This window comes from Winogradskyella sp., assembly GCF_013042245.1.
Lineage (GTDB): Bacteria > Bacteroidota > Bacteroidia > Flavobacteriales > Flavobacteriaceae > Winogradskyella.
In genome coordinates this window covers 1-57671 of sequence record NZ_JABDQL010000009.1, presented here as the reverse complement: position 1 = coordinate 57671, position 57671 = coordinate 1, and the positions used below count along the sequence as shown (strand labels likewise).

The 57671-nt window shown below is 33.7% G+C and carries 52 protein-coding genes (1 of these 52 running past the window's edge); 19 read left to right on the top strand and 33 right to left on the bottom strand.

Translation table 11 applies throughout. From position 1 onward, the window contains the following. The 4 genes from nusB to HKP48_RS00590 form a co-directional block, all read left to right on the top strand. On the top strand, positions 1 to 850 hold the 3' portion of the coding sequence (nusB, locus tag HKP48_RS00605; RefSeq protein WP_296341743.1) for a transcription antitermination factor NusB. 95 nt of this gene lie to the left of the window's left edge; the window shows 850 of its 945 coding nt (coding positions 96–945); the start codon falls outside the window, past its left edge; the stop codon is at positions 848 to 850. Positions 851 to 978: 128 nt separating this feature from the next. After that, complete coding sequence (locus HKP48_RS00600; RefSeq protein WP_296341740.1) at positions 979 to 1536, top strand: DUF1573 domain-containing protein; 558 nt, start codon at positions 979 to 981, stop codon at positions 1534 to 1536. Between the two features lie 9 nt (positions 1537 to 1545). Continuing rightward, the gene (gene yajC / locus HKP48_RS00595; RefSeq protein WP_296341737.1) at positions 1546 to 1839 is read left to right on the top strand and encodes a preprotein translocase subunit YajC; all 294 of its coding nucleotides are present in this window, start codon (positions 1546 to 1548) and stop codon (positions 1837 to 1839) included. A 137-nt stretch (positions 1840 to 1976) separates the two neighbouring features. Beyond that, on the top strand, positions 1977 to 2918 hold the full coding sequence (locus HKP48_RS00590; RefSeq protein ID WP_296341735.1) for a mechanosensitive ion channel family protein: 942 nt from the start codon (positions 1977 to 1979) through the stop codon (positions 2916 to 2918). Here HKP48_RS00590 and HKP48_RS00585 read toward each other — a convergent pair. The 6 genes from HKP48_RS00585 to pepT form a co-directional block, all read right to left on the bottom strand. Continuing rightward, complete coding sequence (locus HKP48_RS00585; protein WP_296341733.1) at positions 2915 to 3514, bottom strand: YdeI/OmpD-associated family protein; 600 nt, start codon at positions 3512 to 3514, stop codon at positions 2915 to 2917. The genes HKP48_RS00590 and HKP48_RS00585 overlap by 4 nt on opposite strands. Before the next feature lie 279 nt (positions 3515 to 3793). Continuing rightward, positions 3794 to 5320, bottom strand: a complete 1527-nt coding sequence (locus HKP48_RS00580) for a restriction endonuclease subunit S (RefSeq protein ID WP_296341730.1) — start codon at positions 5318 to 5320, stop codon at positions 3794 to 3796. Next, positions 5320 to 6756, bottom strand: a complete 1437-nt coding sequence (locus HKP48_RS00575; protein WP_296341728.1) for an N-6 DNA methylase — start codon at positions 6754 to 6756, stop codon at positions 5320 to 5322. Before HKP48_RS00575 ends, HKP48_RS00580 begins: the two co-directional genes overlap by 1 nt. Further along, entirely contained in the window at positions 6757 to 7752 is a 996-nt protein-coding gene (locus HKP48_RS00570) for a virulence RhuM family protein (RefSeq protein ID WP_296341726.1), read from the bottom strand. Continuing rightward, positions 7753 to 10128: an EcoAI/FtnUII family type I restriction enzme subunit R gene (gene hsdR, locus HKP48_RS00565; RefSeq protein WP_296341724.1), complete on the bottom strand. Its 2376-nt coding sequence runs from the start codon at positions 10126 to 10128 to the stop codon at positions 7753 to 7755. 191 nt (positions 10129 to 10319) lie between these two features. After that, a complete protein-coding gene (pepT, locus tag HKP48_RS00560) occupies positions 10320 to 11564 on the bottom strand; it encodes a peptidase T (protein ID WP_296341722.1) in 1245 nt (414 codons plus the stop codon). Positions 11565 to 11677: 113 nt separating this feature from the next. Here pepT and HKP48_RS00555 point away from each other — a divergent pair, with 113 nt between their 5' ends. The 8 genes from HKP48_RS00555 (at position 11678) to HKP48_RS00520 (ending at position 21325) form a co-directional block, all read left to right on the top strand. Then, the gene (locus tag HKP48_RS00555) at positions 11678 to 12712 is read left to right on the top strand and encodes a quinone-dependent dihydroorotate dehydrogenase (protein ID WP_296341816.1); all 1035 of its coding nucleotides are present in this window, start codon (positions 11678 to 11680) and stop codon (positions 12710 to 12712) included. Between the two features lie 29 nt (positions 12713 to 12741). Then, positions 12742 to 13332, top strand: coding sequence for a LysE family translocator (locus tag HKP48_RS00550; RefSeq protein ID WP_296341720.1), 591 nt, complete (start codon positions 12742 to 12744; stop codon positions 13330 to 13332). Positions 13333 to 13336: 4 nt separating this feature from the next. Next, positions 13337 to 14089 (top strand): hypothetical protein, encoded by a 753-nt coding sequence (locus HKP48_RS00545; protein ID WP_296341717.1) that lies wholly within the window; start codon positions 13337 to 13339, stop codon positions 14087 to 14089. Between the two features lie 45 nt (positions 14090 to 14134). Then, a complete protein-coding gene (locus HKP48_RS00540) occupies positions 14135 to 14998 on the top strand; it encodes a hydroxymethylglutaryl-CoA lyase (protein WP_296341714.1) in 864 nt (287 codons plus the stop codon). Between the two features lie 188 nt (positions 14999 to 15186). Then, positions 15187 to 16296 carry a hypothetical protein gene (locus tag HKP48_RS00535; protein WP_296341713.1) on the top strand — a complete coding sequence of 370 codons (1110 nt, stop codon included), beginning with the start codon at positions 15187 to 15189 and terminating at the stop codon, positions 16294 to 16296. Between the two features lie 66 nt (positions 16297 to 16362). Beyond that, entirely contained in the window at positions 16363 to 17490 is a 1128-nt protein-coding gene (locus tag HKP48_RS00530) for an imelysin family protein (protein WP_296341711.1), read from the top strand. Positions 17491 to 17493: 3 nt separating this feature from the next. Beyond that, the gene (locus tag HKP48_RS00525; protein WP_296341709.1) at positions 17494 to 18855 is read left to right on the top strand and encodes an HTTM domain-containing protein; all 1362 of its coding nucleotides are present in this window, start codon (positions 17494 to 17496) and stop codon (positions 18853 to 18855) included. Continuing rightward, positions 18845 to 21325 carry a TonB-dependent receptor gene (locus tag HKP48_RS00520; protein ID WP_296341707.1) on the top strand — a complete coding sequence of 827 codons (2481 nt, stop codon included), beginning with the start codon at positions 18845 to 18847 and terminating at the stop codon, positions 21323 to 21325. The genes HKP48_RS00525 and HKP48_RS00520 overlap by 11 nt, the downstream gene beginning before the upstream one ends. A 272-nt stretch (positions 21326 to 21597) precedes the next feature. Here the strand turns inward: HKP48_RS00520 and HKP48_RS00515 are convergent, their stop codons facing one another. The 3 genes from HKP48_RS00515 to prfB all read right to left on the bottom strand — a co-directional run bounded on the left by HKP48_RS00515 (position 21598) and on the right by prfB (position 23602). Continuing rightward, entirely contained in the window at positions 21598 to 22080 is a 483-nt protein-coding gene (locus HKP48_RS00515; RefSeq protein WP_296341705.1) for a hypothetical protein, read from the bottom strand. Then, positions 22077 to 22418, bottom strand: coding sequence for an arsenate reductase (glutaredoxin) (gene arsC, locus HKP48_RS00510; RefSeq protein ID WP_296341703.1), 342 nt, complete (start codon positions 22416 to 22418; stop codon positions 22077 to 22079). Before arsC ends, HKP48_RS00515 begins: the two co-directional genes overlap by 4 nt. Before the next feature lie 79 nt (positions 22419 to 22497). Next, positions 22498 to 23602 (bottom strand): peptide chain release factor 2 gene (gene prfB / locus HKP48_RS00505; RefSeq protein WP_296341701.1). Its coding sequence is split into 2 segments (ribosomal slippage): positions 22498 to 23538 and positions 23540 to 23602, totalling 1104 coding nucleotides; the frame shifts between segments, so codons are not numbered across the junction. A gap of 316 nt (positions 23603 to 23918) precedes the next feature. Here prfB and HKP48_RS00500 point away from each other — a divergent pair. Beyond that, on the top strand, positions 23919 to 25154 hold the full coding sequence (locus HKP48_RS00500) for an IS110 family transposase (protein ID WP_296341700.1): 1236 nt from the start codon (positions 23919 to 23921) through the stop codon (positions 25152 to 25154). Positions 25155 to 25334: 180 nt separating this feature from the next. Beyond that, positions 25335 to 26615 carry an amidohydrolase family protein gene (locus HKP48_RS00495; RefSeq protein ID WP_296341699.1) on the top strand — a complete coding sequence of 427 codons (1281 nt, stop codon included), beginning with the start codon at positions 25335 to 25337 and terminating at the stop codon, positions 26613 to 26615. A gap of 371 nt (positions 26616 to 26986) precedes the next feature. Here the strand turns inward: HKP48_RS00495 and lspA are convergent, their stop codons facing one another. The 4 genes from lspA to HKP48_RS00470 all read right to left on the bottom strand — a co-directional run bounded on the left by lspA (position 26987) and on the right by HKP48_RS00470 (position 31049). After that, positions 26987 to 27481: a signal peptidase II gene (gene lspA, locus HKP48_RS00485; protein ID WP_296341697.1), complete on the bottom strand. Its 495-nt coding sequence runs from the start codon at positions 27479 to 27481 to the stop codon at positions 26987 to 26989. 15 nt (positions 27482 to 27496) lie between these two features. Beyond that, positions 27497 to 28390, bottom strand: coding sequence for an ACP S-malonyltransferase (gene fabD, locus HKP48_RS00480; protein WP_296341694.1), 894 nt, complete (start codon positions 28388 to 28390; stop codon positions 27497 to 27499). A 116-nt stretch (positions 28391 to 28506) separates the two neighbouring features. Then, positions 28507 to 30060 carry an FAD-dependent protein gene (locus HKP48_RS00475; RefSeq protein WP_296341692.1) on the bottom strand — a complete coding sequence of 518 codons (1554 nt, stop codon included), beginning with the start codon at positions 30058 to 30060 and terminating at the stop codon, positions 28507 to 28509. 59 nt (positions 30061 to 30119) lie between these two features. After that, complete coding sequence (locus HKP48_RS00470) at positions 30120 to 31049, bottom strand: dihydrofolate reductase (RefSeq protein WP_296341690.1); 930 nt, start codon at positions 31047 to 31049, stop codon at positions 30120 to 30122. 283 nt (positions 31050 to 31332) lie between these two features. Between HKP48_RS00470 and HKP48_RS00465 the strand changes: the two genes are divergently transcribed. Beyond that, positions 31333 to 31629 carry an isoamylase early set domain-containing protein gene (locus HKP48_RS00465; protein WP_296341688.1) on the top strand — a complete coding sequence of 99 codons (297 nt, stop codon included), beginning with the start codon at positions 31333 to 31335 and terminating at the stop codon, positions 31627 to 31629. 49 nt (positions 31630 to 31678) lie between these two features. Here the strand turns inward: HKP48_RS00465 and HKP48_RS00460 are convergent, their stop codons facing one another. From HKP48_RS00460 to HKP48_RS00430, 7 genes are all read right to left on the bottom strand, one after another. After that, positions 31679 to 32122, bottom strand: a complete 444-nt coding sequence (locus HKP48_RS00460; RefSeq protein ID WP_296341686.1) for an energy transducer TonB — start codon at positions 32120 to 32122, stop codon at positions 31679 to 31681. A gap of 41 nt (positions 32123 to 32163) precedes the next feature. After that, positions 32164 to 32988: a thymidylate synthase gene (locus tag HKP48_RS00455; RefSeq protein ID WP_296341684.1), complete on the bottom strand. Its 825-nt coding sequence runs from the start codon at positions 32986 to 32988 to the stop codon at positions 32164 to 32166. Between the two features lie 114 nt (positions 32989 to 33102). Next, positions 33103 to 33663, bottom strand: a complete 561-nt coding sequence (locus tag HKP48_RS00450; protein WP_296341682.1) for an acyloxyacyl hydrolase — start codon at positions 33661 to 33663, stop codon at positions 33103 to 33105. A gap of 51 nt (positions 33664 to 33714) precedes the next feature. Beyond that, a complete protein-coding gene (locus HKP48_RS00445; RefSeq protein WP_296341680.1) occupies positions 33715 to 35514 on the bottom strand; it encodes a nucleoside transporter C-terminal domain-containing protein in 1800 nt (599 codons plus the stop codon). Positions 35515 to 35525: 11 nt separating this feature from the next. Then, positions 35526 to 36140, bottom strand: coding sequence for a bifunctional nuclease family protein (locus HKP48_RS00440; RefSeq protein ID WP_296341678.1), 615 nt, complete (start codon positions 36138 to 36140; stop codon positions 35526 to 35528). Positions 36141 to 36290: 150 nt separating this feature from the next. After that, on the bottom strand, positions 36291 to 37253 hold the full coding sequence (locus tag HKP48_RS00435; RefSeq protein ID WP_296341675.1) for an electron transfer flavoprotein subunit alpha/FixB family protein: 963 nt from the start codon (positions 37251 to 37253) through the stop codon (positions 36291 to 36293). A gap of 43 nt (positions 37254 to 37296) precedes the next feature. Next, on the bottom strand, positions 37297 to 38043 hold the full coding sequence (locus HKP48_RS00430; RefSeq protein ID WP_296341673.1) for an electron transfer flavoprotein subunit beta/FixA family protein: 747 nt from the start codon (positions 38041 to 38043) through the stop codon (positions 37297 to 37299). Between the two features lie 240 nt (positions 38044 to 38283). On the opposite strand from HKP48_RS00430, the gene HKP48_RS00425 reads away from it, so the two are divergent. After that, positions 38284 to 39261, top strand: a complete 978-nt coding sequence (locus HKP48_RS00425; protein WP_296341671.1) for a pyruvate dehydrogenase complex E1 component subunit beta — start codon at positions 38284 to 38286, stop codon at positions 39259 to 39261. Between the two features lie 84 nt (positions 39262 to 39345). Further along, positions 39346 to 41856: a DUF5686 family protein gene (locus HKP48_RS00420; protein WP_296341669.1), complete on the top strand. Its 2511-nt coding sequence runs from the start codon at positions 39346 to 39348 to the stop codon at positions 41854 to 41856. Positions 41857 to 42222: 366 nt separating this feature from the next. On the opposite strand, the gene HKP48_RS00415 is transcribed toward HKP48_RS00420, so the two are convergent. The 5 genes from HKP48_RS00415 to HKP48_RS00395 are packed head-to-tail and all read right to left on the bottom strand — an operon-like array spanning position 42223 to position 48759. Beyond that, a complete protein-coding gene (locus tag HKP48_RS00415; protein WP_296341667.1) occupies positions 42223 to 43602 on the bottom strand; it encodes a mannosyltransferase in 1380 nt (459 codons plus the stop codon). Positions 43603 to 43638: 36 nt separating this feature from the next. Continuing rightward, entirely contained in the window at positions 43639 to 45129 is a 1491-nt protein-coding gene (locus HKP48_RS00410) for a cellulose synthase family protein (protein ID WP_296341665.1), read from the bottom strand. Then, complete coding sequence (locus HKP48_RS00405) at positions 45129 to 45827, bottom strand: glycosyltransferase family 2 protein (protein ID WP_296341814.1); 699 nt, start codon at positions 45825 to 45827, stop codon at positions 45129 to 45131. Before HKP48_RS00405 ends, HKP48_RS00410 begins: the two co-directional genes overlap by 1 nt. A gap of 32 nt (positions 45828 to 45859) precedes the next feature. Further along, complete coding sequence (locus tag HKP48_RS00400; RefSeq protein ID WP_296341663.1) at positions 45860 to 47452, bottom strand: 4Fe-4S dicluster domain-containing protein; 1593 nt, start codon at positions 47450 to 47452, stop codon at positions 45860 to 45862. Positions 47453 to 47454: 2 nt separating this feature from the next. Next, positions 47455 to 48759 carry an FAD/NAD(P)-binding oxidoreductase gene (locus HKP48_RS00395; RefSeq protein WP_296341812.1) on the bottom strand — a complete coding sequence of 435 codons (1305 nt, stop codon included), beginning with the start codon at positions 48757 to 48759 and terminating at the stop codon, positions 47455 to 47457. Between the two features lie 150 nt (positions 48760 to 48909). Between HKP48_RS00395 and HKP48_RS00390 the strand changes: the two genes are divergently transcribed. After that, positions 48910 to 49866 (top strand): glycoside hydrolase TIM-barrel-like domain-containing protein, encoded by a 957-nt coding sequence (locus HKP48_RS00390; RefSeq protein WP_296341661.1) that lies wholly within the window; start codon positions 48910 to 48912, stop codon positions 49864 to 49866. A 128-nt stretch (positions 49867 to 49994) separates the two neighbouring features. On the opposite strand, the gene HKP48_RS00385 is transcribed toward HKP48_RS00390, so the two are convergent. The 5 genes from HKP48_RS00385 to HKP48_RS00365 form a co-directional block, all read right to left on the bottom strand. After that, positions 49995 to 50684, bottom strand: coding sequence for a TIGR04283 family arsenosugar biosynthesis glycosyltransferase (locus tag HKP48_RS00385; RefSeq protein ID WP_296341659.1), 690 nt, complete (start codon positions 50682 to 50684; stop codon positions 49995 to 49997). 33 nt (positions 50685 to 50717) lie between these two features. Beyond that, the gene (locus HKP48_RS00380) at positions 50718 to 51632 is read right to left on the bottom strand and encodes a DUF547 domain-containing protein (protein WP_296341657.1); all 915 of its coding nucleotides are present in this window, start codon (positions 51630 to 51632) and stop codon (positions 50718 to 50720) included. 61 nt (positions 51633 to 51693) lie between these two features. After that, the gene (gene arsM, locus HKP48_RS00375; RefSeq protein ID WP_296341655.1) at positions 51694 to 52662 is read right to left on the bottom strand and encodes an arsenosugar biosynthesis arsenite methyltransferase ArsM; all 969 of its coding nucleotides are present in this window, start codon (positions 52660 to 52662) and stop codon (positions 51694 to 51696) included. Between the two features lie 76 nt (positions 52663 to 52738). Further along, a complete protein-coding gene (locus HKP48_RS00370) occupies positions 52739 to 53551 on the bottom strand; it encodes a purine-nucleoside phosphorylase (RefSeq protein WP_296341651.1) in 813 nt (270 codons plus the stop codon). Continuing rightward, entirely contained in the window at positions 53548 to 54153 is a 606-nt protein-coding gene (locus tag HKP48_RS00365; protein ID WP_296341649.1) for a TIGR04282 family arsenosugar biosynthesis glycosyltransferase, read from the bottom strand. Before HKP48_RS00365 ends, HKP48_RS00370 begins: the two co-directional genes overlap by 4 nt. Positions 54154 to 54311: 158 nt before the next feature. Here HKP48_RS00365 and HKP48_RS00360 point away from each other — a divergent pair, with 158 nt between their 5' ends. Then, positions 54312 to 55145, top strand: a complete 834-nt coding sequence (locus HKP48_RS00360) for a hypothetical protein (RefSeq protein ID WP_296341647.1) — start codon at positions 54312 to 54314, stop codon at positions 55143 to 55145. A gap of 6 nt (positions 55146 to 55151) precedes the next feature. Here HKP48_RS00360 and HKP48_RS00355 read toward each other — a convergent pair whose 3' ends face one another. From HKP48_RS00355 to HKP48_RS00345, 3 genes are read right to left on the bottom strand one after another with little or no spacing between them, the layout of a single operon-like run. Continuing rightward, positions 55152 to 55649, bottom strand: a complete 498-nt coding sequence (locus HKP48_RS00355) for a rhodanese-like domain-containing protein (protein ID WP_296341645.1) — start codon at positions 55647 to 55649, stop codon at positions 55152 to 55154. A gap of 9 nt (positions 55650 to 55658) precedes the next feature. Then, positions 55659 to 56714 carry an arsenosugar biosynthesis radical SAM (seleno)protein ArsS gene (gene arsS / locus HKP48_RS00350; protein WP_296341809.1) on the bottom strand — a complete coding sequence of 352 codons (1056 nt, stop codon included), beginning with the start codon at positions 56712 to 56714 and terminating at the stop codon, positions 55659 to 55661. 26 nt (positions 56715 to 56740) lie between these two features. Continuing rightward, positions 56741 to 57076, bottom strand: a complete 336-nt coding sequence (locus HKP48_RS00345; RefSeq protein ID WP_296341643.1) for an arsenosugar biosynthesis-associated peroxidase-like protein — start codon at positions 57074 to 57076, stop codon at positions 56741 to 56743. Positions 57077 to 57671: the final 595 nt, after the last annotated feature.

Genomic DNA, 57671 nt, shown 5'->3' with positions numbered 1-57671 from the left:
TCTTTATCAGAGTATCGCTAAAATTTCAGATTTGTACTTTGCCATAATGGCACTTATGATTGAGCTGCAAAAGAAAGCCAACTCGAAATTAGAATTATCTCAAAAAAAACTGCTAGCTACTGAAGCAGATATTAATCCTAACCGAAAGTTTGCAGATAACGCCGTGCTAGAATTTATTAGTAACAATTCTATGCTCAAAGAAATTATTAAAAAGCGCAAGTTAAATTTTTGGGATTTAGATTTTGAGTATGTAGATGTAATTTATAAAGCCATTATTGAAAGTGGTATATATAAAGAATACATGTCTAAAGGCGCATCAGATTTAAAAGAAGATAAAGATTTTATGATTGATGTGTATTCGGATATTATTGCACCAAACGAAAAGCTTTTTGATTATTTTGAGGATAAACAGATTACTTGGGTAGACGATTTGCCAGTGGTAAATACAGCTATCGTAAAATCCTTTACAAAGCTTAAGCTAACAAAGCCAGAAACATATTTAATTCCTGAACTCTACAAAGACGAAGACGATAAAGTTTTCGCAAAAGATTTGTTACTAAAAACGCTTTTAAATACATCTAAATTTTCTGAAGAGATATCATCAAAAACAACCAATTGGGATGCAGATAGATTGGCAAGTTTAGATGGTGTTTTATTGAAAATGGCACTTTGTGAGTTTCAGAAATTCCCATCTATACCAGTAAAAGTAACAATCAATGAGTATTTAGAAATTGCCAAAGAATACTCTACTCCAAAAAGCAGCTTGTTCATTAATGGAATTCTAGATAAAATTGTAAAAGAGTATAAACTAAACAATATTCATAACAAAGTAGGACGAGGTTTAATGTAAAAAAGCCAATAAAACCTATACTTTCTTATCTAATAACTGTGTGTTAAAAATTTTTATTCGTTGAAATAATTATTACTTTTGACAAAAGATAAAGAATCATTAAAAATTAATATTAAAAAAACATAGCGATGAAAAAAGTTATTTTAGGCCTTGGTGCATTATGTATGTTAGCCTTTACATCATGTAAAGATGACGCTTCTAGTAAAGTAAATTCTGAAAATGTTGCACTTGCTGCTGAGCGAGATGCTAACGCAGGAGACTTACCAGTAATTAAGTTTAATAAAGAAACTCATGACTTTGGTACAATTGAAAACGGAACACCTGTTGAAACTGTATTTGCTTATACAAATACAGGTAACTCAATGTTAGTTGTAAGCAATGTAAAAAGTACATGTGGTTGTACAGTACCATCGAACTACACGAAGCAAGTTGCTCCTGGAGATTCGGGTGAATTTACTGTAAAATTTAATGGTAAAGGTAATGGTAACAAAGTTACTAAAGCTATTACGATGACAACTAACACAGCCAAAGGTAATGAGCAAGTAAGAATTACTGCATTTGTAGAGGCAGATCCTAATGCAAAAACTCCAGCTCAAGCTAAACCAACAGGTGGTTCAAGTATGTTACAGGCTCAGCCAAAAAAATCTAGTACACAACCAGGTCACGAAGGTCATAACCACGATTAATAAAAATTTATGGGAGAAGGTATAAGTTCATTTTTACCATTTATAGCCATGCTAGCTGTGTTGTATTTCTTTATGATTGCACCCCAAATGAAGCGTGCAAAGAAAGAAAAAGCCTTTGCTAAGGCATTAAAGCGAGGTGATAGAGTTATTATGAAAAGCGGTATGCACGGTAAGGTTGCAGAGTTAAATGATAAAGACAACAGCTGTATTATAGAAACACAAGCTGGGAAAATTAAGTTTGACCGTTCTGCAATTTCAATGGAAATGAGTAGTAAACTAAACACAGCATCAACGAAAAAATAATTTTCATTGATACGCATTTTAATAAAAAAGCTACTTAAAAATTAAGTAGCTTTTTTAATTTTGATTTATACTATATTACGCCCTAATTATGCAGTAAACTTCTGTTGTGTAATTGGTTAAAACTAAAGACTACTATTATGCCATTTCAAGATCATGACTTTTTAACTAAAAAACCAGAAGACTTAACCATTGGTGAAAAAATAAAACGCGTTACCCTTGATGAAAACTTTACTTGGGAACACGCCTATGAAGTCATGGAGATAAAGTTTTTAAAATGGTGGGATTTGGTACTTCTTAAAATCCCTAATTTTATTATTGGGGCTTTAATTTTTTTAGTATTTGTCTTGTTTGCAAAATATTTTGGAAGGCTTCTTTACAGAATTATGAAACGTTCTGTAAAACAAGAATCAATTCGTCAAATGGTGCTAAAGATATTTCGTGCAACCGTTTGGTTAATTGGTTTTTTAGTATTTTTAATCATACTCGATTTAGGGGTTATTATGACCTCAATACTTGGTTTAGCAGGTGTTGCCAGTTTAGCAGTTGGTCTAGCAGTACAAGGGTCATTAAATAACACATTTTCTGGTGTTATACTAAGTTTTTTACCTAATCTTAAAATTGGTGATTGGGTAGAGACTGAAGGCTTAGAGGGCACAATAGCCGAAATTTCATTACGAAGTGTACAAATATTAAGACCAGATAATAATTTGGTGATGGTGCCTAATTCTCAGATATTAGAAAACCCATTTACCAATTATAGTTTAACGACGCGTACACGTGTTTCTATTAATTGTGGCGTAAGTTACGATAGTGATTTGGAAGCCGTTGAAGCTTTGACCGTAACAGCCCTTGGCAAAGCTTTTAAGCAAAACAAAGATGAAGAGATTGAATTCTTTTATGAAGAATTTGGTGAGAGCTCTGTTAATTTTTTAGTTAGATTTTGGGGAGATGCTTCTGGAAAAAAAGATGAATTACACCTAACACATAGTGCTATTGTAATTATTAAAACCACTTTTGACCAAAACAATATTAAAATACCATATCCAACACGCACCGTGGAGATGAGTACTAAAAACTAACAGTTTTTATCTTTATCATTAAGTCCAACACCATTAAGAATCATTGGTGTTATTTTTTCTAACCGTGATTGTTTTGTAGCCTCACGTTTAGCGGATGAAATGTATTCACAATAGTCACGTTGTTTTCCGGGCGTCAGAGCCTCAAAAGCAAGTTGCAAATCTTGGTCGTTATTTAGTGTGGCTTTTAACTCTTCAGGAATCACAACAGTTTTCCCTTTACGCGCTACTTTAATTTCTTTACCTGCACGTTGATTTTCTATGGCCTCTTTTACATAGGCCAACACTTGGTCTTTATTGACATCTTCGATGTTATCAAAACGCATTTGTCGTAGCCCTTTGGTTTTATTCTCTTGAGCGTTGACTAAAAGATTATACTCATCTTTAAGAAAGACGCCATTAAAAAACCAAATACAAAAGTGCTGCTTAAATGCACCAATGCCTAATACATTTTTACCATCTAAATCATAAACTGGTGCTGACCATTTTATGGCCTCATTGAGTTCTGTTTTTAGAACTATACTGCGCAAGAGTTCTAAGGCTTCTTGCCAATGGTTATTGACTTCTATATATTCTTCGACGGAGTGGATTTTTTTCATTTTTAATATGTAAAAAGTGGATGTTTCGTTAACTTGTTTGTGTATGAAACGGAGCTTATAAATAAACGCTAACTTTTCGGATTTAGCACGAGCCGTTTTTTTTATGCTTAATTTTCTTTTATAAATATAACCAAATAATAAATGGCGTGTACTTTGTATATATGTAAAAACCTCTAGGAAAGCCTATAATAGCTATGTTTTATCCATGTTCTTGTACATAGTGCTTTTCACGTTCAGCTTGGTTTTCCGATGTTTTTTTTTGTTCAAATGTGTATGGCTTTAAGCGTTGGCATATTCCTCCGTGTTTTCTGTTTTACTCTCTAAGGCTTCTTTTAAAACGGCTTGCATTAGCATATTGGCGTGTTCTTCACTTTGGGTTATTTCCTGTTCTAATTCATTATACTTTTTTATAAGGGTTTCTACTTTTTCTACAATGGCTTTTTGTTCTTCAATTGGTGGAATAGGAATGATAACTGACTTTAAAATACCTTGAGTTAACTGATTTATCCCAGTACTTTTTTCATCATCTATTTGATTTTTAAAAGAATTAGACTGTAAAAAATGAAACAGATATGGATTTAATCTACTTTTTATCAAACTCATAAAAGCACCAAAGGAAAACCCATCTTTATCAACTATTGCGGCTTTCCCAATAAGTCTTTTGCTTCCGCTTCTGACACAAATTAAAATATCTCCTTTAGAAGCCATTTTCTTTGACGGTATTTCACAGGAAACTTTAACTAAATTATTCATTATCAATTTACCTTCATCAACATTATTAGCTCTTAAAACCCCTGTTCCATTTTCTGAAATATCAGTAGGCTTGTAAGTCAACCCTATTATTGGAATTCCAATATCAATTAACCTGCACCAAACCCAATTTTCAGGAATTTCAAAAGGAATTTCTTCTTCTGTGATTGTTGGTAAGGGTTTTTCCTTTTTAATTTTCTTGTCTTTTATAAGCTGTTCTTTTTCAGTTTTTATGCGTTCTAATAATTCACTTACAGGTTCTGTATTTTGATTTTGCTTTCGCCATTTTTGGGTTAGTTTTCCTTGTATAGCTTCTTGTAAAATGACTTGTTTTAAATCAGTAAGTTGTTGCTTTTCACAAGCAATATTACCTTTAATTTTACTATCTAATTCTATTGCTTTAAATTGAGTTAATGTGTATGTTTTAAGTTTTTCATCAACATTAAAACTTGAAACGTTTGGAATTTCATTTTTTAAATAAGAATTCCAACAATAATCAACAAAACGAACAAATTCGTTTTGTTCTTCAATTGACGGATAATTTATTTCTAAACCTTTAATTTTTGCTTGATTCAAAATTGGAAAAGACATACTTTTTGCTTTCGATTTTATATAATCTTCACGCACCAAATAATAGTAATATGCATATTCTGAGCTTACATCATTGTTAAATGTTACTCCTGTGATTTGTTGATTTGAGGAACCTACTTCTTTAAGAACTGAAACTCTACCAACACCTCCTCCGATTCCTATTAATAGAAGTGTTCCCTTTGGATATAGAGTTCCTTTTTTTTCATCCAATGCAATTTGAGCAAATTTCTCTTTAGCTTTGGTTAGATATTTTGTGAAACCAATATCGCTTGGTTTAAACCAGTTTATATCATTACTTGAATAATATTTTGAGTTTGATTTCGGTGGTGTTTTACCTGTTTGAATTTTTGAAATTACAGTTTCTAAAAATACTTTTTTAGATTGTAAAATTTTTTCTGTGTAGAACAATACAATACCACGTATTGGACTATTATTTATTCTTCTATATGCATCTGTTGCTTTCATTAATTCAATAGATTTTCTAATTCTGAAAGCATTGACAGATTATTGTTAAAATTCTGTTTTAGACCTGATATTATTTCTTTTGAGGACTTGATTTCTTCTTCCTCTTCCTGAACAGGATTTTTAACATCTAAATCCCAATCTTTTAAATCATTAATATTTACTTTCCAAGCTTGGTCGTTTTCTTCACGATTATTCCACCATTTTATTATTGGTTCAAACTCGTTAAACTGTATTGGTTTGGTTTTGGAATAGCTTTTTTGTCCTTCGGGTAATTTATGCTCGTAATACCAAATATCTTTAGTCTTATTGCCTTTTTCAAAAAATAACAGGTTCGTACTTACTGTGGCAGGAAAAAATGTAGTTTGTGGTAAACGAATAATGGTATGTAAATTAGTGTCAGTTAACAATTTTTCTCTAATTCTTGATTTTACACCATCTCCAGTAATCGAACCATCTGGTAAAACAATAGCACAACGTCCTTTTGGTTTTAGCAATTGCAACATTAAAATCACAAATAAATCGGCAGATTCCTTACATCTATAGGTGGCAGGATAGTTGGTTTCTACACCATCTGCTATACTCGCACCAAAAGGTGGATTTGCCAAAATAACATCTACTTGGTCTTTTCTTCCAATGCTGTTGTATTCCTTTTTTAAACTATCAATGTAATGATAGTCGGGAATATCCATTTCGTGAAGAATTAAGTTAGTTAAACCTAAAACATAAGCTACAGGTTTTAATTCCCAACCCGTAATACTTTTTTGTAAAATGTGTTCATCATCAACGGTATTTACAAAATTTTCTCTAACGTGGTCAATTGCTGCGGTTAAAAATCCGCCTGTTCCTGCTGCTGGGTCAAGCACTTTTTCACCCAATTTTGGGTCGGTCATTTGGGTCATTAACTGCGTAACTGCTCTTGGTGTGTAGTATTCACCTTTATTTCCTGCATCACGTAATTCTTGTAAAATGCTTTCGTAAATGTTCCCGAAAATGTGTTTGTCGTCAGAATTGTTAAAGTCAATTTCATTGAGTTTGTTAATGACTTTTCGCATTTCGTAACCACTTTTCATATAGTTGTTGGAGCCATCAAACACTTCTTTCACTATGGCAGCACGTTTTGGGTTAGTTACGTTTGTTAAATTACGCAAGGTTGCAAACAAACCTCTGTTGCTTTGTGCGTTACTATCTATAAATTCTAATAAATCTTCTCCAGTAATTCCCTCAGGGTCGCTTGCCCAAGTTCTCCATTGAAATTTCTCTGGAATTACCGATTGATAATCGTCTTTTAAGATTTCTAATTCTTGGTCTTTATCGTCAATAATTTTTAAAAAGAGCATCCAACCCAATTGTTCTAATCGTTGTGCATCACCAGAAATTCCTCTGTCTTGACGCATGATGTTTCTGATGCTGCTAACTACTGCTGCTACGTTTGCCATTTATTTTTTGTTATTTTTTATCTGTTCCTCCAGATGTTTTAAGTCGTCTAAATCGGCTTGTTTGGCTTCAAATTGTTTGCGTTTGGTTTCAAAAGCTTCATAGATGACTTTGACCTTTGTTTCCATTTGCTTTTTTGAGATAGCCCCAGCGTGATTTAAAACAGCTTTGTCATTAAATTCTAAGATTTTATCCACATTGTTTTGCCAAAATTTAAGATGAATATCTATACGTTCTTTAACCCTTAGCTCGGCAGTTTCCAAAAAGATTACCGTTAGCCTGTTTAGGGTATCAATTTCATCTTTAGAAAGGTAGTTTTTAGCAATGTGAATGTCTTGTTTACGCACTTTATTGCCTTTCCATGTGGTTAAACCCATATTGGGTTTGTTGTGGTTTGCTCTGGTTACAATTAATTCGGCAGCAGTTTGTTTGGTCACAGCAAACAGCAGTTTGTTTTGTGTTTCAGCAAAAAACATTTGGGTGGCTTTATCAGTAGGATCATAATCACTACTTAATGCCAATAAGTCTCTTACTTTTTGATAGAAACGTTTTTCTGAAGCGCGTATTTCGCGGATACGCTCTAATAACTCATCAAAATAATCGGGTCTGCCATCGGGATTTTTAAGACGTTCATCGTCCATAACAAACCCTTTAATCATATACGATTTTAGATTTTGATTTGCCCAAATCCTGAATTGCGTACCCCGTTTACTGCGCACTCTAAAACCAATAGCAAGAATCATGTCTAGGCTGTAAAAACTAACTTCATAATTTTTACCATCATCGGCAGTTGTCAAGTAATTCTTTACAACTGAATTTTCACTTAATTCATTGTCTTTTAGAATGTTATTTATGTGTTGACTGATGTTTTGTTTTGAGGTGTCAAAAAGTTCAGCCAGTTGATTTTGATTCATCCAAACATTACCCTCTTTAGCAAAAAGAGCAATAGATACCCGACCATCTGGTGTATTATATATAATAATGTTTTGTTGTTCCATTTAAGCCGTTGTATTGTATAACTGAGATTCTAATTCTTTTAAAGCTTTTAAATAGGCTGGTTTACCTCCAAAAGAATTGATGAGTTCCACTGCTGTTCCCAATTTATTTAAAGGGTCCAATTTTAATACTTCTGTACTTTCAATAGTTAGTAACCCATCTTCTGCATATTTATCGAGTAAACTATTTAAAACCGTTTGGGCTTTTTCACCGTATTTGGTAAAATAATTTCGTTTTTTTACGTTGTTTGCGCGTTCCTTTCTTGTTAAAGGTTTTGCTTCAAACGCTACGTGGCAAATTAAATCGAAAGGGTCAAATGCTGCACCAACCTCATCTTTTAGTGCATCAAAGAAAATGCCTTGTTCCTCTAATTCTTTGATAATCGCTTCTTTCTTTTCTGCATTATTCCAAGTGTTTAGAAATTTCTCTAAACTTTGATATTGTTTGGTAACGCTATTTTTGGTGTAGTCTTTTAGGCTTTCGGTGATAATTTTACCGTCATTTCCTAAATATTGCACACGTTCATTTACAATTTTTACTTTAACGCCATCTACTCGAATTTTTGTTCTTGGTTCTTCAACAATATCTCCACCACCTTCAATTTCAGAATATTCTGGAAATTCTACTTCCTCACCATCTAAAATATCTGTGATTACTTCATCTGTAGTTTCATCTTCTGCACCAGATAAATCGTCATCTTCACCCACTTGTTTTATCATTACTGGGTCGCCATCAAAATCAGGGTCAGCAAATAGGTTGGTAACATTTCTAAAATCCATAATGGTAAAATAGGTTTTACCATATTCCTCATTAATTCTCGTTCCTCGACCAATAATTTGTTTAAATTCGGTCATTGAACCAATATTACTATCTAAAACAATGAGTTTGCAAGTTTGTGCATCAACGCCTGTAGTCATTAATTTTGAAGTGGTTGCAATAACAGGATAAGGCTCACTTGGATTGATAAAACTATCCAACTCACGTTTTCCTTCTTCGTTATCGCCTGTAATTTGCATAACGTATTTATTGTTTTGAGTGAATAAATCGGCATTGGCGTTTGCCAATGCGGAACGCATTCCTTCTGCGTGCTCAATATCAATACAGAAAACGATTGATTTTGCAAATCTGTCATAACCTTTTAAAAATTCAGTTATCTTTTTTGCAACTAAATTTCTACGTTCCTCAACTACTATATTTTTATCAAAATCCGTTCTGTTGTACATTCTATCTTCAACTGGATTTCCCCCTTTATCAACAAAACCTTGTGTTGGTCGCCAACCTTCCGCATCAATATCTAAAGTGACTTTTACAACTTTATAAGGTGCAAGGAAACCATCATCAATTCCTTGTTTTAAAGAATAGGTATAAATTGGTTCTCCGAAATAATCAATATTTGAAACTTCTGTTGTTTCTTTTGGTGTTGCAGTTAAACCAATATGAGTTGCTTTGTCGAAATAAGCTAAAATCTCACGCCATTTGCTATCTTCTTTTGCACTTCCTCTGTGGCACTCGTCAATAATAATTAAATCAAAGAAGTCTGGACTAAACTGTTTGTAAGCATCCGCTCCTTGACTATCAGATAAGCCTTGATATAATGCTAAATAAATATTGTAAGCTGTGTCAATTTGTTTCTTTTTTATGATTGTAAGCGCATCTTTAAAATGTCTAAAATCTCCACGCGCTGTTTGGTCAATTAATGCAGTTCTGTCCGCTAAAAATAGGATTCTCTTTTTTGCTCCACTTTTCCAAAGTCGGTAAATAATTTGAAAAGCGGTATAGGTTTTTCCTGTTCCAGTTGCCATTACCAAAATAATTCGGTCTTGACCTTTTGCAACTGCTTCGATTGTTCTGTTTACTGCAATTTGTTGGTAATATCTCGGACTACGACCAGAACCATCTTGAAAATAATTTTGTTTGGCGATTTCTTCAACTTCATCGGTTTCAATTCCTTTGTACTTTTTATACTTCTGCCACAGCATTTCAGGACTTGGAAATTCGTCTAAAGTCAGATCTTTTTCAATTTCTCCGTCTGTTGCTGTTTTATCGTGAAAATAAAATCCGTCACCATTGCTACTGAACACACAAGGAATATCCAAGGTATTGGCGTAGCCAAGAGCTTGTTGAATTCCGCTTTTTACACTGTGTTTGTTGTCTTTTGCCTCAATTATAGCGATTGGAACATTTGGTTTGTAGAAAAGTATATAGTCCGCAAATTTTCGTTTTCCTCTGGCAGTCAGTTTTCCTTTCACATAGATTCGACCATCTGTGAAGAAAATTTCACGTCCTAATTGTGTTTGCTCATCCCAACCTGATTTCAAAATCGAAGGAGTGATAAATTTCGCCTTTATGTCAGATTCTGATAAATCTTTCTTATTCATTCATTTTTCGTTTTTGTCAAGCGTTGGCTAAAAATAGCTCTTTTAGTTTTTTTAGCGTTGGCTTTTTCGGTATAAAACACAACGCTTAGATAAATTCAGTTTTAATACTTCGGCAAGCTCAGTACAGGTTGATTTTTATCGGTCGTTAACGAAGTTAGTTGTTTTAAAATAGAAAGTCAAGAGCCTGATTATTAGCTTTTATACTTCTCAGCCGTCAGCTCTGCAATTTTACAAATCACTTCAGTGGCTTTAATCATGCTCTCTACAGGGACATACTCGTAGCGTCCATGGAAATTGTGGCCACCAGCAAAAATATTAGGGCATGGTAATCCCATATAGCTTAATTGCGAGCCATCAGTACCACCACGAATAGGTTTTATGAGTGGTTTTATGTCTAAGGCTTTCATAGCGTCTTCCGCAATATCTACAATGTGCATTACAGGCATTACCTTTTCTTTCATGTTGTAGTATTGGTCTTTAATTTCTATTTCAAAAACAGGTTTGCCATATTTAGCGTTGAGATCTGTAGTTATCTTTTGCATCAATGCTTTACGCGCTTCAAATTTATCTTTATCGTGGTCTCTAATAATGTATTTTAACTTGCTTGATTCTACTTCGCCATTAACGGCGTATAAATGGAAGAACCCTTCGTAGCCTTCTGTATGTTCTGGTGTTTCGTGTTTTGGCAGTGCGTTAATAAACTCACTAGCATAGTACATACTGTTTACCATTTTTCCTTTGGCATATCCTGGGTGTACAATTTTTCCGTTCACGGTTACTACAGCTTCTGCAGCATTAAAATTCTCGTATTCTAACTCGCCAATTTGGCTGCCATCCATAGTATATGCCCAATCGGCTCCAAATTTTTCGACATCAAACTTATGTGCACCACGACCAATTTCTTCATCGGGTGTAAAACCAACTTTTATGGTACCATGTTTAATTTTAGGATTATTGATAAGGTATGTCATCGCCTCCATAATTTCGGTAATTCCAGCTTTATCATCAGCACCCAAAAGAGTAGTGCCATCAGTGGTAATTAAGGTTTGTCCTTTGTAGAGTAGTAGATCTTCAAAATAATCTGGAGATAATACAATATTTTCTTCTTCAGATAAGACTAAATCTTGTCCTTGATAATTTTCAACAATCTGTGGTTTTACATTAGCGCCAGTATAATCTGGAGTGGTATCAAAATGCGAAACAAAACCTATGGTAGGGACATCATGGTTTGCATTACTTGGCAACGTTGCCATAACATAGGCATTATCATCAATAGAGACATCGCTCATGCCCATATCCCTAAGTTCTACAACTAATTTATTTGCTAAATCCCACTGTTTGGCTGTACTTGGTGTTGTATCTGAGTTTGGGTCGGATTCTGTATCTATGGTTACGTAGCTTATAAATCGGTCTATGAGTTGCTGCTTATCAATCATTATATTTTGCTTTTCCTCAAAAATAGAGATTGAAATACGATACTGCAAGTCCAGTTTTGGTTTCTTTTTATTTCCTGTTTATTGGTGTATTTTTGCACAGCAAAACACAACGCATGTACAAGTCGCTAATTCGTCCAATATTATTTAAATTCGACCCTGAAAAAGTTCATTACTTCACGTTTGATTTAATTAGAAATTTATCTAAAATTCCTGGTGTAAAAGGATTGTTAAGAAGCTTATATGTTATTGAAGATAAGCGATTAGAACGCGAGCTATTTGGTTTAAAATTTAAGAACCCTGTTGGATTAGCTGCTGGTTTTGATAAAAATGCGGTTTTGTATAATGAATTGGCAAACTTTGGTTTCGGTTTTATTGAAATAGGAACTGTAACACCAAAAGGACAAGAAGGAAACCCGAAGCAACGTTTGTTCAGACTAAAAGAAGACCAAGGGATTATTAACCGCATGGGATTTAATAACGAAGGTCTTGAAGCGGCAATCGAGCAGTTGAAGAAAAATAAAGGTCAGCTTATTATCGGTGGAAATATTGGTAAAAACACACAAACCAAACCGGAGGATTATACAAAGGATTATTTAGAGTGCTTTAAGGCACTGCATCCATATGTCGATTACTTTGTGTTGAATGTAAGCTGTCCAAATGTTGGTAGTCATGCCAAGCTTAATGACAAAGATTATTTGTTAGAGTTGATTGGTTCGGTACAAAAAGCGAACAGCACTTTTGATACCCAAAAACCAATACTACTTAAAATTGCACCAGACTTAAACGATGGCCAACTTGACGAAATCGTAGATTTAGTAAATGAAACAAACCTTGATGGGGTTATTGCTAGCAACACATCAACAGACCGAAACAATTTGAAAACTTCAGAAGAGCGACTAACTGAAATCGGTAATGGCGGATTAAGCGGTCGACCTATTAAAGCAAAGTCTACACGTGTCATTAAATATTTAGCTGATAAGAGTAACAAAGCTTTTCCGATAATTGGAGTAGGAGGTATTCATTCTGCTGCTGATGCTCTTGAAAAAATAGATGCTGGCGCTGACTTGGTGCAAATCTACACAGGCTTTATCTATGAAGGTCCAAGCTTAATTAAGTCCATAAACAAAGCCATTTTAAAACGTTCTTAATTTTGAATTGGGACACACTACTTTTATTTATGTCCGCTACAGCAGCTTTGGCAATTTCGCCAGGTCCAGACAATATTTATGTTTTGGTACAAAGCCTTACGAATAGTAAATCTCACGCCTTAGCAACTGTAGTAGGTTTGATGACGGGTTGTATTATTCATACAACGTTACTAGCCTTTGGTGTCTCTGCTATTATTAAGGCGAATGAAAACCTATTTCTGGGAATCAAGATATTAGGTGCTCTATACTTACTTTATCTGGCATACAAGGTTTATAAGTCCGATAGTAAAATTCATATAAACACTGAAAGTAAAGAACGAAAAAGCCTCAAGCAATTGTTTGTTCAAGGGTTTTTTATGAATGTCCTAAACCCTAAAGTGACCATTTTTTTCTTGGCATTTTTCCCATCTTTTTTGTTTAGTGAAACTTTGAGTACTGTAATTCAGTTTTATGTCTTAGGAGGATTATTTATTGTAATTTCATTTTTTATTTTTTCTTCCATAGCACTTATGGCAAGTTTTATCAAGGACTACACTTTGAGTCATAGAAATTCAGGAACGATTTTTAAATGGTTGCAGATTGTTGTTTTTATTGGAATAGCGATTTTTATTTTACTTTAGTTTTATGCTAAGGTTTAAGTTTTTACCCAAATTCTCATTTATTATCCCATTTGCATTTGTAGTATTTACAATTATTGGTACACAGTTGCATGAATTGGGTCATATTGCTGTAGCAAAATACTATGGGTATGAAACAGCACTATATCATGATAGTATGACTTATTATCATAAAAGAATAATGCAAGATGAAGATTATATAAAGCTTAAAGAGCTTTACAAAAAAAATAAAAATTTAGAGTATGAGGAATTTTCTCAAAATGTCAAAGATGAAGTAGAAGTTTTAAATAAAAATTTAGATAAAAAATACTCTAAGCAAGTTAATAATAGCGGCTTGTATGTTACTATTGGAGGACCAGCACAAACTATACTTACATCAATAATTGGTTTTATTATTTTATTATATAGACGCAGAAAAAGATATGACTTTAAATTGCTCGATTGGATTGCCGTGTTTTTAGCGCTCTTTATTCTTCGTGAGGTTTTTAATTTTTGTAATGCTGTTTTTTCTTTTTTGTTTTTTAATCAGATAAACTTTTCAGGAGATGAGTTTGGAATTTCAAGTACATTAGGATTTAATCAATGGCTATTGCCAAGTGTAATGTTAATTACAGGTTTAATATTGTCGCTATATGTAATCTTTAGACTTATACCAATTAAATATCGTTTTAGCTTTATAATTTCAGGCTTTATTGGTGGACTTTTAGGCTACTTCATTTGGTTTGGGTTTTTAGGTGAATGGGTTTTTAGACTCTTCTAATATCGTACTATGAAATCCTTTTAGTAAGCCTTATATTTGACACTAATGAAAAACCCCGTAAAACTTATTGAATGTCCAAGAGATGCAATGCAAGGCATCAAAGATTGGATTCCTACAGAGAAGAAGGTACAATACATTCAATCGTTGTTGCGTGTAGGTTTTGACACTATAGATTTTGGGAGTTTTGTATCACCTAAAGCTATTCCGCAAATGGTAGATACTGCCCAAGTTTTAGCACAATTAGATTTAAGTAAAACCAAAAGTAAACTTCTAGCGATCATAGCTAATGTTCGTGGAGCAAATGAAGCTTCAAAACATGCTGAAATTGATTACTTAGGTTTTCCATTTTCGATTTCTGAAAACTTTCAGATGCGAAATACACATAAGACTATTACCCAATCTGTTGATACACTTTCCCAAATTTTAGAAATAGCCGATAAATCTTCAAAAGAAGTTGTGGTTTATATTTCCATGGGATTTGGAAATCCTTATGGCGACCCCTGGAATGTGGATATTGTAGGTGAGTGGACAGAAAAATTGGCAAAAATGGATGTTAAGATTTTGTCTTTAAGTGATACTATTGGTAGCTCAAATCCTAAAAACATCAGCTATTTGTTTTCAAACCTAATACCAAAATATCCCGATGTAGAATTTGGTGCACATCTACATACAACACCAACGTCCTGGTACGAAAAAGTAGACGCCGCTTATCAAGCTGGTTGCAGACGTTTTGATGGTGCTATTCAAGGTTTTGGCGGCTGCCCAATGGCAAAAGACGAACTGACTGGTAACATGCCAACCGAAAAAATGTTGTCTTACTTTACACAACAAAAAGCACATGATTTAAGTGCTATGGCTTTTGAGAGTGCTTATAATGAGGCAAGTAAAATCTTCAAAATGTATCATTAAATGTGTAAGCTCCATTTTAATAATTAGTTTTAACTTTATCATTATTAGTGTTTTAAAAGTTTATTTAAATTTAATCTAAATAAACTTTGTGAAAACGAAAATGTGTTTTAAGTTTGCAATCAAATTATAGATAATTATTTATATCAAGTCTAAATAATAATAGTAAAATGATTAAATGCATAACCAAAATGAGTAAAAACTTAGCCTTTAGTTTATTAGTAGCAGGAGCTTTATTTACCTCTTGTTCAAGTGAAGATGACAGTACTGTTTCACCAACATTAAACATTCCTACAGAATATGTTTCAGTAGATTTTAATGCCAATGTTGTGGCAGAAAATACAGTTATAGATGAATTATCGACAGTAACATCTGCCGTAAATGCAGCAGAATCAAATGCGCAAACCACAACTGTTGCATCTATTGATTATCCTGCCACATTATCTGCGGTAACCTTACCTAACTATAGAAACTTAGTAACCGAGTGGTTGGTACAATTGGTAAATTCAGCAAATTCGGCTGATGGTTTTCAGAATCCTGGCTTTGGTAATATGCCAGTGATGGGTCAAGAAGGTGGACTTTTAGGGTCACGTTTATTAGACGAGTACGGTTTAGAGCTAGAGCAAATGATACAGAAAGGCTCTTTCGGTGCAGCTTTATATAACCATGCATTAACGGTTATTAATGGAGACCTAACAGATTCTGCTGCTATTGATAAGTTAGTAGAGATACATGGTGCGGATATAACATTTAATCCATCAGAAACTACAGCAGCAGCAACCTATTCTAGAAGACGTTCTAATCTAACAGCTCAGACAGGTTTTTTCTTCGATATTCAAGAAAATTTAATTACCGCTAAAGCAGCCATAGAAGCTGGCAGCGAGTTTAATGATGTTAGAGATGCAGCGCTTGAAGATTATTTAATGAACTGGGAAATGTCTAACTTTGCCACGGTAATTTACTATTGTAAAGCGACTAAAGACCAATTAACTGCTGCATTTGCCTTGGCTGATGGACCAGATAAAGATGCTGCACTTGGTAACGCTATGCATGCATATGCAGAAGGTGTTGCTTTTGCACATGGTTTTAAAGGATTATCTAATAAGATGATTACAGATGCCGAGATTGATAGTGTCTTAGCAAATTTATTAGTTGTAGAAGGTCAAAATCCAGAGAGTCATAGATTTTTAAATGAAGTTGATTTATTTTCAAATTTAGATGCTGTTATTGATGCTTTACAAAGCATTTACGGTTTTACAGATGCAGAAGTAATAAGCTTCTATGTGAACAACAACCCATAATCATATTATAATTATAACAGAAAATCGCTTAGCAGCGGTTTTCTGTTGCTACAAAAAAGAAACCCTATGAAATCTTTAAAATTTATTTTTCTAGTTATCATTTTATGTTGTGTCGGTATTTACAGTTGTAGTGATGATGAATCATTGAATGCTAACAATACAGGTAATTTTGATAGACAAGCCATGCTAGTCAATTGGGTAGATGACCTTATCATTCCTGCATATCAAGATTTTAACACAAAAGTAACGGCATTAAAATCGGCCTCCAATACATTTGAATCTTTGCCAAACCAGACTAATTTAAACAACTTACGTCAAACATGGGAAGACGCATACATTACGTGGCAAAATGTTTCTATGTTTAATATAGGTCCAGCACAGTCTACATTTTTAAGAAGTTTCCTTAATATTTATCCAACAAATGCTGGTAATATAGATGCTAACATTAGCTCAGGAAATTACGCCTTACAAGATATTAATAGAAATGATGAACAAGGTTTTCCTGCTTTAGATTATTTATTGTTTGGCTTGGCGGATACAGATACTGAAATTCTTGAATTTTATACGACCAATACAAATGCTAATAGCTATTTAGCTTATTTAACTGATGTCGTAAATCGTATCGATACACTAACAAATGAGGTTGTTACAGAATGGGAAGGTGATTACCGAGCGACATTTGTAAATAGTAGTGGTAATGCAGCCAACAGCTCGACCAATGTATTGGTTAATGAATATATGAAGTATTACGAAGTATTCTTCAGAAATGGTAAAATAGGAACACCTGCTGGCGTATTTTCTGCAGGCATGCAGACACCAGAAAAAGTTGAAGCATTTTATAAAAAGGATTTATCCAAAACATTATGTCTTGAAGCATTAGATGCTTTACAGAATTTTTTCAGAGGAACTGTTTACAATCAAACTACAACTGTTGAAAGTTTGGAGAGTTACTTAGACTTTTTAAATACGATGAAAGAAGGTGAAGATTTATCACTTTTAATTAATAATCAGTTTAATACCTCTAGAGATTTAATTTCGGCACTCAACTCTAATTTTTTTGAGCAAATAAATACAAATAACATACAAATGTTAGAAGTTTTTGAGGCACTTCAAGATAATGTGGTGTTTTTGAAATCTGATATGATGTCGGCATTAAATATTAATATCGCTTTTGAAAGTAACGACGGAGATTAATTAATGTTTAAAACCATAACCACATATTTAAAACATCCTGTAAAGGCCGCTCCACTTGCGGTCTTTCGGATTATATTTGGGTGCCTAATGTTGTTTTCTACGCTACGATTTTTATCTCAAAATTGGGTAGAAACCTATTACATTAATCCCACATTTCATTTTAAATATTTTGGTTTTGAATTTGTAAAAGATTTTGGCGCTTACACCTATATCCTTTATGCCATAACGCTACTAGCATCATTAGGTATTTTATTAGGCTACAAATACAGATTAAGCACAATACTCTTTTTCTTAAGTTTTACGTATTGTGAGCTTATTGATAAAACTTACTATCTCAACCATTACTATTTTGTAAGTATTATTGGCTTTTTGCTCATCTTTTTGCCTGCGCATTGTTTCTTTTCACTAGATGCTAAAAAACAACCAAAATTAGCCTTTACACATCTACCACGTTACAATATTTTCGTGATTCAGTTGATGTTGTTTATTGTGTATTTCTATGCTGGGTTAGCAAAAATAAATTCTGATTGGCTGTTAAGAGCTATGCCCTTACAAGTTTGGTTACCATCACTTTACGATTTACCATTGCTAGGCGATTTATTTCAAAAACAATGGATGCATTATCTTATGAGTTGGAGTGGTATGTTGTACGATTTGTGTATCCCTTTTCTATTATTTTATAAACGAACTCGATTATTCGCCTTTATAATGGTAGTTGTGTTTCATGTGTTAACACGTATACTTTTCCCAATCGGTATTTTTCCTTATGTGATGATTTTATCGACCTTAATCTTTTTTGATGCGGCTTTTCACGAAAAAATCATTTCAATTTTAAGACGACTTTTCAGGATTAAGGATAAGCCAAAAAAGGTGTCTTTAGAATGGATTCCGAATCTAAAAAACACAATCATAACAGGTTTGTTAGTTGTGTTTTTTACGTTTCAATTTCTATTTCCTTTTCGGTATTTATTATATCCAGATGAATTGTTTTGGACAGAAGAAGGTTACCGTTATTCTTGGCGAGTTATGCTCATTGAAAAAGGCGGTTATGTGCAGTATAAAATTGTAAATCCTGAAACCAAAAACTGGTTTTACGTAGACCATTCTGAGTTTTTAACGGAATATCAAGAAAAACAATTGCGAACACAGGCCGATTTTATTTTACAATTCGCCACATTTTTAGAAGGCCATTTTAGAACCAAAGGCATTAAAAACCCTGAAGTATATGTAGATAGTTACATCTCATTAAATGGACGTTTAAGCCAGCGATTTATTGACCCAAATATTGATTTAACCAAAATAAAAGACAGTTGGAAACATAAAGATTGGATTCTGCCTTTTAACGATAATATTTATGGATTTTAAAAGATTATTTATTTTTTTATGTTGTGTATTCGGACTCGTATCACATGCACAATTTAAACTCTCAGGTACAGTTTTAGATACCACTACTGAAACCCCTATTTCTTACATTCAAGTATTAGATATCTCAACAGGAAAAGAGACAACAACTGATGCTAATGGCTATTTTGAATTTGAAAAATTGAAAGCAGGAGTACATACTATTGTGTTTTATAATGATGACTATGCATGGTATGAAAAAACATTTGTCATTAATGCAGATAAAATAGTTTCCGTTAAAGTTGAAAAGTCCAACCAACTTTCGGAAGTCGTAATACAAGCCAAGCGTCGTGCTATTTTCGATTTAAAACGTGCCAAGGATGCCGAGGGTACAAGCATTTATGCTGGGAAGAAAAATGAAGTGGTTCTTGTAAGCCAAATGGTGGGAAATAAAAGTAATAGTAATGCTCGTCAAGTGTTTTCGCAAGTAGTAGGTATTAATATTTACGAGAGTACCAATAGCGGTTTACAACTCTCCATCGGTGGTCGTGGCTTAGATCCAAACCGAACGGCCAACTTTAATACCAGACAAAATGGTTACGATATTAGTGCAGACGTTTTAGGATATCCAGAAAGTTATTATACACCACCAGCAGAGGCTTTAGAAGAGATTGAAGTACTGCGTGGTGCGGCGTCTTTACAATACGGAACGCAGTTTGGTGGTTTGCTAAACTTCAAACTAAGGTCACCATCCAAAAAGCCATTGGAGATTGTAACACGTCAAAGTTGGGATACCAATTCAGGTTTTTCTACATTCAATAGTTTTAGTGGTACTAATGGTAAGTTTAGCCATTACAGCTATGTGTCTTATAAAAATAATTTTGACCAAGCCCCTCGAGCAAATATGAGTCTAGAAGCCTTTAATGCGTTTACAGATTTAAATTATAAACTATCTGATAAAACGAGTATTGGTTTAGAATACACGCATCTGAGTTACACAGCACAACAACCAGGCGGATTAACAGATGTACAATTTTACCAAGACCCAACCTTTAGTAATAGAAATCGTAATTGGTTTAAAGTGAATTGGAATTTACTCACCGCAAAATTTAATCATAAATTTTCTGAAGATGAAGAGTTTAATGCCATTCTCTTTGGGATGAATTCCTCACGAAGTGCCATTGGTTTTAGAACCAATCGTGTTTCGCAAGTCGATGATTTAGACGAACCACGCGATTTACAAGTCGGTAACTTTAGAAATTGGGGAGCAGAATTACGTTATTTGAAAAATTATAATCTAGGTTCAAAAAAATCAATTCTATTGGTAGGAAGCAAATACTACCAAGCATTTAACGAAGAACGACAAGGTCCGGGAACTAATGGTAATGATGCCAATTTCAATTTTATAGATTATGATGTTCAAGATTTACCGAGCGAATTAAGACAATCCGATTTTGACTTCCCGAATCTAAATGCCGCCTTTTTCGCTGAAAATATTTTTTATCTATCTGATAAATTTTCCTTGACACCAGGCGTTCGTTTTGAATATATAAAAACCGAAAGCGAAGGTGCTTTTAGAGCTGTAAATAGAGATTTAGCTGGCAACCCCTTATTAGATTCAACCTTTGATGACAATCGAACACGCGAACGTAATATTTTACTTTTAGGATTAGGAGCAGCTTACAAGCCAAACAAAAATTTAGAAGTCTATGGTAATTTTTCACAAAATTACAGGTCGGTGACCTTTAGTGATATCCGTGTTATAAATCCAGCATTACAAATTGACCCTAATATTAAGGACGAAAGCGGATTCACAGCAGACCTAGGCGTTAGAGGTCGCTACAAAAAAATAGTATCTTATGATGCCAATGTTTTTGGACTACTTTATAGAGATAGGATTGATGAAGTATTACGAACAGCCACAAGAATTGATGCTTTTGGCAATGAAGTTGAAAATGGACGAATCGTGCGTTTTAGAGGTAACATTGGTACAGCACTAACTTATGGTTTTGAGAGTTTGATAGATTGGAATTTAAAAGAAACCTTTTTTGAAAATAAAGACGAGTATCGCCTTAACTATTACATCAATTTAGCAGTAATTAAATCAGAATTTATAGAGTCTGAGGTGCCAGGCGTAAAAGATAATGAATTGCCATTTGCGCCTAATCTTAATTTAAGAACAGGTCTAAAAATGGGTTATAAAAATTTCTTGATTGATTTTCAATACTCCTATTTGTCATCCCAATTTACAGATGCTTCCAACGCGCCTCAAGATTTAGGTGATAACGTAAGTGGTATCATTGGTTCTATACCAGCCTATTCTGTATTAGATTTATCACTATCGTATCGTTACAAAAAATGGACTTTAGAAACAGGAGTGAATAATCTACTCAACGAGCAATATTTCACACAACGTGCAACAGGTTATCCAGGTCCAGGTATTATTCCGGCATTACCAAGAAGCTATTATGTAACTTTAGGGTTTAAGTTGTAAAACTCCTAGTATTTATTTTCAATATTTTTATGTTCAAATAAAATAATAATTTATTTTGAATGTCCGTAATATGTCATAAATTGATTTTAATTTAATCTATAGCATTGAGTACTTCGACTGTGCTCAGCATAAACTAAAGTTGAAATGTATTAAAATCAAGTGCTTATATTTAGCTACGCTGAACCTTACGGTTTCTCGACTGTCGCTCGAAAATACAGAAAATCAGGTTTATTTTTAGCTTATGATAGTTAGCGTATATACAAATTAATTAATTACCCTTTATCTTTTTTATTATTCTTTTTGCGTTTTCTCTTTTTCTTACTATCACCTTCTTCATCTAAACTTTTTAAATTCTTACCTTCAACAACATCATCTATAATATTCATGTCTACTTCTGATAATAAAGACCTCAAATCTGAGAAATGTTCTTTTTGAAGTTTTCTTAATGCATCTTTCTTTCCAATTTGTCTGTCAAATTCAATTTGATTAAAAGCAATAAGTTTATCAAAATACTCTGTCAGAGTAATTCGTGTAATCTCTTTTTGAAATTCATCAGCTCCAAGTTTATTTATTATTTTCGTAATAAATTCTTGTTGTCTTTCTTTCATATTCTTTTCAAATTTTGCTTTTTGAGCCTCCGTTGGTTCGGAACTAGTTTGAGGTCTTCTTACTTGATTTGCTCCACGTCTTCCAAATTGAGCCGTTACTGTGGCTGTTGTTAATAATAAACAGATTAGAATAAGTACTTTTCTCATAATATGGTTTTGATAGTTTCAGTTGGTCGCCCAACTACAGCTTTATTCTTGTTAATAATAATTGGCCTTTCTATTAGTTTTGGATGAGCTATCATAGCTTTGATGATTTCAGAATTAGATAATTCTTTTCCTTTATAATCGCTTTTCCAGATAGCTTCGTTTTTTCGCACTAAAGCGATGGGAGCTATTTTTAATTTAGTAATAATAACATCTAATTCGGATTCTGAAAGTTTGTTATCTAAGTATTTTATAATTTCAAAGTCAACATTATTATCTTCAAGAAATTGTAAACCTTCTCTAGATTTTTTGCATCGTGGATTATGTAATATTTGTATCATCTCTGCAAAAATAACAATTATTATACCATTTTTTAAGTTCAAGAATATGGCTAAAGACTGTCTACAGTAAACTATTTACTTATAAAGTATCAGATTCCTTTTGCCCCATCATCATTAGATATTCCTTTAAAAACGGCTCAATGTCGCCATCCATGACGGCATCTACATTTCCAGTTTCATGTCCAGAACGCACATCCTTTACCAATTTATAGGGATGCATGACGTAATTACGGATTTGGCTTCCCCATTCAATTTTCATCTTGCTGGCCTCAATATCATCACGTTGAGACATCTGTTTTTGAAGTTCTATCTCATATAACTGAGATTTAAGCATTTGTAAAGCTCTTGCGCGGTTATCGTGCTGTGAGCGTGTTTCAGAACACTGGATTTGTATTCCAGATGGTTTATGCAACAACTGGACTTTTGTTTCAACTTTATTTACATTCTGTCCACCAGCGCCGCTCGAACGTGCCGTAGTTATTTCTAAGTCCGAAGGATTGATATCTATCTCAATAGAATCATCTACCAATGGATAAACATATACAGAAGCAAAACTCGTATGCCGTTTGGCATTACTGTCAAATGGAGAAATACGAACCAAGCGGTGAACTCCATTCTCGCCTTTAAGCCAACCAAAAGCATAATCGCCTTCAATTTCTAAAGTAACGGTTTTTATACCTGCAACATCCCCATCTTGTAGGTTGAGCTCTTTGACTTTGAAGCCACTTTTTTCAGCATACATCAAATACATACGCATAAGCATACTTGCCCAATCGCAACTTTCTGTACCGCCAGCACCAGCAGTAATTTGTAATACAGCACTTAAACTATCACCTTCCTCAGAAAGCATATTTTTAAACTCTAGTTTTTCAATGGCATTAACAACTTTTTCATAGCGTGCTTCAACGTTTTCCATTGGAGCTTCATCTTCCTTGAAAAATTCGTAAAGAACTTCTAAATCTTCGTAAAGTGTTTCTGCAGTCTCAAAATCATTAATCCAACTTTTCTTTTCACGAATGGATTTCATGATGCCTTCAGCTTTTTGGGAGTCGTTCCAAAAATCAGGATCAAAGGTTTGTTCTTCTTCGTTGGATATTTCTATGCGTTTGGCATCTAAGTCAAAGATACTGTCTCAGTGCGTCGAGACGGGAATTAAGAGCTTTTATTTGGTCTAAAGTTATCATTAATTGATGTATTTCTGCAAATATAATATCATGCTTTAAAGTCTTGTTATTTTTAAAGAGAATTTTTAGAAATTCCGTAGTTTTATCATTCTTAAAAAAACCAATTATGAAACGAGCATGCTAAAGATATTATCACCCAAAGGAATGATTAATAGCGAACAGCATGTGTACCTAAAAAACAATACATATAAACACATGAAACCTCCATTACGGCGCAAAAATAATTTTAGAGGAATCCGTCATAAAAGGATATGAATAATTAAAAAAAGTCCTCTATTATTACCTTAGGGTATTATTAACAAAAAAACAGACGGACATGAAAAAAGACACTGTTGCTTTTGAGCAAGTTGTATCTCGTGGATGTGGAATGGACGTTCACAAAGAGATTGTAGTAGTTACCATTCAAGGCAAAGGTATAAAAACGATGACAAAAAGTTTTCATACCTACACAAGTTCTTTGATAAAATTGAGAGACTGGTTAAAGAAACACAAGGTTACCCACATTGCTATGGAAAGTACTGGGGTTTACTGGAAGCCAATTTACAATGTCATGGGTGATGATTTTGAGATTTTATTGGTTAATGCCAGACATGTAAAAAATGTACCTGGTCATAAGACAGATAAAAAAGACAGTCGATGGCTCTGCAAATTACTATTAAGTGGGTTGTTAAAAGGGAGTTACATTCCTGAGAGAAAAATTAGAGAACTACGAGATTTAACACGTTATAGAAAGAAGTTAGTTCAAATGATTAGTTCAGAGAAGAATCGTTTTCAGAAAATCTTAGAAGATGCCAATATTAAGTTATCAGTTGTGTTATCAGATACCTTTTGTAAAACAGGATTAAAGATGCTTAATGTTATTGTTAACCAAGAAAATTATCAAGCCAAAGAGTTACTAAGCATGGTACATGGTAGAGTTAAAGCAAATCGAAAAGACATAGAAGAAGCCTTAACTGGTTATGTGACAAATCACCATAGGTCAATGTTAAAAATGATATGGGATAATATGATAAGAATAGAAGACACCTTATTAGAAGTAGAGATCGCCATAGAACAAGCAACAGCATCTTTAGGTGTTGAATTGGATTTATTACAGCAAATACCTGGTGTTGGTAAAAATGGGGCGATTGGTATTATAGCAGAGATAGGAGTGGATATGAGTCAATTTCCTGACCAAAAACATTTAGCCTCTTGGGCTGGTATGTGCCCCGGAAGCAATCAAAGTGCAGGAAAAAACAAAAGTGGTAGAATTACCTATGGTAACAAATACCTTCGGTCAACCCTAGTAGAATTAGGTTGGGCAGCATCAAGAACAAAGAATACTTATTTTGAATCTAAATTTAAATCTATGGTCGGTAGACGAGGCAAAAAGAAAACCATTATAGCACTAGGACATAAAATCCTGATTGCCTGCTACCATATCATAAAAGATAAAGTAGATTACAAAGAATTAGGAGCTAACCATCTCAACAATTTTAGAAGAGATAAACTTTTAGCCTATTATAAAAAACAATTAACTAATCTTGGAGAAGAAATTATCCAAGTAGCATAAAAAATAATATAAGGTCGATTTTTACTGTTGGAAAAACCACGCACATGAAACTGACCTCAAACTGTTAAGTACAAAAGAGTATTGCATTAAAGCATGTGTATGAAAATTTTACCTAAAAGGGTTTCTTAGCAGTTTAATCTAAAATGTTGAAAACATGAATTTTAAACATAATTTATTCGTATGAAAATAGTTGCAAAAATCTTCGTTTTATTATTTACAGTAATTGGGTTTTCTCAAAACACCTATTTGCACTGTGGAAAACTAATCGACACAAAAACAGGAAAAGTTCTAACAGAGAAAACAATAGTCGTTTCTGAAAACAAAATAGTTTCAGTTAAAAATGGCTATGTTAAACCAGAATCGGGCACAGTTATAGATTTAAAATACAAAACAGTTATGCCTGGATTAATTGACATGCATGTGCATATTGAGTCTGAAACAAATCCAAAGAAATATCTCGAAGCCTATACATTAAATGATGCAGATGTGGCTTTTAATTCTTTACATTACGCAGAAGTGAGTTTAATGAGTGGATTTACAACGGTTAGAGATTTAGGAGGCTCAGGCGTAAATGTATCTCTTAGAAATGCTATAAATCAAGGAAAAGTTGTAGGGCCAAGAATATTCACTGCTGAAAAAGCTTTGGCAACCACAGGAGGACATGCAGACCCAACCAATGGTGCAAAAAGAAGCCTTATAGGAAATCCTGGACCTAAAGAAGGTGTAGTAAATGGCGTTGAGGATGCTAAAAAAGCAGTACGCCAACGTTATAAAAATGGAGCAGACCTTATAAAAATAACAGCTACTGGCGGTGTGTTAAGTGTAGCAAAAAGTGGACAAAACCCGCAGTTCTCAATTGAAGAGATTAGAGCTATATGCGAAACAGCTAATGATTATGGTTTCCATGTTGCAGCCCATGCGCACGGCGATGAAGGTATGCAACGTGCCATAAAAGGTGGTGTAAAAACCATTGAGCACGGCACATTAATGAGTGCTGAGACTATGGAAATGATGAAAAAATATGATGTGTATTTAGTACCTACTATCAGTGCTGGAAAGTTTGTATCTGAAAAGGCAAAAATAAAAGGCTACTATCCTGAAATTATTGTACCTAAAGCTCTAGATATTGGTCCAAAAATTCAAGATATGTTTGGCCGCGCTTATAAAGCTGGAGTCGGTATAGCATTTGGTACTGATGCTGCTGTTTTTTATCATGGTGATAATGGTAAAGAGTTTGGATACATGGTTGAAGCTGGTATGCCTGCAATTGAGAGTATACAAAGTGCGACGGTAACTAATGCAATGATTCTTAAAATGGAAAATCAACTTGGCCAAATAAAAGAAGGTTTTATTGCGGATATTATTGCGGTAGATGAAGACCCAACTAAAAATATTTCTACAATGGAGAATGTCGTTTTTGTCATGAAAGAAGGTAAAATCTTCAAAAACAACTCAAATTAGGATTGTCAAATTCGTTAGGAATTAAGCTCGCAGTTATCAGGTGTTCAAGCGATTATTGTATTGATTATTAGATATTTAATCCCAAAGGGGCTTAAGCAGGCTTATCGCTATTTTCTTGCTCTTTGTTGTTAATCTTTGTTAATTTGTATTTAATGATAATTGAATTAACATAAAATTGATAAGCATTAAAAGGCAAACATAAGTAGAAGATAGGTTTACACCTAAAATGGGACAGCTTGAAACTAGGGCTTACTTACATTAAAAAGTAAATTCTTAATATTCCAGTTAAAACATTTCACAAATACCGAGAAACATACTACGGTAAAATTAAAGATTGTGAAGATTGGCGTATTATCCAAATAATATTTCGTTTAAGCTTCTTTTTTTGACTTTTTATTAAAAATAAAGTTATTAAAAACTAGGATAAACATTCCTGTTGTCACTGCTACGTCAGCTACATTAAAAATTCCAGTTTTAAAAATTCCACCTAAGTCTATAAAAAAGAAGTCGGTCACTGAGCTGAATAAAAAGCGATCAATAACATTAGCCAATCCTCCACCTACAATACAACAAAACGCAATTAAACTCATTTTGTCTAAACTTTTAGTTTTTACAATATAATATATAACGTATAGTAATACTAAAAGGGGTAAAAGTTTTAGAGTTATAAAATGAAGGGTAGGATTCATATCGCTACCCATACCTAAAAAGGCACCTTTATTTTCGACATATTGCATGATGAATTTGTCTCCGATAATTTCCTTGCTTTCACCGTAAATAAAATTTGCACGAACCCAAATTTTAGATAATTGGTCAATTGCTAAATTGAAAATGATAATTAGGCTTATAAATAGATTTCTATTCAAAATAGGGGAGTTGTTTTAGGCGTTAGTTTCAAAAGTAGCAGAAGATGTTTCTGCTTCGCGATTAATTTTTCGGACTAAGCCTTGGAGCACCTTTCCTGGCCCAACTTCTGTAAAGTATTTTGCACCATCTTCAATCATCTGTTGTACAGATTGTGTCCAACGTACAGGTGCAGTTAATTGCGAAATTAAGTTAGCTTTTATCTCATTTTCATCTGTAATTGCAGAAGCGGTTACGTTTTGATATATAGGGCAATTTGGTTTGCTGAAAGTTGTGTTTTCAATTGCGGCTGCTAGTTCCTCACGAGCTGGTTCCATCATTGGAGAATGAAATGCACCACCTACGGGTAAAACCAATGCACGACGTGCACCTTCTTCCTTCAAGGCTTCGCAGGCTCTGTTAATAGCATCAACTTCTCCTGAAATTACTAATTGACCAGGGCAATTGTAATTTGCTGCAACCACGATACCTTCTGTTAATGTACATATTTTTTCAACAATATCGTCATCTAATCCTAAAACGGCTGCCATAGTACTTGGTTGTAACTCGCAAGCCTTCTGCATAGCTTCAGCACGTTGTGATACTAATTTTAATCCATCTTCAAACGTTAAAGCTCCAGCAGCAACAAGTGCAGAAAATTCTCCTAGAGAATGCCCAGCAACCATATCTGGTTTAAAACTATCGCCTAAAGTTTTTGCCAAGATAACAGAGTGCAAAAAGATAGCAGGTTGAGTAACGTTGGTTTGCTTTAAATCTTCAGCAGAACCCTCAAACATAACGTCAGTAATAGAAAATCCTAATATATCATTTGCTTTTTCAAACAGCTCTTGTGCTAGAGGTGAGTTTTCATAAAGATCTAATCCCATTCCTGAGAATTGTGCACCTTGTCCAGGAAATATATATGCATTCATTTTAGTTTCAATTTAGTGCTGCAAAAATAGGAATTATAATGTAACCATTTGTTAACGGACGGTGTCGTTTTTGGTTAGTACTTGATTTATTGCTAACTGAGAATTATAAGAAAATTTTATGAGCAAGCCGCTTCCGCACAACGCTCACCATCCATCGCTGCTGAAACAATGCCGCCAGCGTAACCTCCTCCTTCGCCACAAGGAAAAAGATTCGAGATTTCAGGATGTTCTAAGGTCTCTGTACGTGGTATGCTAACTGGTGAAGATGTTCTGGACTCTACTCCGATAATATTGGCTTGTTCAGTATAGAAACCTTTCATTTTTTCACCAAATGCCTTGAAACCTTTTCTCAAAGAACCACCAATAAGTTTTGGGAATAAGGAATGTAACGGTGCTGATTTTAACCCTGGTTGATAGGATGTATCATTTAAATCACTAGATAATTTTCCTTCTACAAAATCTGTTAAGCGTTGTGCTGGCGCAGTTTGGTTTCTTCCACCTGAAGTGAATGCTAAGCGCTCTAGATTCTTTTGATATTCTAAAGCTTTTAAAGCACCGAATTTCTCATATTTATAGAGGTCATTTTCTGCATTAATTTCTACAACAATTCCTGAATTGGCAAATTTGTTATTTCGTTTTGAAGGAGACATGCCATTAACCACAACTTCACCATTTGCAGTAGCTGCTGGTACAATAAATCCACCAGGGCACATACAAAAGGAGTATACACCACGGTGATTTACTTGTTCTACCAAACTATAAGCTGCAGCAGGTAGTAATTCGTTACGAGGTTCACCTTTACAATGATACTGTATGCCATCGATAATTTCTTGAGGATGCTCAACCCGAACGCCCATGGCAAAAGATTTTGCTTTCAGTGCCAGATTCTTTTTATCGAGTAAATAAAAAATATCTCGTGCAGAATGACCTGTGGCTAAGATTACTTTTTCGGTATTTAGTTCCTTTCCATTTTGAAGTTGAATAGCGATGACTCTATTATCCTTTATAATGAAGTCAGTAACTCGAGTTTCAAAATGGACTTCGCCACCATATTTAAGAATAGTTTCTCTAATATTCTTAACGACTTTTGGTAGTTTATTGGTACCAATGTGCGGATGTGCATCGATCAAGATTTGTTCTGTAGCACCATGGTAGACAAGGCTCTCGAAAATACGACGGACATCGCCACGCTTTAAACTACGTGTGTATAATTTGCCATCACTATATGTGCCTGCACCGCCTTCGCCAAAACAGTAATTAGAATTTTCATTAACAAAATGGTCTTGGTTAATTGCTTTTAAATCGCGACGCCGGTCGCGTACGTTTTTACCACGTTCCAGAACAATGGGTTTAAATCCTAATTCAATGCAACGTAATGCCGCCCACATACCTGCTGGTCCAAAACCTATGATATGAATAGGCTTCGCATTAGAGACATCTTTATAATCGAAATGATAATCGGAATCCTCGGGAACGGGCTCATTAATATAAACTTCAACCTTGTAATTAAACATGATGTTTTTTTTACGTGCATCAATAGATTTTCTTAGGATTTTAATCCCAGAAATTTCAGAAGGTTTTATATCTAAATCGTAAGCTGCTTTATTAAGCAGTCCATCAGGTTGTGCTTCTTGATGTAGATTGATGCGGAGTTGCAAAGTTTTTATCATGTTGCAAAGCTAATTAAAAGAAAACACCTTAGTTAAATTAATAACTAAGGTGATTACAATTATTTCTTCTCATAGGTTATGAAAGAAAACGCATGGGCATGTTTATCATCCGCATCATGAGTAGTTCGATTGACTTCTTTCCATTTACTACTGTCAATTTCTGGAAAAAATGTGTCGGCATCCTCAAAAGTGGCATGTACTCTTGTAATTTCTAGCTTATCTGCCAATGCCATTGCTTGTTTGTAGATTTCGCCACCACCAATGATAAATGGATTATCATCTTTATGCGCAGCATCAAGAGCATCAGCAAAAGAATTCACGACAATTACACCTTCTGGTACTTGATAATCACTCTGTCTTGTAATAACAATATGTGTTCTATTTGGTAGAGGTTTAGGGAAGCTTTCAAAAGTTTTGCGTCCCATTATAATATGATGTCCGTTTGTAAGTTTTTTAAAACGTTTTAAGTCATCACTTAAGTGCCAAATGAGGTCGTTATCCTTACCGATAGCGTTACGCTCTCCAGCAGCAACTATGATGGTAAGTTCAGTTGCTTTTTTTTTATCACTCGTTGAAATTGCTTTAGCTTCATTATAAGCTTGGGTTTGGGCGATTTTAGTTTCTTCTTTTAAGAAGTTGTTTTTTAGTTTATCGATGCGTTGTTCTTGTTTAGTAACCAATTTATCAAGTTGCTGTTTTTCCCAATCCTTACCCATAAATTTATTTGTGATAAACACATTGATAAAATGGTATAAAAATAAAAATAGCCAAGCTAAAATGGCATAAACAAACCAATTGATTCCTGCTATTGTGAAATCTTTACCAATCCCTAAAACGGTATTAGCTATAATTAAAAATATAGCTCCAATTAAAAAAACTACGAAATGAATATACAAGCGTTTTTTTTGTTTAATGCGTTTTTGAGCATTTTCAATAAGCTCTAATTGATCTTTATCTATGGTAGAGGTTTGTTTCTTTTTACTGAACATCTGCATTTTTTATAAGATAAAGATACTTTTTTTTTACGAAATCGATAGCGTAAATAAAGGTTACGTGTTTAGATTAAATTTCGAAAACGATGTAGTTGAAAGTCAGCGGATAAAGGTGCTATTCTTCGTTGTTGAAAGCATATAATTTCACCTTTAAAATTGATGATAATTGTCTTTAAAGTATTCAATTTTAAAAAATTGGTAATTCTTTCGACTTTACTCTTAATTATAACTTGTCAGTTAAATTCTTTTATAAATTTGGGTATTAATTAAATCGATTATCATGGCAATTAAAAAACAGTATTTAAAAACTAAGCCAGTTTGTAAAGTAACATTTTCTGTTTCTGCAAAAGAGGCAAAAAATGTGGCAGTTGTTGGAAGCTTTAACGAGTGGAATACTGAAGCTACAGAATTAAAAAAGTTAAAAAATGGAACGTTTAAAGGGACATTAGATTTACCGAGCGAAAGTTCACATGAGTTTAGGTATGTAATTGATGGCTCTTATCTTAACGACGAGCAAGCAGATGGGTATGCTTGGAATGATTTTGCTGCCGCAGAAAATGGGGTGCTAAATTTGTAAGTCAATATTAAATATTTGATAAAAAGGCTTCAATTTTGAAGCCTTTTAACTACTGATATTGTATGAATTTTATAGGAAACGTATATGGTACAGTAACCGCTTTACCATGTAAGCGCCCAGGTCTCATTTTAGGAATTAGGCTAATTACACGAATGGCTTCATCTTCAACTATTTTATGAGGACCTTTAGCTTTAATATCTGTGACTTCTCCATTAGTATTGATATTAAAAGTGACAATCACACTGATTAATGAGTTTGATAGTTTTAAGTTATCGGCAACTCTAGTATCAAATTTACTTGACACTAATTTTTCAATTTTTTTAGCCATGCACCTCTTTTTTTTAGTGGCGGTATTGTGTTTTTTACAACCTTTGTAGATTGGTACATCTTTTATAATCTGAAGTATTTTTTCTTCTTGCTTTTCTTTTTCGTTTTGAGAAAATGAGAAATTAAACGAAAATATGATAACTACAAATAAGACATATTTTGTCATAAGAAGCATATTGAAAATAAATAGATAATCTTCTTCATAATCTACACTGCAACAGCACCTTTAATATGTGGGTGAGGATTATAATCTACAAGTGTAAAATCTTCAAAATCAAAATCAAAAATATTGTTGATATCGGGATTAAGAATCATTTTTGGTAAAGGTCTAATGTCTCTAGATAATTGTAGTTCTAGTTGCTCCGTATGATTATTGTAGATATGTGCATCACCAAATGTGTGAATAAAATCTCCTGGCTGGTAACCACAAACTTGTGCCATCATCATTGTAAAAAGCGAATAAGACGCAATATTAAAAGGTACACCTAAAAAGATATCGGCACTGCGTTGATACAATTGGCAAGATAATTTTCCATCGGCTACATAAAACTGAAAAAACGCATGGCATGGCGGAAGCGCTGCTTTTCCATTAGCTATATTTTCAGAGAACGATTTTGATGTATCTGGCATAACCGAAGGATTCCAAGCAGAAACCATCATTCGGCGGCTGTTAGGATTATTCTTTAAAGTCTCAACTACTTCTTTTATTTGATCAATTTCGTCATTATTCCAATTTCGCCATTGATGACCATATACAGGACCTAAATCTCCATTTTCATCTGCCCAATCATTCCAGATACGTACACCGTTTTTGGTAAGGTAATTAATGTTTGTATCACCTTTTAAGAACCAAAGTAATTCGTAAATAATAGATTTAAGATGTAATTTCTTAGTAGTTACCATTGGGAAACCTTCGCTTAAATCAAATCGCATTTGGTAACCAAACACACTTTTGGTTCCGGTGCCTGTTCTATCACCTTTTTGATTACCTTCAGCTAAAACGTGTTTTACTAAGTCGTGGTATTGCTTCATTATTTCGTCATCATTATTAATGGAGTTAAAAATAAAAAAAAGCCTTAAACGAAGATGTTTAAGGCTTTTAATGATATTAAAAGTTATTAACTAAAATTGAATGAAATAGGAGTTTTATTTCCCTAATGGAAAATTTATACCAACGGCAAATGCTCCAGAAAATTGTTCTGCACTTTCATGAAAGTAATAAGTGAATGCTAAATCTACGTTATGATTTTTACCAAGTTCAAGACCTAAAGAAAATGGTATATGAAACAAAAAACCACTCTTATTAATGTTTTGAGTAAAAGTTACAGTTTCAAACGAACCAACAGAAAAACCCACGCCTATTTCAATAAAAGGTGAAACATATGGAATTGGTGCTTTAATTCTTGTTTTTAAACCAGTCATAAATGCATTTGCTGTTGATTTTAGTTCCGGTGGCAAAGAAGAGTCATTGTTGTCTCGGTCTTTTGTTAAGATAACACCAGCATAAGGTCTAAAATCTACCCAAGACGCAGCCTTTAATACCAATTCGCCTTGTGCATAAAAACCCGAACCATAGACATCTATATCTTCGTAAGGTGCACTAAGACCAAATCCTACAGATGTATTAATGGATTTTTCTTTGATAAACTGGGCATTCATAGATGTGAATGATAATCCCAAAATAATAATAAGTAGTCTTTTAATCATGAGTACTATTTAAAATTTTTGATTGATAATAATTTGTGCAAGAAAATAAGCTTATCCGATAATCATTCCTGCAATAGTAGCTGAAATCAAAGAAGCGATAGTTCCTCCAATTAAAGCTTTCATTCCAAACTTAGAGAGTTGCTTGCGCTGACCTGGAGCTAATGAACCAATACCTCCAATTTGGATACCAATAGAGGCAAAATTGGCAAAGCCGCAAAGCATGTATGTTGCCATAATTACAGATTTGTTATAGTTTAAGTGTGTTGCGTTAGCGACATTTTTTAAGTCTGCTAGCTGGATGTAACCTATGAATTCACTAGCTGCTAATTTTATACCTAAGAGTTGCCCCATAAGCGCCATATCTTCTTGTGCAACACCAATAAGCCACATTAGTGGTGCAAAGGTGTACCCTAAAATTAATTCTAATGATAAGGATTGGTAAGGTGTATTCGCCACAACCCATGCATTAATCGATGTGATATCTCCAATACCTCCAAGTATGCCATTAATCATAGCAATAAAAGCAACAAAAACCAAAAGCATAGCACCAACATTTACGGCTAACTTTAAGCCTTCGGTAGTACCATTTGCAATAGATTCTAAAATATTAGAACCAATTTTTTCTTGAGATACTGAAACGTCCGTATTGATTTTTTCAGTTTGTGGGAATAATATTTTTGAAATTACGATTGCACCAGGAGCTGCCATTACCGACGCGGCTAATAAGTGTTTTGCGTAGAATAACTGTAATTTTGGGTCATCACCACCCAGGAAACCAATATAAGCTGCAAGTACTGCACCTGCTACGGTTGCCATACCACCAATCATGACGAGAAGAATTTCTGACTTATTCATCTTTTCTAAATAGGCCTTAATTAAAAGAGGCGCTTCGGTTTGACCTAAGAAAATATTACCAGCAACACTTAAACTCTCTGCGCCAGATATTTTAAGGAGTTTGGATAATAACCAACCAAAGGCTTTGACTACTTTTTGGATAACGCCCAGATAAAATAGTACAGATGTTAATGCAGAGAAAAATAAAATAGTAGGTAACACTTGAAAGGCAAAGATGAAGCCGTAAGAATTGACATCCATTACACCGCTAAATAAGAATTCACTACCTGCTCTGGTAAAGTCAAGTATATTTATAAAAACTTGTCCAACACTTTCAAAAACAGTTTTAATAAAGCCTACTTTAAGAACGCCAATTGCAATTATGAGTTGAAAGGCAAGACCAATTCCTACAGTTTTCCAATTGATGGCTCTACGGTTACTGCTAAATAAAAAGGCAATAAAAATAAGAGTTATCATTCCTAAAACGCCTCGCCATAAACTAGTTATGGAAAAGCCTTTACTCTCAATTATAGTATCTTTAACCTCTTCCTTTGGAAGATAATCTGGATGATTTGAAGACACATAGATTAATACGTCATTTCCGTTTTTTAATTTTAAAGAAGTAGAGTCTTGACTAATGATTTCATAGTATACATCAACAGTTGTTGGTGCTTTTTGTTTAAATACAATTAAGTTATTGTTTTGAAGCCAAACACCTTTTTTGAATATATTGTTTAGTATGGCAGTATATTTTCCATTTTTACCTAGATTTAAAAATTCCTTTCCTTTAACAAACTTTTTTTCTATTGAGACACTGTCTGGATATTTTTCATAAATGGTATAACTATTCAGTTGCCAATCATTAATTTTATTATCCTTGATTTCAGAAATTTGTATAGATTTTAATTCATTTGGTTTAACCTCTAGAGTGTCTTGTTGAACTTCTTGATAATTCTTTGCATTAAGTTGAGTTAATCCAAAAAAAATAGCTACAATAGCTAATAGAAAATTTTTCATTAATTATTAATTTAACGCTTAGAGATTTCATCTCTTATCTTAGCAGCAGTTTCATAGTCTTCATTAGCAACTGCTTCGTCTAAAAGCGTATTGAGTTCTTCTAGAGTTTTTTCTTTATAGATGTCCTCACCGAATGCAGCAGTTTCAATCTCTTCAGCAATAAGCTCATCCATTAAAATACTATCATCATCTTTTTCATCCTTATTAGGATTGACTTTAAGATAAATGCCAGCTTTGTCCAAGATATTTTTATAGGTAAATATTGGTGCATGAAAGCGTAATGCTAAAGCAATAGCATCGCTTGTGCGTGCATCAATAATTTCTTCAATAGTATCACGTTCGCAAATAAGACTTGAATAAAATACGCCGTCTACGAGCTTGTGGATAATCACTTGTTTAACCACAATGTTAAAGCGGTCTGAGAAATTCTTGAATAAATCATGAGTAAGAGGGCGAGGTGGACGAATCTCTTTTTCTAGAGCAATGGCTATAGATTGTGCTTCAAAAGCACCTATCACAATAGGTAGTTTACGGTCGCCATCAACCTCATTTAAGATTAAAGCATATGCGCCATTTTGCGTCTGGCTGTAAGAAATGCCTTTTATGTTTAAGCGTACTAAACTCATAGTTTACTCGGTAATCGATATTTTAAATATTTCGAAAAAACTTTGAAATATCTATATATCTTGTAAAATACAAAGAACCGTTTAAATTTTGAATTTACCAACTAATGGATTCATCTAAACGGTTCTTTAATCTATTTTTAAACGCAAAAACTATGCGTTTTGTGCTTTAAAAGCTCTTAGTTTTTCTGTGAGTACAGGAACTACTTCAAACGCGTCACCAACAACCCCATAATCAGCAGCTTTGAAGAAAGGTGCTTCTGGGTCGGTGTTAATAACGACTTTTACTTTAGAGGCACTGATACCTGCTAAATGTTGTATGGCACCAGAAATACCAATGGCAATGTAAAGGTTAGTTGCCACAGGCTTTCCCGTTTGCCCAACGTGTTCTCCATGAGAGCGCCATCCTAAATCCGAAACTGGTTTAGAACAAGCTGTTGCTGCACCAAGGACTTCTGCTAAATCTTCAACCAATCCCCAATTTTCAGGACCTTTTAATCCGCGACCACCTGAGACTACAACATCTGCATCAGCAATAGTTACTTTTCCAACGGCTTTATCAACAGATTCTACAGTTACTCCAGAATCTATGACAGAAGCTGAAAACTCTTCTACAGAAGCAGAACCTCCAGATTCTACCAAGCCAAAAGAATTGTTAGATAGTCCTATAAGCTTAACATCTGTTGAAATTTCTGTGTTGGCGAATGCTTTGTTGGTAAATGCTGTACGTTTTACAGTAAAAGGTGCTAGGCTTGATGGCTTTTCAACCACGTTAGAAACATAACCTGCTTCTAAGCTAACGGCTAATAATGGTGCTAAATACTTGCTGTCTGCACTTGAGCTTAGAACCACAACTTTTGCATCTTCTTGCTTTGCCGCTTGCTCAATAACACCAGCAAATTTCTTTGCATTAAATGTTTTTAAAGCACCGTTTTTTACATTAAGAACTTTAGATGCTCCGAAATTTCCTAAAGCGTCTGTGTTTTCTGTATTAACAGCAACTGCAGTTACGCTAGTTCCCATTTCATCGGCAATAGCTTTTGCGTAAGAGACACATTCTAGAGCCGCTTTTTTTAATTTTCCGTTTTCTGATTCTGTATATACTAAAACTGACATAATTTCTTTTTTAAATAATTAAAACTTAAATCCTAGCTGAAGATTAAATTACCTTCGCTTCGTTATGAAGTAAGTTTATTAACTCATCTATATTATCAGCATCAACTAATTTAACTGCACCTTTTGGCGCAGGCTTTTCAAAACTACTTGCTAAGGTTTCGGCATTTGCACCTACAGGTTCAACAACATTTAATGGCTTTTTACGTGCCATCATAATCCCTCTCATGTTTGGTATGCGCAAATCACTTTCTTCAACTAAACCTTTTTGGCCACCAATGACTAAAGGAAGAGTTGTAATTACAGTTTCTTTACCGCCATCAATTTCTCTTGTAGCATTTGCATTTGTACCATCAACTTCCAGATTGATACAGTTGGTGACAAAATTTGCTCCTGTTAAAGAGGCTAACATTCCAGGAACCATGCCGCCATTATAATCAATAGATTCTCTTCCGGCAATTACTAAGTCATAACCACCATCTGTAACTACTTTTGCTAATTCTTTTGCAACTGCAAACCCATCTTTAGCTTCCGTATTTACACGGATAGCAGAATCGGCACCAATAGCTAAGGCTTTACGTAAAGTAGGTTCTGTTTCAGCACCACCAACATTTACAACATCGACAGATGCTCCTTGTTTTTCTTTAAACCACATGGCGCGAGTTAAACCAAATTCATCATTTGGGTTAATTACATATTGTACACCGTTTGTGTCAAATTTTGTATCACCTTCTGTGAAATTGATTTTTGAAGTCGTATCCGGTACGTGACTAATACACACTAAAATCTTCATAATCTATTCTTTTTTGTTTTTATAACTTTAGTTTTTTTACGATAACGTTATCGTAAAACATTCTGAAACACTTTATTTTACAGGGTTTTAGATATGAAAACTACCTTTAAATTAAGTGGATACGAAGATAAATACTTTTTTTTGAATATTTACTATGCGTGCATAATAAATTTTTAAAAACTTTCACAGCTTTAATTTTTGTTTTATTGCTATTTTTGTTCTTACTATAAAAAGAAAAGAATGAAGACAATTCAATTTAGAGAAGCAATTTGTGAGGCAATGAGCGAAGAAATGCGCAGAGATGAAAGCATTTATTTAATGGGTGAAGAAGTTGCTGAATATAATGGTGCTTATAAAGCATCTAAAGGTATGCTTGATGAGTTTGGTGCTAAGCGTGTTATTGACACACCTATTGCAGAACTTGGTTTTGCAGGTATTGCTATCGGCTCTACGATGACCGGCAATCGACCAATTGTTGAGTATATGACATTTAATTTCTCCCTAGTAGGTATCGACCAAATTATAAACAATGCTGCAAAGATTAGACAGATGTCTGGCGGACAGTTAAAATGTCCAATCGTTTTCAGAGGTCCAACAGCATCTGCAGGTCAGTTAGCTGCAACGCACTCGCAAGCTTTTGAAAGTTGGTTCGCAAATACACCAGGATTAAAGGTGGTTGTGCCATCTAATCCATACGATGCAAAAGGGTTGTTGAAATCCGCCATTAGAGATGATGATCCAGTTATTTTTATGGAAAGCGAACAGATGTACGGCGATAAGGGTGAAGTGCCAGAAGGCGAATACACAATACCATTAGGCGTAGCAGAAATTAAACGCGAGGGTACAGATGTTACGATTGTATCATTTGGCAAAATTATAAAAGAGGCTTACAAAGCGGCAGAAGAATTAGAGAAAGATGGTATTTCTTGTGAAATTATAGATTTGCGTACAGTTCGTCCCATGGATAGAAAAACTATTTTAGAATCTGTAAAGAAAACAAACAGATTGGTAGTTTTGGAAGAAGCATGGCCATTTGGAAATGTAGCCACTGAAATCACATATTTAGTACAGTCTGAAGCCTTTGATTATCTCGATGCGCCTATTGTAAAAATAAATACGGCAGATACGCCAGCACCATATTCACCAGTATTATTCGCAGAATGGTTACCAGACCATAATGAAGTTATAAAAGCGGTGAAAAAAGTATTGTATAAATAAATAAATTGCAGTTTTCTGCGTTTAATAAACTTCATCCTCTATTGTAGTACTATTTAATACAGTAGCTGATGAAGTTTTTTGATTATGAAGCATAAATTACTCCTACTTCTTATAACTTTAAATTCAATAATTACTTTGGCTCAGACCAAAGTTAGCGGTTATGTCTTTGATGAGAGTAACCAACCTATTGCTTTTGCAAGTGTAATCTTTAAAGGTTCTACTGTTGGAACAATAACCAATGAAGATGGTAAATTTTACCTAGAATCTGATGAAAACTGGGATGAATTAGAAATTTCTTTTTTAGGTTTTGAAATACAAACTTATAAGTTGTCTAAGCGAGTTAACTACGACGTAAAATTTACGTTAAAAGAAGAAGCAGCTACTTTGGATGCTGTGGTTATTGTTACAGGAAAACAATCTAAAAAAGCATCTGAGAATCCTGCTATTCGTATTTTAAAAAAGATATGGGAGCGCAAGCGACAAAATGGTGTTAAACAATTTAAACAATACGAATACGACCAATACGAAAAAGTTGAATTTGACCTAAATACAATTGATAGTACGCTCATAAAAAGTAAGCTTTTCAGAGGTATGGAGTTTGTTTTTGAAGAAGTAGATACCTCACGTGTTACTGGAAAAACTTATTTACCTATTTTCTTAAATGAATCTGTAAAAAAGGTATCAGGTGATAACGAGCTAGGTAAAAAGCGTGAAGACTTAGTTGGAAACAAAAACTCTGGCTTTAGTAACAATCAAATTATTATAGATTTTATAGACGATTTATATTCTGATTATGATGTCTATGATAATTACTTAAAGTTCTTTGACAAAAGTTTTGTGAGTCCGTTAAGTCGCACTGGAGTTCAAACTTATAACTATGTGTTATCTGATAGTGCTTTTATAGATAACAAATGGTGCTATAATATTATTTATTACCCAAGACGAAAAAATGAATTAACTTTTAAAGGTGATTTTTGGGTCAATGATTCAACTTATGCTATAAAGGAAATTAATCTTCAGGCTTCAAAAAGTGCCAATATTAATTGGGTCAAAGAAATCTATATTGAACAAGAGTTTGAAGTACTTAATGATTCTGTATTCTTAATTAAGCGCGATTACTTTTTATCTGACTTCGCTTTAAATAAAAAGGAAAAATCACGAGGTGTTTATGGCAAGCGAACCACGCTTTATGATAATTACAAATTCGATATTCCAAAAGACAATGAATACTATGATACCGAAGTCTATAATTACGATGCAGACGTCTATAACCGTGAGGATGATTTTTGGCAACAGAATAGGTTAGAAGCACTAAATAAAGATGAAAAGGGTGTTTATAAGATGTTGGATACTTTGAAGACTGTAAAGAAGTTTAAGCGTCTTTACAACTTGGGAAGTATTCTGGCATCGGGATATATAGAAATACCTAATCTAAAAATGGATTATGGTCCCATATTCTCTACATTTGGCTTCAATGATGTTGAAGGATTACGGCTCCGTGGAGGTGGAAGAACATATCGAGGGCCAAATGATTTGTGGCGATTAGAGGGTTTTTTGGCCTACGGATTTAGAGATGATAAGTTTAAATACGGTATTTCTGGAAAATGGCTTTTAGACAAAAAAAGTAGGTTGACCATTTTTGGAGGTAATCGCCGCGATGTTGAGCAAATAGGTGCAAGTTTAACGAGTTCTACAGATGTTTTAGGGCGGAGTTTAGCATCTTCAGCAGTAATAACTACTGGCGCCAATGACAAGTTGACTAATATTAATTTGTCTAATCTTGGTTTTTCCATAGAGCCATTACGAAATGTAGTGTTTCGACTAGATGGAAGTTACAGAACTTTAAGTTCAGCGTCACCCACATTTAGTTTAGATTACAACGATACCAACTCATCAACAGGAATTTCATCTGAAGTTAGCCAGTTTGAAACACGACTCTCATTAGCCTATTATCCGCAACGTCAAATGACAGGTTTTGGAGTAGAACGTAAAGAGAAGAATGATAATTTTGCACGCTTATTCGCCCAATTAAGTCGAGGAGATGAAGGATTTTTAAATAGTGATTTTGATTATACTAAAGTTCAGTTTTCCTACATTCAACCATGGCAAGTTGGTGGTTTTGGAAGATTAACCACATCTTTAGAAGCAGGCAAAACATTTGGCGAAGTTCCATTAGCATTGCTTAGTGTTGTGCCAGGTAACCAAACTTTCTTTTCTATTTATAACACATTCCCACAGTTAGATTTTTACGAGTTTGTAACCGATACATATACTTCTTTACACGTAGAACATAATTTTAACGGACGTGTGTTTTCACGCATACCTTTTTTAAAAAAGTACAACCTTAGAGCAATTCTAGGCTTAAGAGGTGTGTGGGGAGAATTATCAGATGAAAACAGATTGTTAAGTACTACAGGAAACCCAGCCCAAATAATGCTACGCGCACCAAACTCCAGGGTCTACTATGAGTACAGTTTTGGTGTGGCCAATATCTTTAAGGTATTACGAATAGACTTCAACTTTAGAGGTAATTATCTTGATTTACCTGATGCTAGACGTTTCGGAATCACGGGAAGTTTTGGATTCTTTTTCTAACCTTCTTAGTTGTTTAAGCGTTTCACCCAAAAACATATGTAGCTATAAGTTGTTTGTCAATTTTAAGATGTATGTCGTATTGTCCATATTTTTTTAAAATATGTGTAAGCTTAAGTTTTTGATTTTGAAAATCAACTAAATCCGGCTTTACAGTTTTAGTACTTATACCATCATCAATAAGGAGTGTAATATTCTTGTATTTTTTATTTGGTTTTAGGATATATTCAAAAATGCTAAGAACGAAATTGTAGAAGCGGTAGAGGTTATTATCGAGGATACTAAGTATGTGGTTAAAGTAAGTGCCAAATTAGCAGTAACTATGCAGAATTATGAAGAAGATAACTATGAAGATTTTGATGAGTAAGATTAAATTGTAATAGGCTTCCTTAAAATAACTTCCCAAATAAATACTAAAAATACAATAGCGTATTCAATAGCTATTATCCAAAGATTCTCGGACTTATCGGCTGTTCCAATATTTAGATAAGACAGATAACTCAATACAATTACCACACTCCAAACTAATGGGAATCTATATCTTGTAAATACACATAAAACAACTAATGTAGCTATGTACCAAGGATGAACCGTTGTACTTAAAAAGAGATAGCAAGTAAATGCTAAAAGTATTGAACTTACCAATTTTGGGACATCGGTATTTCTTTTAAAGAATGAAAGATATAGAATAATAAGCAGAGCAATTACAGGTAGAATTTTGCCCATCGTTTTAATTTCATTGTAATCCGTAATCCAATAACCAATTTCTCTAGCGATATAGTAAATACTGGCGTTAAATTCAAAATTACTAAACCAAAGGCCAACGGTTTTAGAGTAATTATTTATAAAATCTAAAGAGAAAAAAGGAAGAAATAGAATGATGGATGTACCAATAACAATGATGTAAAACAAAATCAGATTCGTCATTCTGAGCGTAGTCGAAGAATCTTTTTTCTTTTTCCAAAACCAACCGACAAAAATTGGTAAAAACATCAATGGAATTAACTTTACAGAGATAGAACAAGCCAATATTACAGCAGCTAATTTCCACTTGCAAGAATATAACAAATATAAACTCCAAATGAGGAAGAAAATCATAACACCTTCAAAATGGAGATTACCTATTAATTCTATAATAATGAATGGATTTAAAATATAAAACCAAATACGACTAGAGGGAAGTTTTAAGGCTTTTAAAAGTTTTTTGCCAAAATAAAGTGTACCAATATCGGCAGCAATAATTAAAAGTCTTAAAGTAATTATGGCACCAGTAATACTTTTTCCTGAAAATAAAGCGGCAATATAAAAGCAGAGTTGATTAATCGGAGGATAATTGGTGAAGTGTGAAGCACTTAATGCGCCCATGCCCATATACAATTCTTGTGCTTGAGCAATGGGGAACTCTTTATTTTGAATAAATGATTCTGGTGTGTATAAGTAAGGATTAAAGCCTTCAAAAAGCATGCGGCCATCCCAGATAAAGCGGTAAAAATCTTGTGATAGATTTGGGATTACTGGTAAGAAAATTAACCGAATTAAAACTGAAGCTAAAACTAAAAAAGCAAAATTGAAGCCTGCAGATTTCTTTAATATGTAAGCTATAACAAATAATAAAAGGTAAAGTAATACTAGTTTGGTAGCTTCTGTACGGACTAAATCATACGCAAAGGTAGCATACAATATTAAGCTTAGTAATACGCAAACCAGAGGTGTTTTATTGTATTTTAAAAAAGTTAAATTTAAAAGCATAAGCTAAATTGAATCTTAAATTTAGCTTAAAAACAATTAAGCTTTAGAACTTAATGATTTAAAAAAGACATAACCAAAACCAATAAAAAGCATTAAGTGAAACGGAAATAACCCAAAATCACCGCCTTGGTCACCAACAACAAAAGCACTGTACATACCAAAACCAAAGTAAAGCATTAATAAGCCTTCGATAATTACGTGAGGAGATACTTTTTTACGTAAGTATTTATTGCCTTTCCAAGAGTCTTTTAAAGTACTTATATTAAATTTTGGAGTACGTACAAATTCACTACGTTTGCCCATATGTCCTTCTATAACTGCGATTGAGTTGTGTAAAGAAAAGCCCATAGCTATTGAGAAAAACGTGAAGAACATTCCTATATAACTGAAGAACTTTTTGAATCCGCTACCATAAATATTTTTGTACATAAACCAATAGCAAACAAAAAAGATAATAGTACTAGTTACAAAGAAGCTCATAATGTAAAAGTAGTTGCGTAAATGTGCATACTCATTCTTAATGTAAAGCATTGGAATACTCAATATGGCAACTGTAAATATGCTTAAAAACATGGTGCTATTTAGTAAATGTAATAGTCCATGAATCTTTGTTTTAGTTGAGATGTTTTTAGAAGTTATAACGCGCTTCAACATTTTTCTAAAGTTTTCAGCACCACCTTTATTCCAACGGAATTGTTGTGAGCGTGCTGCGCTTATCACTACAGGTAATTCAGCTGGAGTTTCCACATCTTCCAGATATTTAAATTCCCAATTTTTTAGTTGTGCACGGTAACTTAGGTCTAAATCTTCCGTTAGTGTATCGCCTTCCCAATTACCAGCATCTAGAATACATGCTTTGCGCCAAACACCTGCAGTACCGTTAAAGTTAATAAAATGCCCTTTGCTATTTCTACCTACTTGTTCTAAAGTAAAGTGAGCATCTAATGCAAAAGCTTGAATTTTTGTAAGTAAGGAATAATTTCTATTAATGTGCCCCCAACGCGTTTGTACAACGCCGACTTTGTCATTTTTAAAATAGGGAATCGTACGTTTAAGCCAATTGGGTTTTGGTAAAAAATCTGCGTCAAAAATGGCGATAAATTCACCCTTAGCAATTTTAAGTCCTTCTTTTAGTGCACCGGCTTTAAATCCGCTTCTGTCTGTGCGCGTAATGTGTTTAATGTCTAATCCCGTTTCGGCTAAGTTTTCAATATGTTGTCTGGTACTTTCTACTGTTTCGTCGGTAGAATCGTCAAGGACTTGTATTTCTAATTTTTCTTTTGGATATTCAATTAAAGCTATGTTATCAAGAAGTCTATCCATAACATACATCTCATTAAAAACAGGTAGTTGTATGGTTACATAAGGGATTTCATCTGGAATTGTAATATCAAACTTTTCGCAAGTGTCTTTTTTCTTTTTTGAAGACAAGTAATTATAAAGCAAGTTAAGTTGCGCCAAAGCATACATAAAAATAAGTAAGATGGCTATCGTGTAGATGGCGATTATGGTGTATTCTAAGAACATTATTTAAAGCTGTATTTAAAAATCCATGATAGGATTTTTACGCCTGCAAATATAGCACCTTTTACGGTTCCTGAAACTTTTGAGACGCCTATTCTGTTGCGATAATTTACCGGTATCTCTTTGTAACTGTATTTTCGTTTTAAGGCTTTGAGTTGCATCTCGACCGTCCAACCGTAGGTTTTGTCTTCCATTTCTAGGGCTAGAAGCTTATCGTATTTTATGGCTCTGAATGGTCCTAGGTCTGTAAAAGTTGAACCAAAGAAGAGTTTCATTAGGCTTGTCGCTAGCCAATTCCCGAAAATTTGAGGTCCAGTCATGCTACCCTCTTCTCGTAAATTTTTATCTCTTGCGCCAATAACAAAATCAATATCATCTTCAATAATAGGAGTAATAATTTTTGTTAATTCCTCTGGGTAATCGCTATAATCTCCATCTAAAAATACGATGATATCTGGCTTTTGAGTTTCGTCTAAGCTAGCAATGTACTCCATGCCCTTAAGACAGGCGTAACCATAACCTTTTTTGTTTTCAACCAATACTGTAGCGCCTGCATTTAAAGCGTTTATTTCGGTGTTGTCTGTAGAGTTATTACTTACGACTATAATTTCTTCAACAACTTTAGGAATATCTGCTATGACTAGAGGAATAGATGCTTCTTCATTGTAGGCTGGAATGATAACTTTTACCAAAAGGAATATAAGTTTAGTTAGAATTGTAAAAATACAATTTCTTATTTTTGATTAACTAAATCCATAAGGTTAACATCGTTCCCTAAAAGAATCTCAGTAGGATTAATACGACCTTTCATAGAATCGTTTTCTAGTTTAAGTACGCCACGAGGACAAACAGCAGAGCAAATCCCACAACCTACACAACTAGAACGTACAATGTTTTCCCCTTTTTGTGCATAGTGTCTAACGTCGATACCCATTTCGCAACTGTTTGAGCAATTACCGCAAGAGATACATTGTCCACCGTTGGTCGTAATTCTAAATTTTGAAAATAAACGTTGTTGAAAACCTAGAATTGCTGCCATTGGACAACCAAAACGGCACCAAGCACGATTACCTAATATTGGATAAAAACCTGTACCTATAACACCTGAAAATATAGAGCCGATGTAAATACCGTATGCTGATCTAAGAGCGCCACTTTTAATATAAAATACATGTTCAGTTGTTCCAGTAAAGTGTAAAATAAGTAGTAACACAATTGTAATAAAGAACCCTATAGCACCAGCTCTTGCATCTTTACCTAATTCTTGACGTTTAAAATACATAACACTAACAAAAACTAGTGTTAAAAACCCAATAATAAAACTTATAAATACATCTCTAGTTAACCAGAAATCATTTTTATCGTAACCCAAATAAGTGTATACCATAGCTGTAGTCATCACTACAGAAAAGACCAAAACGCTATGTACTAACCAGCGTTCTAATTTCCAAGCAGATATCTTTTTGGAGGATAAGTGTCTGAATGAGTCTCCTGCAGTTTCTGCTAATCCGCCACAACCACAAACCCAGGAACAATAAAATCGTTTTCCAAATTTATATGTAAGAATTGGAGTTATTACAAATATGGATAATATACCAAAAACTAAGAGTGCTAATCCAATATTTCCGTTTGATAGAAAGGCATTAACAGACCATTCGTCAAAAAGATAATAGTTAAGTGGCCAAATACTTTTGAGATCATAGTAAGGTAGGTCATTATTCATGACGTACATGAATTCTGGGATTAAAAAGGCAAACCCTAATTGAAAAAACATCACCGAAACAGTACGAATTTGTTGGTAACGATTATGTCTATATTTTAAAATAAATTTATAGCCAAATGCTAAGATAGCTAATGTGTAAAGTGTACCGTAAACGAACCATTGACTTGCATTTCTGCCAGATAGTAGTTGACTTAAAGGGTCGAATAAAGAAATCAGTCCAGTGTTACCGCCGTCAACGCCTTGTCTCAAACCTAGATATTTTGGATAGAAGTATAGTACGATGTAAAAACTAGTAAGCACTAACCCAAGAATCCAACCCCAAACTCCTCTTGAGGAAATAGATTTAAACCATTGTCCATCATTTTTAATACCTTCTAATTTTGTTAAATACGCTTCACGAGAATAAATAACCGTTCCTATAATAATAAAACCTAAAGACAAGGTTAGAAATAATGCTTTGTTAGGAAAATTGGTATTTAATAATGCAAGTGTTAATATAAAAAGACCAGTAATACCAATAGCTAAAGCTACTTTTTGTTTTGTAGTAATGTCTAGAGCATCAGGTTTAGCCAAAGACATGCTGTGATTTATTTTGTTACTCATGGTTAAGCGGTTTGTAAGTTTTGGTTGTAGGCAGAAAGAATATCTTTTTCGAATTTATTATAAAATTCAGGGTCAAAATTAGCCTCTGACAAATTGTTTATAACATAGTCAACATCCCGTTCTTCGGTTAACCATGTGTCAAAAGTTTCATGTCGCATGCGAATACCAAAGGTATTGATGCCTAAAAATTTATTAGTGTCTTTATGATAAGCTACTGTGATACACTTGGTGTCATCTTCGTGTTTCCAATGAAAATGAGCTTCTTCGTCCTTTTTGTTACGTTCACTAAATACCCAGCCATAAGTTTGATATTCAATATCCATAAACTTTGCAGAATTAAACCAATGTCCTGGTTTGTATTCAATGTGGTTTCCACAAATGGTTTGTGCTAAAGTTTCGCCCATCATTCGTCCTGTATACCAAACGGCTTCAATTGGGCGACGATTACCAATAGCTTCATGCTGTTCCGCGCAGTCACCAATAGCATATACATCTTTTATATTTGTTTCTAGAAAACGGTTTACTTTTACGCCACGACCAAGCTCTATTTCAGAATCTTTTAAAAAATCAACGTTTGGAGAAACACCAGCTGTAAGTCCAACAACGTTGCAAGGAATTTCTTCACCTGTTTCTTCAATAATAACGGATTTTACCTTTCCGTTTTCATCAGATTTTATTTCTTTCAAATTTGTAGAAAGTCTTAAATCTATATGGTGGCTTTTAATGTGTCTGTTAATCATTTCGCTTTCGCCTATTGGTAAAACACCATTCCAAAAGCTACTTTCACGTACCAGAAATGTTACGGGAATACTTCTAGAGTTTAACATCTCTGCCAATTCAATTCCAATTAATCCTCCACCAACAATTACAGCACGTTTACAAATTTCATTGTTTGGAGCATATTCTTCAAGTTTATCTAGATCTTGCTTATGGTACATGCCCATAACACCTTCTAAATCTTGTCCTACCCAGCCAAACTTATTTGGCTTACTTCCTGCGGCAATCACTAGTTTATCATACTCTAATGAATCACCCTCAGCAAATTGAAGAGTTTTATTATTGGTATCTACATTTTTTACATACCCTTTTTTAAGTTCGATTCTGTTCTTTTTCCAAAACCAGTTTTCGTAAGGTTGGGTATACTCAAACTTCATATGTCCCATGTATATGTACATTAATGCTGTACGTGAGAAGAAGTAATCTGTTTCAGTAGATACTATGGTGATTTTTTTATTGGATAGTTTTCTGACATGACGTGCTAATGTGACTCCAGAAATACCGTTGCCAATAATGACGATATGTTCCATGTAATATTGATTATTAGTTAAATTATTTGTCGAAGGATTTGTTAAAACCTTAATAACAATCATAAATTTATTTAAATTTAGATATTTTTTTATAATATGGTTTATCATCTTAGATATCTTTTGCTGCTATTTGTTTTGTCGAGTTGTTCAATGAGCGCTCCTGTAAATGAAAAAGTTAATGGTGTTAGTTTCGTCGCTGCAAGAGACGCTGTAGATAGTACGCACATAAAGCCTTTAGTTGCAGTAAATGCAAATTATGCAGCTGTAATGCCATTTGGTTTTATTAAAAATCTCGAACATCCAGAAATCATTCATAATACAGATCGCCAATGGTTTGGTGAGACCCGTGAAGGTGCTAAACAATATATTGAAGAGTTAAGAAAAGCAAAGATTAAAGTTATGATTAAACCCCAAATTTGGGTTTGGCGAGGCGAATTTACGGGTGAAATTATGATGCAGTCCGAAGAAACTTGGAAGGAACTTGAAGTCTCTTACACAAATTTTATTATGGAATATGCTGAATTGGCGGAAGAAGTTAATGCAGAGATATTTTGTATAGGAACAGAGCTTGAATTATTTGTAAAATATAGATCTCAATATTGGTCAGAATTAATAAAGAATATCAGAAATACTTACAAAGGCAAGTTAACATATGCAGCGAACTGGAACGAGTTTAGAAAAACACCGTTTTGGAATAAATTGGATTATATTGGGATAGATGCTTATTTTCCTTTAAGCGATAAAAAAACACCTACGGTAGTAGATTGCATAAAAGGTTGGCAAAAACATAAATCCATTATACAAGCACTTTCAAAAGCTAATAAAAAGCCTGTTTTGTTTGCAGAGTTTGGCTATAGAAGTGTAGACTATACAGGAAAGCAACCTTGGAGTTACGACCGTAGTATGAAAAATGTTAATCTACAAGCACAAGTAAATGCAACGCAAGCACTTTTTGATGAATTTTGGAAAGAAGATTGGTTTGCTGGTGGTTTTGTTTGGAAGTGGTTTATAAAGCATGATAAAGTTGGAGGAAGAGACAACCACATGTTTACACCTCAAAACAAACCTGTAGAGTCTGTGATTACAAATCACTACAGTAATTATTAATTTCTTTCAGAATTATATAGATTTAATGGTACCTGTATTTGCTTCTAATTTTTAAATAAAATTAATTTGAAGCCAATAATCAAACGATAAACCAATAATCAAACCATAACCACTAAATATGCTGATTTTTAGTTTAAATACTTTTTGTAATAAGCATACAATTCATCTGCTGAAGCACCAAACCAACGTTTTACATAGATAGTCCAAAAGTGGTATTGTACTGTCCAGATACCATGGCGTTTATATAGACGCGCTGAGGTTTTATTTTTTTTATTTATGACTACAAACTCTTTTCGTTTGTAGAGTTCATTAATTAGAATATTGTCTTCATAGATAGTGTAAGATTCATCAAAACCACCAATATCCTCAAAAAGTGTTTTGGTAATAAATTGACTTTGGTCACCACCACGACAAGCACGCCATCTAAATTTGGTTAACCAACTTGCGAGTCTTAACCACCAATGCTTATTATCAAACTGAAGTCTAAAGCAGCCTGCATTATTTCCTTTTTTGATTTCTTCTATAATGTAGTGGGCGTAATTTGGAGGCGGAAAAGAGTCTGCATGAAGAAAATAGAGAATACTTCCTTTAGAGTTTTTTGCTCCGATGTTCATTTGTTTAGCGCGACCTTTTTCTGAAGTCAGTAATTTTACTCGTAATTCGAGATTTTGTATAATGTTTTTTGTGCCGTCAGTACTGCCGCCATCAACCACTATAATCTCTGAAATATTTTTTAAATCAGCACAATCCACCAAGTGATTGAGCAGTTTTTCTATAGTTTTAGCTTCGTTTAAAACAGGGATTACAATGCTTATCATAAAAGTATATACAAACTAAATGCAGTGTAAGTTTTAATTATTTAAACCCCAATTGTAGTCTTTGAAACTTTTCTTGGCTTTTGAAGAAATCTCTATCTCCCTATACTTATTTAAGAAGTCAATAAGAGAGCCTTCGGTTTTAAAATCTTTGGCAAACCATTTAAAGATTTTTGAAAGTTCAAGACTGTTTTGAGATATATTATTTCGCTCTGTATCACATAAAAACTCTTTCGTAGCTTCTGTCAATTGTGCGTCTAAGTTGGAAGCTGTAAACGCTTCATTCTGTAGTTTTGGGCAAGAGTATGAAGCACAAACAATAGCAAAATGGATTCGTGGTTCATCCATTTTGCGGAGAATATTGTGCTCAATATGGTTAAGATTTAGCCATTTGTCCCCAAACTTCCATAGACGTTGACTCCAAGGGTCTTTAATTTCTTTTATGCTTTTAAGAGGATAGTTTCTGAGTATTAAATCTATAGTTAGAGCGTTGTAGGCATTTATCCAATAGGCTAATTTTTCTTCTTTAGATGCATTTTCTTTTGGTATAAAGTTTTGAATCGTCTTTATGTAAAAACGTAATCCTTTATAATCTTTTCTAAAAGTTTCATAATTAACATTACCATTGTCAGAAACATGAGTTACTAAAAAACTAGTCCAAAATTCATCAGCACTATTAAAAGTTCGTTTTGATAAATCTTGATGAAATTCCAATGAGTCGGTTTTACGAGGTAAAACTTCTTTAACCTTAGTTAGGGTAATTGAATCGCTCATTAGTTTTTTTAGATTAATATTATCAACAGTGACATCTTCTCTAATCATGAAGTCGGTATCCTTTTTGATTTCAACTTTAGGCTCAACTTTTTTAGCTTCAGTATTATCAATAGCTTTTTTATTACCGCTACAAGCGGTAATTAAAAATAGAATTATAAGAAGTACAAACTGTTTCATTCTTTAGACTCTTGTAATTGAGAAGTATAATTAAAGATGACTATTTACTTATAAATAAAATTTAGCAACATCCACCACCATCATAATGGTAAGTCGATTCGCTAATAAAGATGTCATCTCGCCCTAAATCTGCTAAAGCTCCAGCGGTTTTATCGCAGATAGCAATTGGCTGGTTCTTTAATAAAATATGGCCTTTTTTATCATCAAAATAATCTTGGTCTCCGAAATAAATTGCTGCTTTACCTGTAAAAATACAAGGGCCATCTTTTGGCATTGGGTCTTTAATGGCTGCAACTTCAATAGATTCTATGTAGATTAATTTTTCTGTTGGGTAATTTTTTGGGTCAAGAATACGGTACGGTTTGCGAGCACGAATTTCTATTGTCCCAAAACCGGCATCTGTTAACGCTTTAACATATTCAGCAATTGGTAAACTACCGCTTAAACATAATGCACGCAGTCTATCGTCGTTACGCAGCCTATCGTTCATAGGTTGCTCGCATGTTGGGTCACTCATTACTAAGCGTCCGTGAGGTTTAAGTACACGATACATTTCGTCAATAGCTTTTTTTAAATCATCAGCTTTAAAAATGTTGAATAAGCAGTTTTGTGCAGCTACGTCAATACTATTGTCTTTAACAGGCAAGTTTAATGCGTCTCCTTTTTTAAGATTAACAAATTCACTTTTAAACCAATCGTTTTGTTCTTCAGCAATTTTGAAATTTTTTCGAGAAGCCTCTAACATTTCATCTACAACGTCTACACCTATGACACCGCTTTTTTGACGGTTAAAGTATGAGAATTGTAGTAACTCCATTCCGCCTCCAACACCAACATAGAGCATTTTTGGGTTGTTGGTTAAATCACGCACATTTACAGTGCTACCGCAGCCGTAATTCATTTCTTGCATGATTTTAGGAATCTTTAAACCTGGTAATTCCCAAATAGGATTCGTTGTACAGCATAGGCCAACATCTGGCGTTAGTGCTGCTTCTTTATATAAATCGTTTGTAGCTTCTAAGTAACTCATAGTTTTTAGTTTCCAGTTGACAGTATTTAGTTCGCAGTATAACTGAATACTGCTAACTGTAGACTGCCTACTTATTTTAAAGTGTTTTAATTAATTCTGTAAAAAGAGTAATCATATTTGGTTCTGCTTTACCAGCCATGGCAATAATTTCAGCAATATCGACGGGCTTTAGATTATCTGGGTCGCATTCATCCGTCAAAACTGACACTGCAGCTGCTTTTAATTTTAAATGATTAGCAACTATAATTTCAGGAACCGTACTCATACCTACAGAATCTGCGCCTATTATTTTTAGCATTTGGTATTCTGCTCTAGTTTCTAATTGTGGGCCAACAACAGAAGCATAAACACCTTCGTGTAATTTAATATTATTAGATTTTGCTATTTCTTTAATTTTGGAATTGATTTCAAGATTATAGGGTGCACTCATATCTGTAAAACGTTCGCCTAAATCACTCACGCCTTTAAATGCTAATGGCGAACTGCCTTGTAGATTAATATGGTCGTCAATAAGCATGATTTCACCTTTTTTGAAATTGAGATTTATAGCACCAGCAGCATTTGAGACTAATAATGTCTTAACCCCCAATTTTTCCATGATGCGTACAGGAAAAGTTACGTCTTGCAATGAGTAGCCTTCATAAACGTGAAAACGACCTTGCATCACTACGACTTTTTTTTCGCCTAAAATACCATAAACTAATTTTCCTTTGTGAAATTCAACAGTTGCAGTTGGGAAATTTGGAATATGATTATAGCTCACTTCTGCAATAATATCAATTTTATTAATGAGTTGTCCAAGACCTGTTCCAAGGATAATACCAACTTCAGGATTATCGAAGCCTTTGCTTTGTAAATATTCTGTGCTTTCTGTTATAAGTTTTATCATTTGCTATAAAATGGCTTTAGTTCTTCATAGTGTTGCATGTCTTCAAAAGTATCAATATCATTTAATTCTTTTAACATGTAAACAGAGTTATTTTTTAAATCATTAAGTGTTTCTGCTCTTACTGATTCTGTTCCCCAGTTTTTATTTTTAAAAATGTTTTTATGAAGATTTTTCATACCTAGAAGGTAGTAGCCACCATCTTCAGCTGGTCCAATAACTATATCATTTTTATCAAGTTTTAAATAAGCTTTTTCAATAATCTCATGGTTTAAATCTAACAGATCACTACCAACAATAATAACTTTTTTAAAGCCTTCTGAAAAAAGTGCTTTAAAAGCATTCTCCATACGCTCACCTAAGTCATTTCCCTTTTGAAGTCTTTTATTAAAAAAAGCATTATGCCAGATATCGCCTTCTTGAATGTTTTCAGAATAAAATACAAAACGTTTTCCACTAATTTGTTTAGCAACACTTGCAGTGTGTTGTAGTAAATATTTATAAATATCTAAGGCTTCTTTATCTCCAATAGATTTTGCTAAACGCGTTTTACATTTTCCAAGTTTGGGGTTTCTGGTAAACACTATTAATGCTTTAGAAGTCATTTTTAATTTTTTTTGGTAAAGTAATTCAATTCTGTTTAAATTGTTTTTCTGTGGTCATAAAAAAAACACAGATAACTTATAAAAGTGACCTTTTTATCTATCTGCTTTAGTGGGTACAAAAAAAAATATTATTTTGGACTTTATAAATATTAAAAAAAATGAAAAATACTCTCTTATTTTTGGTCTGCATGTCTATGCAATTTATCTATTCACAGGGTAATAATGTGGTAGTTGAAAATTCTTATTCAGATTATATTAAAATTGTAGATGTTTATGAGAGTAGTAGCGCTACGGTTGTAAAACTAGAATTCAATCCTATTCAAGATATAACAGGAACACTACATTCACCATCAGGGAAATCACCGTATGTAATTACAGATAAAAAAGGAAACAGATATGCTCTTAAGTCACAATCTGGATGGAATGGTTCTCTGACAGGAGGTTTTGGTTCCAAATCACTTAAGGCAAACAAAAAAGTAACTGTGAGTTTGTATTTTAACAAGTTAAAAAATTTTACAGATATTTATTCATTAACAGAGGTCGATTGTGAAGGAACAAATTGTTGGAATTTTTACGATATAAAGGTTAAAGCCGAGGCAACAGCTACTTTAGATAAAACCTGGGTGGATTACGATGTTACAGATGCAGATGGTAGTTTTGGGTTTAAAGTCCACACAAAATTTTATATCAATCACATGAAAGACCAGCCTTTCTATTTGAAGTATAGATTAATGAAAGGAGATGAATTTTTAAAAACCCCAGATGCGAATTACAGAAATATATCAGGACAAATTGAGTTAAAGAGTCGTTTAAAAACTCCATACGTTAAAGCTGTTTATAATGACAAATCTATGTTTTTGCCTTATAAATTGTTACGAGAGCAATTGCCTGAAGGAGTCAATAAGATAAAGGTAGATATAGATTTGTTTAATGAAGATGGAACATTACTAAAACACTTAGGCTTTAAGGAAATAACTTACACAAAACGTTAGGTATTATTAATCTAGTAATATAGGTTTGCCTTTTTTTAACCATTTACTCCATGTTTTAGAGAAAGCATGAATACTATCTGTTATTTTTTCTTTGGAATTGTAAACTTCGAAGCCTTTATTTTTCCATTCAAAAATGCCACCATACAAATTTTTGACATTTTTATAGCCAGCTTCTTTTAGTTTTTCTCCAATAGTTTCTGATCTAATACCTAATGAGCAATAAACAACAATTGGTTGGCCCTTATCTTTTATGCGATTTATAATTGTATCTATATCGAAAAAATCATAGCCAACATAAATAGCACCTTTCAGATGGCTAACTGCATATTCTTCAAATTCTCTAGTGTCTAAGATTATAGCATCAGTATTATGCATTGCTAATTCCTGAACAGAAATATAAGGCAGGCTTTTATCATTATATTGTTTTAATAATGCTGATAAAGATTTTTGAGAAAAACAAAATGCAGAAAATGTTAATAAGAAAAATGCTATAAATATCCTCATCTTAAAAATTTATGTTACACTACCTTGGCAGCTACTTCCTGCGCCTGCTGTGCAACCATAGCAATGCTGAGAAATTACAATATTTCTACCTTGTAAAAGGTCTTCATTGTAATCTGAAATGTGCTTGACTTTACTATTTACAGGCAATTCTAACATTTGGTTAAAATCACAGTCAAATAAGTAGCCATCCCAACTAACAGAAAGCGTATTGGTACACATCACGTTTTCTACAGCCATAGGATTGTAAGCTTCGACCAAACTATACATGTAATCTTCATAATTTTCTGAAGCAATTAAGTAATCTAAAAATCTAGAGATAGGAAGATTTGTAATGGCAAACAAATTATGAAATTGAATTCCGAAATCTTCCATCAAGGCTTTTTTAAAATCTTTTTCCATAGATGCCTGGTCTCCTGGCAAAAATGCACCAGAAGGATTGTAAACCAAGTCTAGTTTTAAATCGCTACCAGTCATTCCATAACCTACAGCGTTTAATTCCTGTAGCGCCTTTATTGACATATCAAAAACGCCTTCGCCACGTTGCTTATCTGTTTTTCCACGTGTCCAATGTGGCATAGAACTCACGACATGAATATTATGCTTCTTGAAAAAGTCAGGCAAATCGTAATACTTTTTATTGGCTCTGATGATGGTAAGATTAGAACGAACAATAAAATCTTTAACCCCAATCTTTGAAGCTTCCTCAACAAACCATCTAAAGTTTGGATTCATTTCTGGAGCACCACCAGTTAAATCTAACGTATGTGCACCTGTGTTTTTAAGTACGTCAAGAATCTGCTGCATGGTCTCTTTTGTCATTATTTCCTTACGGTCAGGACCAGCATCTACATGGCAATGTTCGCAAACTTGATTACACATGTAGCCAACATTGACCTGTAAAATTTCAAGTACTTTTGCTTTGAGTGGAAACTGATTAGTTTCAGCAATTTTAGTCTTAAAAGTGGGTAACTCGCCATTGGCAAAAATGCCATTTGATAAAATCTCGACTTGTTTATTTGTATTTGCTAAATCACTATCTCTTTTTTTTAGCGATTGTGTTTTCAATTTTGTCATATAAAAACTAATAAGATTTATCCGTCTAATTTATTTATTTTATTCATCATTTGTACTCCATGTACCAGTGTTGCACCACTTTTTATTGCAGCACCAACATGTATGGCTTCCATCATTTCTTCCTTAGTAACTCCACGTTGCAGGCCATCTTTTGAGTAAGCATCTATGCAATAAGGGCATTGCTCTGTATGTGCTACTGCAAGTGCAATTAAAGATTTTTCTCGTGCGGTTAATGCACCCTCTTCAAAAACTTTTCCGTAGTACTCGAAGAATTTGTTGCCGAGTTCTTCGCTCCATTCGGTTATTTTTCCAAATTTTCTTAAATCAGCTGGGTCGTAGTATGTTTTAGACATTTTTAAAATTTTAGATTACATACAAAAAAAAGGAATATAGTTTTTTTGTCGTAGTTAATTCTTAAAGGTTACAGAAAAAATTCTAGAATTTAATCTTAAATTTTTGTAATGTTTTGTATATCAAGTATTTAATTACCCCTTGGGTATTAGCCATTGTTTGTCAAATGCCCATTATAGGCTTTCGTCTTATTTTTACTCAATTCTTTCAAATGGCTCTAAAGCAATTTTATGGTCAATTTACTAAAAAGGAATACTTCTTTTATTGTTAGGTAATAGAATTTCTTTGAACATAAAAGCATTATCAAAACCAATATTTGCAGTGTCAGATTGAATAGCACCAATGTAGATTGGGCAAGTTTCACAAGACGTATATATTTTGCAACCTAGTAATTGAAATGAATTTAGTGTTTAACAGGCACTTCTTATGGCAATAACTTCGGTATGAGCAGTAGGGTCATTTGTTGAGGTCAGGGCAAAATCATACTTTTTTAGACAAAAAATAGTGAGCTATCTACATGATTTTTTGTTGTTTAAGTTATTAATTATTTGTACATTATACTGATAATCAATAACTTAACACAATGAATTCATCAGG

Excerpts from the sequence above, each read along its gene's own strand:
- HKP48_RS00425 (WP_296341671.1), top strand. The coding sequence starts at position 38,284 with ATGAAGACAATTCAATTTAGAGAAGCAATTTGTGAGGCAATGAGCGAA.
- HKP48_RS00570 (WP_296341726.1), bottom strand. The coding sequence starts at position 7,752 with ATGGAACAACAAAACATTATTATATATAATACACCAGATGGTCGGGTA.
- HKP48_RS00465 (WP_296341688.1), top strand. The coding sequence starts at position 31,333 with ATGGCAATTAAAAAACAGTATTTAAAAACTAAGCCAGTTTGTAAAGTA.
- HKP48_RS00525 (WP_296341709.1), top strand. The coding sequence starts at position 17,494 with ATGTTTAAAACCATAACCACATATTTAAAACATCCTGTAAAGGCCGCT.
- arsC (WP_296341703.1), bottom strand. The coding sequence starts at position 22,418 with ATGATACAAATATTACATAATCCACGATGCAAAAAATCTAGAGAAGGT.
- HKP48_RS00390 (WP_296341661.1), top strand. The coding sequence starts at position 48,910 with ATGAGCGCTCCTGTAAATGAAAAAGTTAATGGTGTTAGTTTCGTCGCT.
- HKP48_RS00580 (WP_296341730.1), bottom strand. The coding sequence starts at position 5,320 with ATGAAAGCAACAGATGCATATAGAAGAATAAATAATAGTCCAATACGT.
- HKP48_RS00515 (WP_296341705.1), bottom strand. The coding sequence starts at position 22,080 with ATGAGAAAAGTACTTATTCTAATCTGTTTATTATTAACAACAGCCACA.
- hsdR (WP_296341724.1), bottom strand. The coding sequence starts at position 10,128 with ATGAATAAGAAAGATTTATCAGAATCTGACATAAAGGCGAAATTTATC.
- HKP48_RS00455 (WP_296341684.1), bottom strand. The coding sequence starts at position 32,988 with ATGAAGCAATACCACGACTTAGTAAAACACGTTTTAGCTGAAGGTAAT.
- HKP48_RS00540 (WP_296341714.1), top strand. The coding sequence starts at position 14,135 with ATGAAAAACCCCGTAAAACTTATTGAATGTCCAAGAGATGCAATGCAA.
- HKP48_RS00370 (WP_296341651.1), bottom strand. The coding sequence starts at position 53,551 with ATGATAAAACTTATAACAGAAAGCACAGAATATTTACAAAGCAAAGGC.
- HKP48_RS00585 (WP_296341733.1), bottom strand. The coding sequence starts at position 3,514 with ATGAAAAAAATCCACTCCGTCGAAGAATATATAGAAGTCAATAACCAT.
- fabD (WP_296341694.1), bottom strand. The coding sequence starts at position 28,390 with ATGAATGCATATATATTTCCTGGACAAGGTGCACAATTCTCAGGAATG.
- HKP48_RS00575 (WP_296341728.1), bottom strand. The coding sequence starts at position 6,756 with ATGGCAAACGTAGCAGCAGTAGTTAGCAGCATCAGAAACATCATGCGT.
- HKP48_RS00380 (WP_296341657.1), bottom strand. The coding sequence starts at position 51,632 with ATGAAACAGTTTGTACTTCTTATAATTCTATTTTTAATTACCGCTTGT.
- arsM (WP_296341655.1), bottom strand. The coding sequence starts at position 52,662 with ATGAGTTACTTAGAAGCTACAAACGATTTATATAAAGAAGCAGCACTA.
- pepT (WP_296341722.1), bottom strand. The coding sequence starts at position 11,564 with ATGATTGATAAGCAGCAACTCATAGACCGATTTATAAGCTACGTAACC.
- HKP48_RS00530 (WP_296341711.1), top strand. The coding sequence starts at position 16,363 with ATGAAATCTTTAAAATTTATTTTTCTAGTTATCATTTTATGTTGTGTC.
- HKP48_RS00355 (WP_296341645.1), bottom strand. The coding sequence starts at position 55,649 with ATGAGGATATTTATAGCATTTTTCTTATTAACATTTTCTGCATTTTGT.
- HKP48_RS00445 (WP_296341680.1), bottom strand. The coding sequence starts at position 35,514 with ATGAAAAATTTTCTATTAGCTATTGTAGCTATTTTTTTTGGATTAACT.
- HKP48_RS00475 (WP_296341692.1), bottom strand. The coding sequence starts at position 30,060 with ATGATAAAAACTTTGCAACTCCGCATCAATCTACATCAAGAAGCACAA.
- HKP48_RS00420 (WP_296341669.1), top strand. The coding sequence starts at position 39,346 with ATGAAGCATAAATTACTCCTACTTCTTATAACTTTAAATTCAATAATT.
- HKP48_RS00440 (WP_296341678.1), bottom strand. The coding sequence starts at position 36,140 with ATGAGTTTAGTACGCTTAAACATAAAAGGCATTTCTTACAGCCAGACG.
- HKP48_RS00385 (WP_296341659.1), bottom strand. The coding sequence starts at position 50,684 with ATGATAAGCATTGTAATCCCTGTTTTAAACGAAGCTAAAACTATAGAA.
- HKP48_RS00545 (WP_296341717.1), top strand. The coding sequence starts at position 13,337 with ATGCTAAGGTTTAAGTTTTTACCCAAATTCTCATTTATTATCCCATTT.
- HKP48_RS00550 (WP_296341720.1), top strand. The coding sequence starts at position 12,742 with ATGTCCGCTACAGCAGCTTTGGCAATTTCGCCAGGTCCAGACAATATT.
- HKP48_RS00555 (WP_296341816.1), top strand. The coding sequence starts at position 11,678 with ATGTACAAGTCGCTAATTCGTCCAATATTATTTAAATTCGACCCTGAA.
- HKP48_RS00345 (WP_296341643.1), bottom strand. The coding sequence starts at position 57,076 with ATGTCTAAAACATACTACGACCCAGCTGATTTAAGAAAATTTGGAAAA.
- yajC (WP_296341737.1), top strand. The coding sequence starts at position 1,546 with ATGGGAGAAGGTATAAGTTCATTTTTACCATTTATAGCCATGCTAGCT.
- HKP48_RS00470 (WP_296341690.1), bottom strand. The coding sequence starts at position 31,049 with ATGTTCAGTAAAAAGAAACAAACCTCTACCATAGATAAAGATCAATTA.
- HKP48_RS00430 (WP_296341673.1), bottom strand. The coding sequence starts at position 38,043 with ATGAAGATTTTAGTGTGTATTAGTCACGTACCGGATACGACTTCAAAA.
- HKP48_RS00450 (WP_296341682.1), bottom strand. The coding sequence starts at position 33,663 with ATGATTAAAAGACTACTTATTATTATTTTGGGATTATCATTCACATCT.
- HKP48_RS00590 (WP_296341735.1), top strand. The coding sequence starts at position 1,977 with ATGCCATTTCAAGATCATGACTTTTTAACTAAAAAACCAGAAGACTTA.
- HKP48_RS00395 (WP_296341812.1), bottom strand. The coding sequence starts at position 48,759 with ATGGAACATATCGTCATTATTGGCAACGGTATTTCTGGAGTCACATTA.
- HKP48_RS00500 (WP_296341700.1), top strand. The coding sequence starts at position 23,919 with ATGAAAAAAGACACTGTTGCTTTTGAGCAAGTTGTATCTCGTGGATGT.
- HKP48_RS00600 (WP_296341740.1), top strand. The coding sequence starts at position 979 with ATGAAAAAAGTTATTTTAGGCCTTGGTGCATTATGTATGTTAGCCTTT.
- HKP48_RS00460 (WP_296341686.1), bottom strand. The coding sequence starts at position 32,122 with ATGACAAAATATGTCTTATTTGTAGTTATCATATTTTCGTTTAATTTC.
- HKP48_RS00520 (WP_296341707.1), top strand. The coding sequence starts at position 18,845 with ATGGATTTTAAAAGATTATTTATTTTTTTATGTTGTGTATTCGGACTC.
- HKP48_RS00410 (WP_296341665.1), bottom strand. The coding sequence starts at position 45,129 with ATGTTCTTAGAATACACCATAATCGCCATCTACACGATAGCCATCTTA.
- HKP48_RS00365 (WP_296341649.1), bottom strand. The coding sequence starts at position 54,153 with ATGACTTCTAAAGCATTAATAGTGTTTACCAGAAACCCCAAACTTGGA.
- HKP48_RS00435 (WP_296341675.1), bottom strand. The coding sequence starts at position 37,253 with ATGTCAGTTTTAGTATATACAGAATCAGAAAACGGAAAATTAAAAAAA.
- HKP48_RS00495 (WP_296341699.1), top strand. The coding sequence starts at position 25,335 with ATGAAAATAGTTGCAAAAATCTTCGTTTTATTATTTACAGTAATTGGG.
- HKP48_RS00535 (WP_296341713.1), top strand. The coding sequence starts at position 15,187 with ATGAGTAAAAACTTAGCCTTTAGTTTATTAGTAGCAGGAGCTTTATTT.
- HKP48_RS00400 (WP_296341663.1), bottom strand. The coding sequence starts at position 47,452 with ATGAGTAACAAAATAAATCACAGCATGTCTTTGGCTAAACCTGATGCT.
- HKP48_RS00360 (WP_296341647.1), top strand. The coding sequence starts at position 54,312 with ATGAAAAATACTCTCTTATTTTTGGTCTGCATGTCTATGCAATTTATC.
- HKP48_RS00415 (WP_296341667.1), bottom strand. The coding sequence starts at position 43,602 with ATGCTTTTAAATTTAACTTTTTTAAAATACAATAAAACACCTCTGGTT.